Origin of the sequence: Mesorhizobium sp. C268A (assembly GCF_040324475.1) — a bacterium.
Lineage (GTDB): Bacteria > Pseudomonadota > Alphaproteobacteria > Rhizobiales > Rhizobiaceae > Mesorhizobium.
The window spans coordinates 4,307,672-4,365,342 of record NZ_JAMYVX010000001.1 but is presented as its reverse complement, the minus strand read 5'-3'; the positions used below and the strand labels follow the sequence as shown (position 1 = coordinate 4,365,342).

Sequence of the window (57,671 nt, the reverse complement as noted above, 5' to 3'; positions counted from 1 at the left end):
CACGTCGGCCGAGCCATCGCCGGGCGAGATCTGCACCACGCAAAGCCGGTCGCGGTGCGGGTTCAACCCCAGCGTCTCGGTATCGATGGCCACCGCGTCGACATTGTAGTGGGCGAGGTCGGGCAGATCGTTCTTGTGGAAGCGGATGTCGGGCATAGTTGTCTCCGGATCGCGGCGTAACTCGTCCTCGCCGCGATCCGCTGAAAAATCAACAAGAAAACTTCCCAGCCTCCTCAGCGCGTCAGCGCATCGAGAATGCGCGCCCAGGAGCGCTGGCCCTTGTGGAAGGAGGTCAGCTCGTATTTCTCGTTGGGCGAGTGGATGCGGTCGTCGTCGAGCCCGAACCCGACCAGCAGCGATTCCATGCCGAGATAGGTCTGGAAGTCGCCGACCACCGGTATCGAGCCTCCGCTGCCGGTCGTCACCGCTGGCTTCGGCCATTCATCCGACAGCGCAGTCTTGGCCTTGGCCAGGAATGGCGAGTCGTAGGAAAGCTGAATTGCCGGCCCGCCGCCATGCGGGTGGAATTCGACCGAACAGTCCCTGGGAATGCGCGCCTTGACGAATTCCCGGAACGCGGCGCGGATCTTCTCGGGGTCCTGCTTGTGGACGAGGCGGAAGGAGATTTTCGACGACGCTTCCGCCGCGATCACCGTCTTGAACCCCTTGCCGGTGTAGCCGCCGATGATGCCGTTGAACTCGGCCGTCGGCCGCGCCCAGGTCAGTTCCATCACCGAGCGGCCTTTTTCGCCCGACGGGATCGAGAGGCCGATCGGTCCGAGGAAGGTTTCGGCGGTCTCGCCCAGAGTTTCCCATGATTTCAGGATCTGCGACGGCGTTTCCTCGACCCCGTCATAGAAGCCGGGAATGGTGATGTGGCCGTTCTCGTCATGGATGTCGGCGAGGATTTTCGCCAGGATGCGGATCGGGTTGGCGGCGGCGCCGCCATAGAGGCCCGAATGCAGGTCGCGATCGGCGGCCTTGACCGTGACCTCCTCGCCGACCATTCCGCGCAGCGAAACGCAGATCGACGGCGTTTCGCGGTCCCACATGCCGGTGTCGCAGACCAGAGCGAAATCGGCCTTCAGCTCATCGGCATTGGCCTCGAGGAACGGCTTCAGCGACGGCGAACCGGACTCCTCCTCGCCCTCGAACAGGATGGTGATGCGGCAGGGCAGATTGCCATGCACCTGCTTCCAGGCGCGGCAGGCCTCGACGAAGGTCATCAGCTGCCCCTTGTCGTCGGCCGAGCCACGGCCGGTGATTACCTTGTGACCGGGCTCGATCTCCTTGACCGCCGGCGCAAACGGGTCGTTCTCCCAAAGCTCGATCGGATCGACCGGCTGCACGTCGTAATGGCCGTAAAACAACACATGCGGCGAGCCGGCGGGGCCTTCATGGTGCGCAACCACCATCGGGTGTCCCGGCGTGTCGCGCACCGAAGCGTCGAAGCCGATCAGCTTGAGGTCCGCCACCAGCCATTCGGCGGCCTTGCGGCAGTCGGCGGCATAGTCTGAATCGGTGGAGATCGACTTGATGCGGAGCAGGCCGAACAGGCGCTCCAGGCTCTGGTCGAGATTTTTGTCGAGACGGTCGAGGACGGAGGAAATGGTGGACATTACTGCGGGCCTTTCTTTTCGGTGCCGGGACCGTAAAGGCAGCGCATCAAAACGAAAAGCCCGCGATCGTTGGACCACGGACCGTAAACACTTGTCAGAAGGCAAAAAAGAACCGCCGTGGTGGAGGGGAACCACGGCGGTCTTTTACTCGAAACGATGCGGCAGCCCGGAGAGGGGGGATAGGCTGCCGCAATTGTCCGGGATAGGCGGGGGACGGGCCTTGCTCCGGACTCGGCGAAAACTGCCGATGACCTTTATTTGTGTCTCGGATCGTGGCGTTTCAAGGGCACAAGAATTACACTTTTGTAACATAGCCGTGAGCGCCGAGGCAAACAGCAGCAGGACCTATCGGCAGGCAGGCTCTGTCAGCATGTCGCCGCAACACCTGTTGGAAGCCCGCCTTTGCCATGGACCGCGCCGTCCTGCCGCGCTATCCCTGCCGGCATGAAAAAAGGCGACCATCTCTTCCTTATCGACGGCTCCGGCTACATCTTTCGCGCCTATCATGCGCTGCCGCCGCTGACCCGCAAATCCGATGGGCTGCCGGTCGGCGCGGTCTCCGGCTTCTGCAACATGTTGTGGAAGCTGATGCAGGACGCCCGCAACACCGATGTAGGCATCGTGCCGACGCATTTAGCGGTCATTTTCGATTATTCGTCGAAAACCTTCCGCAATGATCTCTACCCGGAATACAAGGCCAACCGCAACGCACCGCCCGAAGACCTGATCCCGCAATTCGGTCTGATCCGCCAGGCAACCGTGGCCTTCAACCTGCCTTGCATCGAGATCGAAGGCTACGAGGCCGACGACCTCATCGCCACTTATGCCAGGCTGGCGTGCGAGGCCGGCGGCGACACCACTATCATCTCCTCCGACAAGGATCTGATGCAGCTGGTCGGACCCACGGTCGGCATGTACGACCCGATGAAGGACCGCCAGATCGGCATCCCCGAAGTCATCGAGAAATGGGGCGTGCCGCCGGAAAAGATGATCGACCTGCAGGCGCTGACCGGCGACTCCGTCGACAATGTGCCGGGCGTACCCGGCATCGGGCCGAAGACGGCGGCGCAATTGCTGGAACAGTTCGGCGACCTTGACGGGTTGCTCGCCCGGGCCAGCGAGATCAAGCAGGACAAGAGGCGCGAATCCATCATCGCCAATGCCGACAAGGCGCGCATATCGCGCCAGCTGGTGACGCTGAAGAACGACGTGCCGGTGACCGACGGGCTCGACGATTTCGTGCTGCACGCGCCGGACGGGCCGAAGCTGATCGGCTTTCTCAAAACCATGGAATTCACCTCGCTGACCCGCCGTGTGGCCGAGGCGACCAGCACCGAAGCCGGCGATGTGCAGGCTGTCGCCGTCACCGTCGAGCGCGCCGACACCGCGCACGGCCCCGATGTCGGCTCCGGCACACCGGTGCCTGCGGCAACACAGGATGAAGCCAAATCCGAAACCGCCAGGGCCGGGGACGCGCCTTCGCTGCTTGCCGCACTTCGCCTGGAAACGGCCGCCGCGGCCAAAATCGATCCTGCCGCCTATGTCGCCATCCGCGACACGGCAACGCTCAAGACCTGGCTGGCCCAAGCCAAGGAGACCGGAACCGTCGCCTTCGACACCGAAACCACGTCTTCCGATCCGATGCTGGCCGACCTCATCGGTTTCTCCCTGGCGATCGGCCCCGGCCGCGCCGCCTATGTGCCGCTCGCCCACAAGAGCGGCGCTGGCGACCTGCTCGGCGGCGGCACGCTGGAGAACCAGATTCCGGTCCGCGAGGCGCTGGCGCTGCTGAAGCCGTTGCTGGAAGACAAATCGGTGCTCAAGATCGCCCAGGACGCCAAATACGACATCGTCGTCATGAGCCGCCACGGCATCGATATCGCACCCTTCGACGACACGATGTTGATTTCCTATGTGCTCGACGCCGGCACCGGCCACCACACTTTGTCCTCGCTTGCCGACAAATGGCTCGGCCATGCCACGACGCCGCTCAAGGATCTCGCCGGTTCCGGCAGAAGCTCGGTCGGGTTCGAGCAGGTCGACATCGACCGGGCGACCGCCTACGCCGCCGGCCATGCCGACGTAGCGTTGCGGCTATGGCAGGTGCTGAAGCCGCGACTTGCCGCCAAGGGCCTGGTTTCGGTCTATGAGCGGCTGGAACGGCCGCTGGTGCCGGTGCTGGCGCGGATGGAACAGCGCGGCATCTCAGTCGACCGCCAGATCCTGTCGCGGCTCTCCGGCGAGCTGGCGCAAGGCGCCGCACGGCTGGAAGAGGAAATCTACGGCCTTGTCGGCGAGCGCATCAACATCGGGTCGCCAAAGCAACTCGGCGACATCCTGTTCGGCCGCATGGGCCTGCCCGGCGGCTCCAAGACCAAGACCGGGCAATGGTCGACCTCCGCGCAGCTTCTGGAAGACCTCGCCGCCGAAGGCCACGAACTGCCGCGCAAGATCGTCGACTGGCGTCAGCTGACCAAGCTGAAATCGACCTACACCGACGCGCTGCCCGGCTTCATCCATCCCGACACCAGGCGCGTGCACACATCGTATGCGCTGGCCGCAACGACGACGGGCCGGCTGTCCTCCTCCGATCCCAATCTGCAGAACATCCCGGTGCGCACCGCGGAGGGACGCAAGATCAGGACGGCCTTCATCGCCGACAAGGGCCAGAAACTGGTCTCGGCCGACTACAGCCAGATCGAACTGCGCGTGCTTGCCCACGTCGCCGAGATCCCGCAGTTGAAGCAGGCCTTCGCCGATGGCGCCGACATCCACGCCATCACCGCCTCGGAAATGTTCAACGTGCCGGTCGAAGGCATGCCTTCCGAAGTGCGCCGCCGCGCCAAGGCAATCAATTTCGGCATCATCTACGGCATCTCGGCCTTTGGGCTGGCCAACCAGCTGTCGATCCCGCGCGAGGAGGCCGGCGCCTACATCAAGAAATACTTCGAGCGTTTCCCCGGCATCCGCGACTATATCGAGGCAACAAAAGCCTATGCCCGCGAGCATGGCTTCGTCGAAACCATCTTCGGCCGCCGCATCCACTATCCTGAGATCCGGTCGTCAAACCCGTCGATCCGTGCCTTCAACGAGCGCGCCTCGATCAACGCCAGGCTGCAAGGCACCGCTGCCGACATTATCCGCCGCGCCATGGTGCATATGGACGAGGCGCTGGAAAAGGCCGGCCTGTCCGCCCGCATGCTCTTGCAGGTGCATGACGAATTGATCTTCGAGACGGTTGAAGCGGAAGTCGAGGCGACGATCCCCGTGGTGCGCAGGGTGATGGAGAACGCGCCGATGCCGGCCATCTCGATGTCGGTGCCGCTGCATGTCGATGCCCGCGCAGCGAACAACTGGGACGAGGCGCATTGAAGGTGCGATGATTGTCTTTGTCACCGGAGACCTGCTGGCCGCCCAGGAAAGCTATATCGCTCAAGGCGTGGCAGAGGGCAATCAAGAGGGCCTTGGCACCGGACTTGCGCTGAAGATTTCGAAAAAGTGGCCGAATGTGCAGGCTGCGTTCAAGAAATATGCTCGGACCGGCAGGTTTATTGGGGGTCATATCTGGACATTGGAGCCAGACGGCAATCAGCCGGGCTTCATTTATCTGGCAACCCAGCCAGATATGTATCACGCCACGCTTCCCTATTTACGGAAAGCAGTTCGCGGGCTTGTGAAATGGGCCGACAAAAACCGGGTAGAATCCATCGCCTTGCCAAAAATCGGGTCTGGGCTTGGCAAATTATCTTGGCTCGACGAGGTGAAACCCCTGCTTATGGAGCAGCTAACACCTGGGCCTACGCGGTACGTCGTCTATGAGACATTCTTGAACGAATTCGAGAATAGCGCACCGCCTCGGCTCAAGTAGGAAGCAAGCTAAGCCGCCTCAGCCAGGCACTTGGCACACGTCCCCCGAAACTCGATGACCGCCTTCTTCGCAGCAAACCCGGTCGAGCGCACCCATTCGTCCAGCCGGTGGCCGACGTCATGGTCGGACATCTCCATCACCTGCCCGCATGTGTCGCAGATAGCGAAGGCTGTCATCGAATGCGTATGGTCGTGCGGTTCGGCGCAGGCGACGAAGGAGTTGAGGCTTTCCAACCGGTGCACGAAGCCTGACTTCACCAGGCTGTCGAGCGCCCTATAGACCTGTAGCGGCGCGCGGAAACCGCGCTCGCGCAGCTGGTCGAGAAGCGTATAGGCGCTGAGCGGTCCGCTGGCGGCCTCGAGCTTTTCGAGCACGCTCAGCTGATTCTTCGTCAGCACATCCCTTGCCGCCATGATCCCGTTTTCCGATCGTTTAGAGCATGATGCCGAAAAGTGTGGAGCGGTTCTCGGACGACATCATGTTCTATCTGTTTAATCCAGCGCCGCTCGCAAATCATTTCTGCCATGCGGCGGTCTCAATTCCCTTGAGATAGCGATGAAGCGGGCTTTTTGCCACTGTTTCCGTTATCGCCATCGACACCATGACCACCACCGCCGATTGACGGCACCGACCACATTCAAAATACTGACAAAATTCGCGACGAAAGGTGCCGCACTTGCAAATTCGATCGGGCTTGGGGAAGCAATTATGATCAAACTGACACGACGGACGCTGCTCGTCGGCACGTCGGCGCTTGTGGCTGCCGGTACGGTCTCGTTCCGCGCCCTCGCCGCCTCGCGCACCTATCACGCGCTGCTGGTTGCCTGCACCGACTATCCGAACCTGCCGCAGAAGAACTGGCTGATCGGGCCGAAGAACGATGCCGGCCTAGTGCGCGACTATCTCCTGAAGAACACGCCCGATCCGGTGAAGTTCTCGGCCGAGAACGTGATCCTGCTCGCCAAGGACGTCGAAGGCGCCAACGGCCCGCCGACGCATGCGGCGATCAAGGCCGCTCTTGCCGACCTCGCCGGCAAGGTGCAACGCGACGATTTCGTCTATCTGCATCTGTCGGGCCACGGCGCCCAGCAGCCGCAAGCCAAGGCCGGTGACGAGACCGACGGCCTCGACGAGATTTTCCTGCCGTCCGATATCGACAAATGGATCAACCGCGAAGAGGGCGTGCCGAACGCGCTGGTCGACAACGAGGTCGGCGCCGCACTCGACGCCATCCGCGACAAGGGCGCCTTTGTCTGGGTGGTGTTCGACTGCTGCCATTCCGGCACCGCGACGCGCGCCGCGGAAGTCGATGACGAACTGGAGCGCAAGGTCGAGTTCGCCGACCTCGTCGGCGGCGACGACGCGGCGAGAGCAGCCGCGGTGAAGGCCTATGACGACATCTCGGCAAGCGCATCGCGCGGTTTCGACGAGAATGGCGGCCGCAAGCCGGCCTTCAACCTGACGCCGACCGGCGCAGAGCCGATCGCCAGGGGCAAGCTGGTCGCCTTCTATGCCGCGCAGACGGTCGAGACGACGCCGGAAATGCCGCTGCCCAAGGGCACGCCCGACGCGCCGCGCTTCGGCCTGTTCACCTTCACCATCCTGTCGAAATTGGCCGAGAACCCCAACGTCACCTATCGCCAGCTCGGCCAGGCCGTGCTGCAGCAATATTCGGCCGACGGCCGCACAAGGCCGACGCCCCTGTTCGAGGGCGAACTGGACGCCCGCGTGTTCGGCACCGACAAGACCGACGCCGTCATGCAATGGCCGATTGCCGTCAAGGACGGCGATGTCGCGATCGGCGCCGGGCTGCTGCAGGGTCTGACCCCCGGCAGCAAGCTCGCCATTTTGCCTTCGGCGCTGTCGAAGCTCTCCGACGCCGTCGGCTATCTCGAAGTGAAATCGGCAAAAAACCTCGAATGCCAGCTCGCACCGGTCGAATTCGACGGCAAGCCGGCGCTTGCGCCGACGGCGGTGCCCGCCGGCGCCTATGCGCGCGTTGCCGAACTCGCGGTCGACTACAAGCTGCTGGTGGCAAAGCCGGCGCCGACCGCAGGGCTCGAAAAGGAAACCGAGCTGGTCAATTCGGTTCTGGACGAATTGGTGGCGAAGCCGAAGTCCGGCTTCCACATCGCGCTGGTCGAGCCCGGCAAGAGCGCCGATCTGCGGCTTGCGGTGCTGCGCGAAAAATCCATGGACGGCGCTGCCGCCAACGCCAGCGACGAACCGGCGCTGTGGTTCCTGCCGGCGTCCGGCGACATCAGCTTGAAGGACGGCAGCAAGCCGCCGCGCATCGTCATCCATCAGGATGGCCGCGACAAGCTTGCGGAAAACACAGCCAAGACCCTGACCACGATCTTCCGCGCCACCGGCCTGTCGCGGCTCGCCGCGGCGTCCGACTACCGGCCGGACGAGGTCAGCGTCCAGTTCCTGATCAAGCGCCAGGACAGCGATGTGCTGGAGCCGATCGAATCCTCGACGGTGCCGCGCGTTTCGCCGGGCGATCAGGTACACATTGCGGCCAGGAACGAGTCCGACGAGTTCGTCGACATCAACGTGCTCTATATCGGCAGCGACTATTCGATCACCCACATCGTCGCCGAGCGGCTGGCGCCGATCAACCAGCAGGCCGATCAGGGCCTGAAGGAAGGGCTGCTCGCCTTCACCGACACCAGCTTCGGCATGGAGCGCATGATTGCCGTGCTGACCGAGGCGCCGCCGCAGAGCGAGAAAGAGGACCTGAGCTTTCTTGCCCAGGAAGGCGTGCGCGCCGTGACGCGTGCCGCATCGGGAACGCCTGGTTTTTCCGACATGCTGGCCGACATCGGCATGGCGCCGGCGACGCGCTCGGTGATGCGGCTTGCCGACAAGAGCGGTCCCAAAGGCGCGGTGATGATCTTCCCGATGGAGACGGTGCCCCGCGCCTGACCTGACATCGCTTCGCCGGCTCTTGCCGGCGTGATATATGAACATTCCCGGCTCGCGACACTTCTATGCGCCGCGGCTGGATGCAACAGATGAGGACATCAGTGACTATCCCCGTGCTCTCCTGGCGTGCAGCGACGGCCGGCCTTGCCGGCAGCCTGTTGCTGATTGCCAGCGCCTCGGCGGACGAGAATTGCGGCCTGTGCGCCAAGCAGATCGTCACCAATTCCGAGCTCGCCACCTGCTTTCTCGACCAGTACGACCAGATCGCCAAGACCGGCAACACGGCCGTTGTCGTCGATCTCTCCAGCTGCGCCTCGCGCGGCGTGGTCGAGCCCTTGCCGTCACCCAGCAAGGCGGCTGCCGAACCGGACGTGCAGTTCATGATTTCGCGCACGCAGCTCGATTGCCTGAAAAAGAAGCTGGAGACACCCGGCATCGTGCTCGATCCCACCGCCATCATCCAACTGGACAGCTGCGGATGAAAAAGCCGGGGGGCACTGCAACGCAGAAATCGCCGGCCACATCGGCGCCTCCGCCGGCCAAGAAGCCGGCGACCTTGCCCGAAACCACCGAAGGCTTTCCGTGGCCGAGCAGTCACGAGATCAAGAAGGAAGCCAACCCCTTCACCGACCGCGACTGGCGCATGCTGATCTACGCCTGGTCGGGTCTCGCCGTGCGCCTGGCGATCGTCTTCACCCTGGCCTTCTCGGTCTTCCAGTTTCTCGCAAACCAGGAACAGAAGCGCGTCGAGCAGACGATGTCGCTGGTCGAGCTTTGGGAAAGCAAGGATTTTCAGCAGGCGCAGCGCGCGCTCAAGGAGCGCCTCTCGTCGCTCAACGCCAAATACGACAATCTGCTCAGCGCCACGCCGTCGCCGACCGAGGAACAGGTCTTCCGGCAACGCATTGGCATCGAGGCGATGACTGCCGGCGGCGGCACCATGCCGAGCGCCGATTTCAACGACAATTTTGATCGCATCGTCTATTTCCTCAATCGTCTCTCCATCTGCGTTGAGGGCAAGCTCTGTTCGCGCGATGTCGCCGATGCCTATTTCCGCGACTATGCGGTGTCGTTCTGGAGCTATTTTGCCGGCTACATCGAAAAAGAACGCAAGGCCGGTTCCGCCAATTATGCCCAGGCGATCGAGAATTATGTGCGTCACGGGTCGCCGCCGTCCGCCGTCTCCAAATAGCGGCGCAACAAGGTGCCGGTCAGCTCCCATGCCCTGCGTGCTTTCCGGTGGCTGGTCATGCTCGGTCTTCTGGCGCTGGCGTCGGTCGCCCGTGCCGAGGACCTCGATTTCCATCTCGATCTCAACACCGGCGGCCACAGCGCCAGGGTCACCGACCTTGGCTTCACGCCGGACGGCGAGGGACTGGTCTCCGCATCTGACGACAAGACCATCCGCATCTGGGACTGGCAGAGCGGGGTGACGCTCCGCACCATTCGCGGCTATCTTGGCAATGGCAATGACGGCAAGGTCTTTGCGATTGCCGTGTCGCCGGATGGCAAGACGATCGCCGGCGGCGGTTATTTCGGCGCCGGCATCGGCGACAAGCCCCCTTATGGCGATATCAGGCTGTTCGATTTCGCCACCGGCAAGATCAAAACCGTGCTCAAGGCCGCCGACTATGCCATTTATGATGTCGCCTTTTCACCCGACGGAAACACGCTCGCCGCCGGCGGTGGCGATGGTTTCGTCTACCTCTGGCGGGCGGACGACAAATCCGCTTCCGGCTGGACACTTGCCGAAAAACTCGATGCCGATTCCTGGCGTGTGGAAAAGCTCGCTTTCGCCGCTGCGGGAACCCGGCTGGTGGCGACGACCATCGACAACGGCATAAGGCTCTGGGACATCGCCAAGTCAGAGGAAATCGCTTTGCCCGCCGAGGCCGAACCGCTGCGCGATGTCGGCGTCGCCGCACTCGCCGTGTCATTGGATGGCAGCCTGTTCGCCACCGGCAGCAAGGACGGCGACGTCCAGCTCTGGCAGGCCAGCACCGGCAAATTCGTCCGCGCCATGCCGAAGCAGGATTTCCAGATCGGCGCTCTGAGCTTCGCCACGGGTTCGCGGCTTGTCGCGGCCTGCAGCTACCACTGCGCCGACAAGCATCGCTCGGTGGTCTGGAATACCGACAGCGGCGAGCAACTGCTCGACTATAACGGCCATGACGGCACGGTCTTTGCTGGCGCCGGCAATGCCGACGGCTCGCTGGTGGCGACAGCCGGCGGCACCCGCAACGCCATCCAGGTCTGGAACCCCATGACCGGCGAGCGCAAGGCGCTGCTGCAAGGGGTCGGCGAACCGGTGACGGCGATCGGGATCGATGCGGCGAGCAGCTCCATCGCTTGGGGCAACACCAACCCCTGCCCTGAACGCGTGTCCTGTCCCGAGCTGCAGGGCACGCTGGACAAGGTGCTGGCACTACCGACGGCCAAGCGGTTCTTCGAGGACCCGGTGGCGTTGGCGGAACAGGGCGCCTATGCCCGCGCGGCACTCGCAGAGGGTGAGTGGTCGCTCCGTGCTGCCCCCGGCGGCAAGGACGGCCTGGAGAATGCCGTGCTCGAAATCGCGAGCGGCGGAAAGGTGATGCACAGCATCGAGAATGCCGCCACCAATGGCTTCGTCCATTCGGCTTACACGCTGATCGGCAATGGGCTTGGCCTGATCACCGGCGGCAGCGACGGCACGCTGTTGGAATACAAAACCGCGACCGCCGATGTATCGGGTGAATTCACCGGCCACACCGGCGAGATCAACGCCATGGTTGCCGCCGAGAAGGAAGGGCTGTTGGTCACCGGCAGCGCCGACCAGACCGTGCGGTTGTGGAATTTGAAGAGCCACAAACTGATCGTGTCGATGTTCTTCGCCGGTTCCGAATGGATCGCCTGGATGCCGCAGGGCTACTATTATTCCTCCGCCGACGGCGACAAGTTGATAGGCTGGCACGTCAATCAGGGTCGCGACCACGAAGGGCGTTTCATCAGCGCCGGCCAGCTGAAGAAATATCTCTGGAGCCCGGAAATGGTGCGCCGGGCCATCATCCTGCGCAGCGCCGAACAGGCGGTCCAGGAAATGCGCCCCGGCGTCGACCGCCAGCTGGAAAAGCTGCTCGAGCGCAAACCGCCGGAATTCGGCATCAAGCTTGCCGCCGACCAGAGCAACGTCCGCGAGGGCTATGTCGCCGTCGAGATTTCGGGCGCGCAGGAAGCCGGCGCCGATGTCGCCGGATTTTCGATCCTGTCGAACAGCCGCAATGTCGGCAATGTCACGGCGCGCTCGGCCGATGGCGGCAAGAGCACCATCGTCGAAGTGCCGGTCGAGAATGGCGAAAATACCATTCGCATCACCGGCACCAACGAGTTCGGCTATCTGACCGAGCGCAGTGTCACAGCACTTGGCAGGAAAACCGAAAAGCCCGCCAACAAGGGCAAGCTCTACGTCGCCGTGATCGGCGTCGACAAATATCCTTTCCTCACCGATGCATGCGCCGGCCACGCCTGCGATCTGCGCTATCCCGTCGATGACGCCACCGAATTCCTCAAGGTGATCTCGCAGAAATCCGCGCCCTTGTTTTCGGCGATGGAGACGCTGGTTCTGGTCAACCGCGAAGCGCTGGATGAGGCGCCCGATTCCGGCAAGGACGTGTTCAAGGTCGCCAGCGCCGACACCATCCTGCAACCGGATTCCGACACCATCGACGACCAGCTCGCCGATTTCCTCGACAAACCCGGCGAGAACGACACCACCATCATTTTCGTCGCCGGTCACGGCATCAACATCGACGAAGACTATTATTTCATCCCCACGGACGGCCGCAAACAGGATCCCGACCGCTGGAAGCGCTCCTCGCTGGTCGACTGGGGCGACATCCAGAAATCGGTTGAGCGGGCCAAGGGCATGCGCTTCATGCTGCTCGACACCTGCCACGCCGCCAACGCCTTCAACCCGCGCCTGGAAAAAGACGCGCAGGACGCACGCATCGTCGTCTTCTCGGCCACCGCTGCCAACAACACCGCCGCCGAACTGCCCGAGCTCGGCCATGGCGTCTTCACCTATTCGATCCTCGAAGGCCTGCGCGGCCGGGCCAAGACCTCCGACGGCGGCGTGACGCTGTTCGGCCTCGCCGACTATATTTCGCGCGAAGTGCTGCGGCTGACCGCGTCCAAGCAGAAGCCGTTCTACTATGTCGGCGGCGTGGAGAACATTGTGCTGGCTGAGCCGTGAGAGGTCGGCACCCAGGCACCCCCCTCTGGCCTGCCGGCCATCTCCCCCGCAAGGGGGGAGATCAGTCTCTTCATTGCTGGAGATCTATTTTCAAGGTTGATGATTGGCGAAAGTCGAGGCGACATCCAATCTCCCCCCTTGCGGGGGAGATGTCCGGCAGGACAGCGGGGGGTGCCTGGGCACGGACCAGCATTCTGGTCTTTGCCACCGCCTTGCTTATCCTCTCAGTGCTTCAAGCGTCTGCCGCCCCCATCACCTGCCCGCCCGGCGACACAAACTTCCCGTCCTTCTACTCCGACCCCACACTCTTCACCGACGCCATCGCCGCCGTCGCCAGAATCGAGCCGTCCAACCAACGCCTCACCGGCATCACAGTCCCCCACCACCTGCTCGTCGCAGATCTCGTCGCACTCGGTTTCCACGCCGCGTCCGGCTTCCGCTACAAGCGCATCGTCATCCTGTCGCCGGACCATTTCCACGAGACGCAGAAACTCTTCGCCACGACGCCGCGCGGTTTTGAAACAGTGCTCGGTCCAGTCCAGGCCGACACGGAAGCCGTGCACCTTCTGGAAGCGAACAGCGACATGGTCGAAGACTCCTGCCTATTCGCCAGGGAGCATGGCGTGCAGGCGATGCTGCCTTTCCTGCATCACTATTTCCCCGAAGCTGAAATCGTGCCGGTGGCGATGTCGGTCAAAGCCAAGCGAGCCGACTGGGACCGGCTGGCGCAGGCGCTGAAAGCGATCGTCGACAAGGACACGCTGATCGTCGAATCCACCGATTTCTCCCACTATCTGCCGCAGCACGAAGCCAGGCGTTTCGACCAGCAGACGCTGAACATGCTCGCCGCCGGTTCGCTCGACGGCATCGCGGCGCTGCGCCAGCCGGATCACGCCGATTCGGTCGGTGCGCTCTATATCCAGACCAGGCTGCAGCGCGAACTGTTCGGTGCTGCGCCGCTGGTCGTCGCCAACGAGAACTCGCAGGCGCATTCAAGCGACTATGTCGAGCGCACCACCAGCTATGTCGTGGCGCTGTTCGGCGCCTTCGGCCCCGGCTTCAACAATCCTGCCCGTCCCGACGACAAGCTCTACTATTTCGCGGGCGACGTGAATTTCGGCCGCGCCATGAAGAAGATCCTGGTCCGCGACGGTGTTGCCGAGAAGATCGTCGAAAGCGTGCTGGCCCTGACCCGCTCGCGGCCGCTGATCGTCAATCTCGAAGGCGTGATCCTGCCCAACGTCCCTGAAGCGATCGACGACATGACGCTGGCCATGCCCGCAGACCTCGCCATCGACATGCTCAAGAAATTGCATGTCGCCGCTGTCAGCCTTGCCAACAATCACGCCTATGACCTCGGCCCGTCAGGCTATGCGGAGACGCTGGCCGCTCTGGACGCCGCCGGCATCGCCCATTTCGGCCAGGGCGAGACGCTGGCGCTTGCCGATCTCGACCTGGTCGGGCTGACCGACATCGATACCAACGGCTCCAGGAACACCGACCTTCTGACGCCTGCTTTGCTCGACCGGCTGCTGCACGACAATGCCGAGCGGCCGGTGATTGCCTTCGTCCATTGGGGCCGCGAGTACAAGACGGAGCCGTCGCCGCGCGAGGAGATGCTTGCCGACCAGATGCGGCTGCGCGGCGTCACGGCAATCGTCGGCGGCCATCCGCATGTATCGAGCGAGGCGATCCTTCCGCTCGGCGGCGGCGATGTTGCGGAGATCTATTCGCTCGGCAATTTCCTGTTCGACCAGAAGGCCGAACGATCGTCCGGGTCGATGCTGGAACTCAGGGTGTTCAGCCAGGGCACGATCTTTGCCAGGCTGATCCCGCTGCCCAATTATTTCGAGATGGGCTCGAAATAACGCGATTCCCGAAAGGACGTGACAGGACCTCAACAGCCTTGCATATCTTCCGGCAGATAGCAGACCGCCGGCTTGGTGCTGGTTTCAAACAGCGACTGCTTCGGCCTGAAATAGAAGAACGTGGCCGGCTTGCTCTCCCGTGTGCTGCCATCGGCGAAATGGGCGGCGATGCTGAAGCGATGGATCGACGACATTGACGACCACATTTTCAGCCGTGCCGTGTAGGCGCTGAGATTCTTGTTGCCGCGCACCGGCATGGGGATGCTGTAATCGGTCTTGCCGATCGGAAATTCGATGTTCTGGTAGCGCAGCGCTTCGGGCGACGCGCCGCCGCCATCGCCGCATTCGGCGAGCGATTCTGGAACCTCGATGCTGACTAGCGAGACGATGACGCGAAACGGCTCGCTCTGCTGGTAGATAGCGCCCTGTTCGTCCGCCCAGGAATAATCGAGCTTGCCAATCCCGGTCACGCTCATTTTCTCGACGCTGCCGCTGATGTAATCGGCAACGTCGCCGAACTTGACCTTGTTGGCCACCTGGGCGCGGCAGACATCCAGGCTGTCCCTTGACGGGCAAGTGAAGCGCTCGGTCTCGAGCGTGGTTGTGTCGACGCCGGCTTCAATCAGCACGTTCTTGATCGAGACGTCGACGCCGTCGCCGAAAGTGCCGATGTCCTTCGTGAACGTGCGGCTCGGCTCGCCGGTCGCGTTGTCCTCCTCGTCGGTCCTGGTGAACTGGATCGACATCTTCATGTCTTTCACGTCGCCCCAGCCATTGTTGACGATCGAGAAGTCGGGGCGGAAGCCGACGCAGCCATAATGCTCGCTGATCGACAGCATCGGCTTGCGGTAGGCCTCGCTCGCGGCCACCTTCATTTCCAGGCTGTCGATCTTGACCCTCGACTGGTCGGTGGTCTTGAGGTCGACTTCGGCGAAGGCCGGCGCCGTCTCCCAGTCCATGCCTTCATAGACATTGCCGGTACGAATCTCTCCGGTGCCGTTCCAGGCATCATTGTACTGGTCCGACACCGGATAGATCGCGATGTCTTCGTCGCGCACGAGATGCTGGTACTGCATGTCGGCCTGCTGCGTCATGCGCTGGTCGACGGCAATGCCGATCTCGACCTTGTCGGCGGAACCGCCGCCGGTCTGCGCCTTGAGCAACCCGCCCACTCTGGCATCGGCCAGCACATCGGAGCGCGCACCGCCGATCTCCTTGCCCTTCGCCCATTGCGACCAGTAGACGGTGCCGCCGGGCAACCGGGTGCGGCCCTTGCCGTCCTTCAGCCCATCGGCAAAAGAGCCGACGAATATCTTGCCTGTCTTCGTCTCCAGCCTGCCCTCGCCATTCGGCACACCGGCCCTGAATTGCCCTTCATAGCGATTGCCGTCGGCATCGACATGGATCGCATGGCCGTCGAGCTGGCCGGCGACCCAACGGCCGTCGAGAATCTCGCCTGAACGCAGCTCCAGCCGGCCTTGTCCTTCGGGGCGGCCATTCCTGATCTCGCCGAAATAGCTGGAATAGATCGTCTTGGGGTCATAGCTCGCCGAGCCGCGTACGCGCCAGACCAGCCTGCCCTTGCCGTTGACGGTGCCGTCGGCTGCGACGGTGCGGTCCGGCGACACGCCGGCTGCCGGCTCCCAGGTGAAATCAAGACCCAATTCCGGGTGGGAATCCCAGACCCGTACATTCTTGCGCAGCACCGAACGTGTTTCGCTTTTATAGAGGATTTGCACCCGCTCGGCCCAGGCGCCATCGGGTGTGGCACCGCCTTGATCGGCCATAGCGGAAAAGCATGTCAGTGCGGCCAGCATGGATGCAGCCGCCATCGCTTTGACTCCGAAGATCATTCTTGCCCGCGCCATCTTACCCAACCCCTTGGATCGCCTAGCGTAAGCACCGCTGTAACACAGTGCAAGAGAGGTGTTTCGATACAAAAAAACCGGCGGCAGGAACGTCCCGCCGCCGGTTTGGTAGTGCTGGTTATCGCCGCTGTTTGCCGGCGAAAGATCGGGCCTTATTTGTACAGGCTGTTGATCCACGCCACGTTGGCAGCGTTCAGGCGCACCGCAGTGTTGGCGTTGGGGCTTTCGGCCACGTTCACGCCGGTGACGACGCGCTGCTTGGCGCCATTGTCATAGGCGTAGACCGAGCTGCCGCTCGACCCCGGATAGGTGTCGCAGTCGTACTGGAAATACTCCGCGCCGACGTTTTCGGCTTTCACTTCGCAGGTCGCCTTCCACATCGTTCCCATCGGCTTGTCGCCGGGATAGCCAACGATGTTTGCGGTGAAATCGCCGAGGTTCTCATAGTTGGCATAACCCAGCCAGCCGAGATTGGTGCCGACATCCTGCTTCAGCGTGATGATGCCGAGGTCCCACGGAATGACCGAGCCGTAGTAACCCTGATAATTGTCGATGAAGCCCTGCAGGATATAGACGCTCTCGTAGCTGAAAGCGCCAAACGGTGCATCGTCGGCGGTGTTGCCGTTGAGCGACGGCACGAAGATGACGTCGTCGAGCCAAGCCTTGTCTTCATTGCTGTAGAGGCAATGCGCGGCGGTGAGCACCGTGCGCGGACCGATCAGGGTTCCCGAGCAGCTGCCATAACCGCTCTTGGCTTTGCCTTCGATATACCCGATCGCGGTGAACGGGTAGGTCTTGGTGTTCTTGATCTGCTCGCGATCGTCGGCCCCGAACACCTGGCGGCCGGCTTCGTCGCCGCCCGTCAATCCGGTCTTGTCGGCGTTCGGTGTGTTGGCGGGCGCGTTCAATTCCTTGATGACAAGGTCCTTCAGCGTCTCGCCGGCATCGATCTTGATGTCCTTGCCATCGGCGGAACGTCCGACGATGCCATAGGATTTGACCGCCGTGCCCTCGTCGGTCAGCGGCGCTGCCCGGCTGGCTTCATCTTCGGTCAGTTTCGGCGGCGCGATCGGCTTTGCACGGCCGGGCTGGTAGTCGCCCGTTCCGAGATCGCGCATGCTTTCGCCATTGCCGGCATTCGCTGAGCCGGGATCGGCGGCGAAGGCAGGCATCGTCCACAGTGCGGTGGATAGCAGTGCGGACGCAATGATAGTGCTTGTCAGTTTCGTCATGGTGAGACTCTCCCAAAAGTCAGCAAGGAGTGGAGCAAAATACAGAAATATTGTCGAGATCGTGGTGGAGTTAAAAAATTAGTTTGGTTACCCGCCCGTATCGGATCATCGGTCCGGGCGGCCTCGTTAAAGCCCTCCGCCAAACGCACCCGCGTCGATATACTGCCTAAAATAATCCAACATTGGCAATGACAAATCGCTTCCACGTAGCCCGTGGGGGGCTATAGGGTTTGGGTTGGGCTCTGCCCGATGGGGCACGATTAGCAAAAGTCGTATTTCGGTTTTATGACCGCGCGGATGTCGTTCGTTCTGGCAGAAGGCGATCGAGGTACCGGTACCGCTTCTGTTGGTTATGCGTCATGGCGGCATGGCTCGGCATTTTTCATCTCAGGAGGGTTTCAAGGTGAACATTATCCATCGGTTCAGGCCGCTTGCCGCTGCATCGCTGCTGGGCATCGCGGCCGCTTTCCCCGCTGTCGACGCGCTCTATGCAGCCGACGACGCCGCCAGGCCGGAAGCGGCGGTCTCGCCGATGCAGCGCGTCGCCGAATCCCGGGACAAGGCCAAGGCCGAGAATCCCGACGGGGCCGACCGCGTCTATGGCGGCAAGGAAGCCGACAAAGGGGCCTATCCGTTCCAGGTGGCGCTGCTGACCAGCGCCCGGCTGGATCCCAGCCCGGCCTCGCAGCCAAACGCGCAATTCTGCGGCGGCAGCCTGATCGCGCCGCAATGGGTGCTGACGGCGGCGCACTGCCTCAACGACAAGGGCCGGCCGATTTCGCCCGATACGGTGACCGTGCTGACCGGCGCCACCGATCTTACCGAAGGCAAGCGCTACAAGGTGGTCGAGGTTATCGTCAACGAGGGCTACAGCGAACAGACGCTGGACAACGATCTCGGCCTGCTCCGGCTGGCGGAGCCCGCCGACGCGCCGGTCATCAAGATCACCAATGAGCCGACGCCAGACAGCGGCAAGACCACGGTCATCGGCTGGGGCAAGATGCAGGACGGCACCTTCCCGACCGCGCTGATGGTGGCCGATCTCGATCTCGAGCCGAGCGCTGCCTGCAACAGCGGCATCAAGTCGATCTATGCGCATGACCTGAAGGCGGCACTTGGCGATCTCTCCCACCGGATGCGTTATTCGGAAAAGGGCATCGATGCCGCCGCCAATGCGATCGCCGCCGATATGTCGGATCCGCTGACCAAGAACATGATCTGCGCCGGCACCGACAGCGGCGAACGCGACGCCTGCAACGGCGACAGCGGCGGTCCGCTGTTCATGACCGGCGCCAGCGGTCCGGTCCAGGTCGGCGTCGTCTCCTGGGGCGAAGGTCCGTCCGACGGCACCGCTGCTTGCGGCCACAAGAACGCCTACGGCATCTACACGCGGCTGGCTAACTACACCGGGTGGATCGAAGCCAAGATGAAGACCCCGGCTCCGGCAGCCGCGGCGGCGCCCAAGGCCGGTCTAGGCACGGCCAAGAAGCCCTGAACGGGCCCGAAGCCTGATAAACGCAAAACGGCGGGATCTTTCCCGCCGTTTCGATTCGTACCGTTTGCCGGCTGTCTGAGCCTCTTACTTCCGCGGCGGGCCTTTGCGCTCGGCCGACGCCGCCCACAGATTGATGTCGGACTCGCGTGCGTAAGTGTCGATTTCGGCGAGCTCGGCATCGCTGAAGTCGAGCACCTTGAGCGCGCCGACGCAGTCCTCGACCTGTTCAGGCCGGCTGGCGCCGATCAGCGCCGAGGTCACCCGGCCCTTGCGCAGCACCCAGGCCAGCGCCATCTGCGCCAGCGTCTGGCCACGCTTGCCGGCGATCGCGTTCAGCGCCTGGATGTTGGCGATTGTCTTGTCGTTGATGAAGGCGGGCCGCAACGACTTGCCTTGGCTGGCGCGGCTGCCCTCGGGGATGCCGCCGAGATATTTGTCGGTCAGCATGCCTTGCGCCAGCGGCGAGAACACGATCGATCCGACACCGAGCCCTTCCAGCGTATCGAGCAGTCCGTCCTCTTCGACCCAGCGGTTGAGCATCGAATAGCTCGGCTGATGGATGATGCAAGGCGTGCCGAGCTGCTTCAATATGTCGGCCGCCTCGCGCGTGCGCTGCGAATTGTAGGACGAAATGCCGGCATAGAGCGCCTTGCCGGAACGCACCGCATGGTCGAGAGCGCCCATCGTTTCCTCAAGCGGCGTATCCGGATCGAAGCGGTGCGAATAGAAGATGTCGACATAGTCGAGCCCCATCCGCTTCAGGCTCTGGTCGAGGCTCGCCAGCACATATTTGCGGCTGCCCCATTCGCCATAAGGCCCTGCCCACATCTCATAGCCCGCCTTGGTCGAGATGATCAGCTCGTCCCGATAGCCGGCGAAGTCGGTGCGCAATATCTCGCCGAAGGCGATCTCGGCCGAGCCCGGCGGCGGACCGTAATTGTTGGCGAGATCGAAATGGGTGATGCCGAGATCGAAGGCCTTGCGCGCGATCGCCTGCTTGGTCTTGTGCGGCGTGTCGTTGCCGAAATTGTGCCACAGGCCGAGCGAGATCGCCGGCAGTTTCAGGCCGGATCGCCCACATCTGTTGTAGAGCATTTTCTCATAGCGGTGTTCAGCCGGCTGCCAGCGCATGGGTACAGATCCTGGATTGTAAGGGTGTCGGCGCGAGCGCGCCGACACCCTTCTACCTCATTTCTGCTTCGCCAACAGTCCTTTTGCGTCCTTGACGCCGAGTGCAGCCGGCCGCTCGCAGCTGGTCTGCATGGCGACGAACTTGCCGGTCTCGCCCGACCGCAACAGGCCGGTCATGACGTCGACGGCATGCAGCGCGAGCTCCATCGAGCAACGATGCGGCCGGCCCTCGGCGATCGCCAGCGCCATGTCGGCAAGGCCTGCGGTGCGGTAGTTGGCCATCATGCCCTGGCCGTGCATTTCGTTGGGCACGCCGAACGGATGCTGCCATTTCGGCAGTTTCTTCACCGGTTTTGCCGCCTTGGTTATGCGCACGTCGCCACCGAAGAAATTCGGATCCGGCACGAACACCGTGCCCGTCTCGCCATAGAGTTCCATCGGCGCGTGACCATGCGCCCAGACGTCCCAGCTGGTGTTGAGCGTGATCACGGCGCCGTTCTCGAACTCCAGCAGGCCGTGGATCGTCGTCGGCGTGTTGACCGGGATTTTTTCGCCCGCGCGCGGTTTCGACGAGATCGTGCGTTCCTTGGCAGGCGTCGTCGCGAAGGCCGCCACCTGCTTCACCGGCCCGATCAGCTGGATCAGGTTGGTGATGTAGTAAGGCCCGATGTCGAGCACCGGCCCGGCGCCCGGCTGGAAGAAGAAATCGGGATTGGGGTGCCAGTGCTCCATGCCGTGGCCCATCACATGACAGGTGCCGCTGGTGATCTTGCCGAGCGCGCCGGTGTCGACGAGGTTGCGCACCAGCTGGTGCGCGCCACCGAGGAAAGTGTCCGGAGCCGAACCGATGCGCAGCCCTTTCTTCTCGGCCCGGCTCTTGAGGTCGAGGCCTTCCTTGACCGACAGCACGAACGGCTTTTCCGAATAGACGTGCTTGCCGGCATCGAGGATCTGCTTCGACACCCCGTAGTGCACCGCCGGGATGGTGAGGTTGACGATGATGTCGATCTCGTCATCCTTGAGCAGTTCTTCGACGGTCTCGGCGCGCAGCTTGAACTCCTTCGCCCGTGCCTTGGCCGCGTCCATGTTGATGTCGGCGCAGGCGCGCATCTCGATGCCGCGAAACAGAGGCGCCAGCGAGAAATACGCTTTCGAGATGTTGCCGCAGCCGATGACGCCGATACCCAGTTTCTTTGCCATGATGATTGTTCCTAGTAAGCCTTGACGGATGCGAGCGAGCGGCTGGCGAAGCGCTCGATGTCGTTGGGGTTGTCCTGTTCCATGACGTAATATTTGGCCGCGCTCTTCGCCCGAAGTGTCTTGATCAGGCCGGCCCAGTCGATGGTGCCGTGGCCGACATCCGCCCAGCCGTCCTCGTCAAGGCCTTCGCCTGACTTGGCCATGTCCTTGACATGGACGGCGCTGATGCGCTTGCCGTGCTTTTCGATCCACGGCAGCGGATCAACGCCGCCGCGGATTACCCAGGCGACGTCCATCTCCCAGCCGATGTCGGGCGCAGCCGACAGGATGTGATCCTGCGGCACCGAGCCGTCGGCGAGTGTCTTGAACTCGAAATCATGGTTGTGCCAGGCAAAGCCGTAGCCGGCTTTCTTTGCGGTCTCGCCGACCTTGGCCAGACGCTCGCCAAAGCCGCGCCAGCCGGCAGCGTCGGCCGGCCGCTGCTCGGCCAGCAGATAGGGACAGATGACGAGCGTGATGCCGAGTGCGTCGGCTGTTTTGCGTACGCCGTCGAAATCATTCTCCAGCGCATCGATCGAGAAATGTCCGGTCGGCATCGAAAGCCCGTTCTTGTCGAGTTCGGCGCGGAACGCCTTGGGGTCGTCATAGACGCCGCCGAACCCTTCGACTTCCTTGTAGCCGAGCTTACCAAGCATTTTCAGGATGCCGTCCCACGGCTGGAAATTGCGGGCGCTGTAGAGTTGGAATGACCAGTTCATCGTCTCTGTCCGTTTCTTGGGTGGTTAAGGCTTGGGGATGTTTTCGGGGGATCGTTTTCGCGAGATCGTTTTAGGGGGATCGTTCTTGGGAGGATGGTTTGCGGATGATTCTAGAGGGTCACAGGCGATTGCCGGTCGCAGCGTCGAACAGCGAGGCGCGCGCCGGATCGAAACCGAACTGGATCGGATCGCCGCTGCGCAGCGTCCGTTCCGCTTCGACGCGGAAGGAGAAGTTGCGGCCGGCAAGCTTGGTCCACACCAGCGTGTCGGAACCCATCGGCTCGACGATCTCGACCGAACCGCCGGCGGAAAACGGCATCGACTTTGCAGCGTCACCGAAAGCGATGTGTTCAGGCCGGATGCCCAGCACGCAAGCGCCGGCCGGGCGCTCCGTGCCGTCAAAGGTATAGCGGTCGAGCGGCACCGAAACACCGTCGGTCCTGAACGCCGGAGCAGCACCGGCTTCCAGCTCCCCTTCGAGGAAATTCATCGCCGGCGAGCCGAGGAAGCCCGCGACAAAACGGTTGACCGGCCGGTTGTAGATCGTCTGCGGCGCGTCGAGCTGCTGGATGACGCCGCCGCGCATGACCGCGATACGGTCGGCCAGCGTCATCGCCTCGATCTGGTCGTGGGTGACGTAGATCATGGTGTTCTGCAGCTTGCGATGCAGAAGCTTGATTTCGACGCGCAGTTCCGAGCGCAGCTTGGCGTCGAGATTGGATAGTGGCTCGTCGAACAGGAAGACGTCGACGTCGCGCACCAGCGCCCGCCCGATCGCCACGCGCTGGCGTTGGCCGCCTGACAAGGCCGCGGGCTTGCGCTGCAAAAGCGGCTCGATCTGCAGGATCTCGGCGGCGCGGGCGATGCGCTTGGCGATCTCATCCCTGGGCACGCCGGCAACGCGCAGGCCGAACGACAGGTTCTTCTCCACCGTCATTTGCGGATAGAGCGCATAGGACTGGAACACCATGCCGATGCCGCGATCCTTGGGCTCTTCCCAGGTGACGTTCTTGCCCTTGATGAAGATGCGGCCTTCGGAAATATCGAGCAGCCCGGCGATGCAGTTGAGCAAGGTCGACTTGCCGCAGCCCGAGGGACCGAGCAGCACGATGAACTCGCCCTCTGCGACCTCGAGATTGAGGGTCTGCAGCACCGATACAGAGCCGAAATTCAGGGACAGGTCCTGGATCGAAACGCTGGTGCCGTTGGCTGCCGTCATCGCCATCACCCTTTCACCGCACCGGCGGCGATGCCGCGCACGAAAAGCTTGCCGGAAATGAAGTAGACGATGAGTGGCACAAGGCCGGTCAGGATGGTGGCGGCCATGTTGACGTTGTACTCCTTCACGCCTTGCACCGAATTGACGATGTTGTTGAGCTGCACCGTCATCGGATAGGTGTCGGGGCGGGTGTAGACGACGCCGAACAGGAAGTCGTTCCAGATGCCGGTCACCTGCAGGATGATGGCGACGACGAAGATCGGCAGCGACATCGGCGCCATGATCCGCAGGAAGATGCCCCAGAAGCCGGCGCCGTCGACCCGTGCCGCCCTGAACAGCTCTTCCGGCATCGAGGCAAAATAGTTGCGGAACAAAAGCGTGAGGATCGGCATGCCGAAGATGGAATGGACGATCACCAGGCCGCTGAGGCTGCCGTAGAGGCCGATCTCGCGCAGGATGATGACGATCGGATAGATCATCACCTGATAGGGGATGAAGGCGCCGACGATCAGGATGACGAAGAATGTGTCGGCGCCCTTGAAGCGCCAGTTGGCGAGCGCATAGCCGTTCACCGAGGCGATCGCGATCGACAGCAGCACCGACGGCACGGTGATGCGCACCGAATTCCAGAAGCCGCGCGAAAGCCCGTCGCAATTCAGGCCGGTGCAGGCGGTCGCCCACGCCTTCACCCACGGTTCGAACGTGATTTCGAGCGGCGGCGAGAAGATATTGCCCATCCGTATCTCGGGCATGCCCTTGAGCGAGGTTACGACCATCACGTAGAGCGGCAGCAGATAGTAGACCGCCACCACGATCAGCGTGCCATAGAGGAAGATATTGCGGCGCGAGAAGACATGCCGCGGCTTCGGCCCGCGCGGCCCGGAGGCTTCGCGCTCGGCGGCACCCGCGCTGGCGGGCAAAGGGACGGCCGGGTCAGCCACGCTTCCTGCCTCCAAATTCAAGGTAGGCCCACGGCACGACGACGATCACCACCGAGAGCAGCATCATGGTCGAGGCGGCAAAGCCCTGGCCAAGATTCTGTGCGAAGAACATGTAGTCATAGACATATTTGGCCGGCACTTCGGAGGCGATTCCGGGGCCGCCGCTGGTCTGGGCGACAACGAGGTCGTAGACCTTGACGATGCCCGACGCGATGATGACCAGCGTGGTGATGAAAACCGGCCGCATCATCGGGATGACGATGAACAGATAGGTCTTCCACATCGGGATCCCGTCTACCCGCGCTGCCTTCCAGATGTCCTCGTCGATGCCGCGCAGGCCGGCCAGCATCAGGCACATGATGAGCCCGGTGCCTTGCCACAGCGCCGCAATCGAAATGCCGTAGATGACGATGCTGGAATTGTAGAGCGGGTCGAAGTTGAAGCTCGTCCAGCCGAGGTCCCGCACCACATGTTGGATGCCGAAATCCGGATTGAGCAGCCACTGCCAGACCAGGCCGGTGACGATGAAGGAAAGCGCGAACGGATAGAGGAAGATGGTGCGGAACGTGTCCTCGAAACGGATCTTCTGGTCGAGAAGCGCTGCAAGCAGGAAGCCGATGACCAGTGAGAACACGAGCGAGATCGCGCCGTAGATCAAAAGGTTCTCGATCGAGATCAGCCAGCGCGGCGTCGCCCACAGCCGGTAATACTGGTCGAGCCCGGCGAAATTCAGCCGTGGCAGCAGCTTCGAATTGGTAAAGGAATAGAACACCGTCCAGACGGTGCCGCCGACGAAAACCACCGACGCGGTGAGGATCATCGGGATCGAGGCGACCTTCGCATTGATGTTGCGGAACAGCGGGTTGGGGCGTTCGCTCTTGCTCATCTCGTCAGCCGGCTGGGTAAGGGCGGTGCGATCCCGGCCCTGCTTTCGCAAGGCCGGGATCGAGGTGTATTGCCTCCAACGTCAGTCTGCCGAAGCGATGAGGTCGGCAAAGCGCTTCTGCGCGTCTTCGATGGTCAGGTCCGGCTTGGCGAAGAATTCGGCGAAGAGATCTTCCTTCTGCTTCTGGGTATCCTGCGAAAGGAGTTGGTCCGTCCACGGGATGACGGCGCCCTTGGCGAGGATCGCCAGACCCTTCTTCATGCAGTCGTTCGCCGCATTGAGATCGACGTCACCGCGCACCGGCAGCGAGCCCTTCTTGAGATTGAAGGCGACCTGAGTCTTAGGGTCGAGCAGCGTCTCTGCCAACACCTCCTGCGCCTTGGACTTGTCGGCATCCTTGAGCAGCGGGAAATAGAAGGCGTCGCCGCCGGTGGCGATCACTTCGTTCAGACCGAGGCCCGGCAGGCAGGCATAGTCCTTGCCGGCGACCTTGCCGGCAACCTGGAACTCGCCTTGCGCCCAGTCACCCATGATCTGGCCACCGGCCTTGCCGGTGATGACGAGATTGGTTGCCTGGTTCCAGTCCTGCACATTGGTGTTCTTCGCCATCTTGCGGGCATCGTCGGCGGCCTTGAAGACCTTGGCGATCTCGGGCCCGGCGGCGAACTTGGCATCCTTGTCCTTGTAGACCTTGAGGAACGCGTCGGTGCCGCCGACCGCCGCCAGCAGCACGTCGAAGGCGCCGGAAGATTGCCAGGCCTGTCCGCCGACAGCGAGCGGGATGATGCCCGCCTTTTCCAGGGCGGGCGCTGCCGCCACGAATTCATTCCAGTCCTTCGGCAGCGGCACGCCGGCCTTCTCGAAGGCTTCGTTCGACAGCCACAACCACTGCCAGGAGTGGATATTGACCGGCACGCAATAGATCTTGCCGTCTATGGTGCAGCTGTCGAGCAGGCTCTTCGGCCGCACGATTTCCGTCCACTTGCCCTTGGTGGCGACATCGGTGAGGTCGCGCATCAGGCCGGCCTGCACCAGTTCTTCGGCCTGCCGGCCGTGATTGAACTGGGTGGCGCCCATCGGATCGCCGCCGGTGATGCGGCTGATCATGATCGGCCGTGCCGTGCCGCCGGATCCGGCAATGGCGCCGTCGACCCAGTGATTGCCGGTCGCGTCAAAAGCCTTCGCGAATTCCGCAACCGCCGCCGCCTCGCCGCCCGACGTCCACCAATGGGTCACTTCCAGGTCGGTGGCGGCCGCCGGGCCGGCAAGCTGAAGCGCGGCCGTCGCGGCAAAGGCAGCGGTCAAAAGTCTATAGCGCATTTCGGTTCCTCCCAGAATCTGAAACGTTACAGATTTTCGATACGGCAATTATGCGGAGCGTGCAACCCCTGAGATAAACGCGCTCGAATGTTTTTTCGAGGCGCGAACAAATTCGTTGCGTGCAAACCGGCAAACTCCGCGCAAAACCGGGTGCTGCGCTGCAAAATCATGCTGCAGCGCAAGAAAACCGTCTCGAACCTGATGGTCGCGCAACGTTTCTGGCCGCCAAACCCTGCCAAAACCATGGCTTGAGAGACCCACGCGCTGCGATGTTGGAAATCTGCAACGTTTCAGTATATTGAGGCCTGACGGCGAAGAACCGTGCCACATCGTCATCGAAGCGATTGTCGGCTGGTCCGGCGGCTGCTATGCGCCTGACGGGGCGGGACGAATGGACAGGGACCAGACGGAGAAGGACGACGAGGCGTCGGCGCATGAGCGGCCGACGCTGAAAACGCTTGCCTTCATGACGGGGCTCGGCGTCACCACCGTCTCGCGCGCACTCAAGGATGCACCCGAGATCGGCGCCGAGACCAGGCGGCGGGTTCAACTCGTCGCCAGGCAGATCGGCTACCGGCCGAACCGCGCCGGCGTGCGCCTGCGGACCGGCAAGACCAATGTTATCAGCCTCGTGCTCAATACCGAGCGCGAGATCATGAGCTTTGTCTCGGACATCATCTACGGCGTCTCGGAGGTCATTGCCGACACGCCCTATCACCTGATCGTCACGCCCTACTCGCGCTCGCAGGATCCGCTGGACCCGGTAAAGTATCTGGTCGAGTCCGGCTCGGCCGATGGCGTCATCATCTCACGCACGCAGCCCAACGATCCGCGCGCCCGCTACATGCTGGAGCGCGGCATACCCTTTGCCACGCATGGCCGCACCGACATGGGGCTTGTCCACCCCTATCACGACTTCGACAATTACGCCTTCGCCGCCGAAGCGGTGCGCCATCTGGCCGGCGTCGGCCGGCGCCGGCTGGCGCTGGTAGCGCCGCCGGTCGGGCTCACCTATTACGACCACACGGTCAATGGCTTTGCCGACGCACTGAGCGAGGTCGACGCCAGCGAAGTGCCGTTCAACGCCGTTTCGATCGACCAGTCGATCGATCAGATCAGGACGCGGACCGCGCAGTTGATGCGCCGCGACGTCAGGCCGGACGGTTTCGTCAGCAGCGCCGCCGCAGCGACGCTGGCAATCGTCGCCGGCATCGAGGATGCCGGCCTGAAACTCGGCCGCGACGTCGATGTCGTGTCCAAGCAATCGTCGGAACTGCTGCATCTGTTCCGCCGGGAGTTGCTGATCGTCAACGAAGACTTCCGCCTCGCCGGCACCGAGCTTGCCCGCGCCGTGCTGGGCTGGATAGGCGGCGCGGCACCTGGCTCTTTGCAGACTGTAGTCAAGCCAGGCGACGTCGTCGCGTATCAGGGCTGACTGGCACGACCTGAGAGGTCCGCCTCACCTGACCCTAGCCGGCAGCGCCGCTGCCCCATGGGCCATGGAAAGCCCCCTGCTCGCCGATGCGCTCGAAACCATGCGCGCCGAAGAAATCGCGCTGCGCCTGGATCAGGTTCGAGGTGCCGCGGCCCTGGCGGTAGCTGTCGAAATAGGCAAGCGCCGACGCCAGCGCCGGCACGGGCGAACCGGCCTCCGACGCTCTTGCGACGATGCGCCGGAGCGACGGATGCGCCTCCTGCATCATGGTGGTGAAAGCCGGCGCCATCAAAAGGTTGGTGGACGCGCCGCCCGAGCCGAAGGCTTCCGCCATGGTGTCGAGCATCTGCGAGCGGATGATACAGCCGGCACGCCAGATCTTGGCGATGGTCGGCATCGGCAAGTTCCAGTTGAACTCCTTCGAGGCGGCGCTCATCACCGCGAAACCTTGTGCATAGGCGGCGATCTTGCCGGCGAGCAGCGCCAGCTCCAGGTCTTTCAGAAGTGCCGCCTTGTCGCCGGAGATCTTGATGACGCCGATATTGCCATAGGCTTTTTCGGCCGCCTGCCGCTCATCCTTGATCGAGGACAGCACGCGGGCCGCCACCGCCGCCTCGATGGCCGTCGCCGGAATGCCGAGCTGCTGCGCCTCGATGACAGACCATTTGCCGGTGCCCTTCTGGCCGGCACGGTCGAGGATGATGTCGACCACCGGCTTGCCGGTCTTTGCATCGTCGGCGGCCAGCACCTTGGCGGTGATCTCGATCAGATACGAATCGAGCCGGCCCTTGTTCCAGTCCTCGAAGACCTTGCCGATCTCCTTCGGCCCCATGCCGAGACCGTCACGCAGGATGCCGTAGATCTCGGCGATCATCTGCATGTCGGCATATTCGATGCCGTTGTGGATGGTTTTCACGAAATGCCCGGCGCCGTCTGTGCCAAGCCAGGCAGCGCACGGTTCATCCTTGAACTTAGCCGAGATCGCGGTCAGCACGCGTTCGACGCGCTTCCAGGAGTCTTCGGTGCCGCCGACCATGATCGACGGTCCATGGCGCGCGCCTTCCTCGCCGCCGGATACGCCCATGCCTATGAAGGTGAGACCTGAGCCCGACAGTTCCGAAAAGCGCCGCATCGTATCGCGGAAATTGGCGTTGCCGGCATCGATGACGATATCGTTGTCAGACAACACGCCGCGCAGCGCTTCGATCTGTTCGTCGACCGGCTTGCCGGCCAGCACCATGATGATGACCGGGCGCGGCGGCTTGATCGCAGCTGCCAGTTCCTCCAGGCTGTAGCAGGGCACCACCATGTCCCTGAGCGAACCGGCGCCTTCGAGGAAGGCATCGGTGCGCGCCTTGGTGCGGTTGAAGACGGCGATGCGGTGCCCGTGCTCGGCAATGTTGAGCGCGAGGTTGGAGCCCATTGTGCCAAGGCCGATCAGGCCTATTTCGGCTTTTTCCATCGTTTCTTCCCTGCTTTCGGATTTTGTTGAGGCCGCGTTTTTCGGGATGCCCATTTTTCGGCGAGATGATTGACGGGCCTTTCGCGCCACGTCAACCGCCTCGCCGAATTGTGTTGCGTCTGCGTTGTGTCAGACCGAGTCAGGAAGGGCCAGTTGGTGACCAGGCGACGCCTTGCCGATCGAACATATGACGTTAGGTTGAACTTATGGCAGTCAAACGGATGGACAATGTCGGAATCGTCGTCGATGACCTCGACGAGACGATTGCCTTCTTTCGCGAGCTCGGCCTCGAACTGGAAGGGCGGGCGACGATCGAAGGCGAGTGGGCCGGACGTGTCACCGGGCTCGGCGATCAGCACGTCGAGATTGCCATGATGCGCACACCGGATGGCCATAGCCGGCTCGAGCTCTCCCGCTTCCTCACGCCGACGGTCGTCGCCGATCACCGCAACGCCCCGGTCAATGCCCTGGGCTACCTGCGCGTCATGTTTACCGTGGACGACATCGACGACACGCTTGAAAGGCTCCGCAAGCGTGGCGCGCAGCTGGCCGGTGAAGTCGTCCGTTACCAGGACGTGTATCGGCTCTGCTACATCCGCGGGCCGGAAGGGCATCTTATCGGGTTAGCCCAGGAACTCGGCTGAGCGCCCTTCGCAGGCGGGCTGAATATCACTCGGCGCGGATATCGATCGGCGCTTCGATCTTTACCACTTCGAAATCCGAAACCAGAATATCGAGCCGCGCCGTCCAGCGGCCTGGAATCGGAATGACGAGATTATCGACGCGCCAGGTGCCGTCGCCTGGCTTGGTCGCCGGACGCTTGATCGGCTCGATCCCCGAATCGGGCTTGGACAGCACCAGCGTCACTTCCTTGGCGTCGAGCGGGCCGAAATCGCCATCCATGATGACGATGGAGGCGGTGACCTCCCCGGTATGGCCGGGCGTGATGTCGATGTCGGCCATCGCCTTCATAGTGTGGATATGGGTCGACGTCGGTTGTGCCGCGGCGATTGCCAGGGCCCGTGGCGGCGGCGTGAAGCGCCAGCCGGCGGCAACGCCGAAGATCAGGAGCACGATCAGCATTTCGACTGAGATCGAGCGGCTAAGCCGTCGCCGCACTTCCGTCGCTCCGGCCTCGGCCAAGGCGGTGAGCCGCCATCGATTGACCGCCGCCAGCGTGAACAGAAACACCAGCAGCGCCAGCTTGATCAGCAGCAGCCGGCCATAGGCGGTATTGACCAGTGCCGCCGGTGTCTGCACCTGGATGATGGCGAGCACCACACCGGCGGCGGCAAGCACTACCACCACGGGCATGATCGCGCGCGAAAACCGCCGCAGGAACGCCCCGGCTTCCACCGATTGGCTGCTCAACGCCAGGCCGAGCGGCAGCAATGCTCCAGCCCAGAAAGCGATGCCGGCGCCATGCAGGAACACCATAGGCCGCGTCAGCCATTGCGGTTCGGCTGCACTGGCATGGCCGCTGGCGGCAAGGGCTGCACCCACACCGGCCAGCCCGGCGAGCGCCAACGGCCTGGCGCCAGCACGCGATCCGACCAACGACAGCAGGCCAAGCCCGAGCGCCGCCAGCGAAATCAGCACCGTCCAGCCGAAGCTGGTGCCAAGCGCCGTCCGCCAGACCACCGGTTGCGCCAGCCGGGCGAGTGGCGCGCCCAGCGCGTCCAGCCCCTGGAACCCGAGCGACAGGGGTGCTGCGACCAGCCCGCACAGGATGGCGGCAATGACGAAGCGCTGGCCTGAGCGCTGGCCTTGCGCCAGCCATGTCAGCGCGAAGGCGCCGCCAATGCCGAGGAAAAGCCCGATGTAGAGAAGAACCTTGCCGGTCCAGATCGCTGACCGCAAATCTATATCGACAGCTTCCCCCACCGCCGGCGCCGCACTTGGCGCGCCAACGGAAAACAGCACCGAGCCGCCGACCGGATGGCCATCGGCGGAAATCACCCGCCAGCTCAAGACATGGGTGCCCGGCCCGAGCTTTTGTGGATTGTCGATCTCAACCGTTTGGTCGCTCAACCGAAACGAGGTCAAAGCGACAGGCGTACCGTCGGGCCGCACCAAGGTCAGCACCAGCGGCGACACAGGCTCGCTGAAGGTCAGCGAAAATTGCGTCGGCGCTCGCTCCAGAACCGCGCCGTCGGCAGGCTCGGCCTTGATCAGCGCCGCATGGGCAAAGGCCTGGTTTGGCGTGGCAAGGACGGCAAGCAGCAGGATCGCGGCCAGCAAGCTGAAGCACCTGCCGGCTGTCCGTTCCATCCGCTGGAAACAGGCCACGTTCATGCCATCCACCAAAACAGTGGCGCGCCGCTTCGAAGCAGCGCGCCGCCAATGCATCATTTCTTGGGCAGCAGGTTGAGGCCGGGCGCCGGATCTTCCAGCGCATCCTCATCCTGACCAGCCGCCGGAATCTCTATCCAACGCGTGGTGGCGCCATCGCATTCCTGCACCACCGGAAAATAGAGTTTTTGCCCGGCCGGCAGATCGGCGGCCAACGTGCCGCGGAAGACGAACTCGTCATAAAATTCATCCGGCAGGCTGCCGCCGCTCCAGTCGACTTCCTTGACGCCCGAGGTCACCGCCTCGCCATAGAGCTGGTAGGATTTCTCGTACTTGCCTTTCTTGACCTGCAGCGTCCAGCCCGGCTTGGGCATCGGCTTCACCCCGATCACCCCTTCCGGGATCTGCACGCGCACGGCAATCGTCGCCTTGCCGTCGCAGCCATGCGGCACGCGCAGCACGGCCTTGTAGGTCGAACCGACCGCAACCTCCTGGGTTTCGAGCGTGATATGGCCGAAGGCAGCGCTTGTCCCCAGGACAAGGAATGCAGCGGCCGGCAAAAGATACTTGTTCATGATGGTCCCTCTAGAAATGGCAAATTGATTGGTCAGTCGTTGTCTTCGAGGGGTGGCGCGCTGCCTATGGCTTGCACGGCAAACTCGACGGTCACGGTTCCGGCCTTCTCGAAAGTCAGCGTGGCGGCAAACATCTGGCCTTCTTTAGGCGGCTGCTTCAAATCCATGAACATCACGTGGTAGGCGCCAGGACCCAGCGTGATCTTGCCGCCCGCCGGAATGTCCAGGCCGCCACTGACCGGGCGCATGGTCATGACGCCATCCTTCACCCCCATTTCATGCAGTTCGGCCTTGCCCGAAATGTCGGAGGAAATCGACAGCAGCCGGTCTGGTGCGCTGCCCTTGTTGACGATGGTGAAATAGCCGCCGGCAACCTTGGCGCCGGCTGGCGTGGCACGGGACCAGGGATGCTCGATCTCGATGTCACCGGCCTTGAACTCATGCGCAAGGACGGAATGGGCGCCGACGAACAACAGTGCAAAGGCGAACAGGGCGCTGCCGAGACGCTGCTCGATAGTGCTGAATAAACGGGTGCTGCGGTGCAACGCGCCGGCACGAAGAAAACGGGACATGGGTAGGCTCCATGAATATGAGGTCGCGCCTTTGTCCGGCTGCGAACGAGTTTATCATTGGATGATTATCGCCCGCGCGGGTTACGCCAAGCGAGCGGCGGTTTTTCAGCCCGCAAGCGGCGGGGCGCGCGGATTGGCCGGAGAGCGCTCACGCGTAACGTCGGGATGCCTGACTGCCGGCGGAAGAAACGCGACTGTTTCAAAAGACAGGCTCACCGGCGCCACGCCGACGCCTGCTGGCGGCGCATAGGCGACGGAGGCCATGCTGTAGCCGAGCATGCAGCATGCCGGCATGTGCGGCTGGTGCGGATCGCCGCCGGGAAGCTGGACCGCCCCCTCATGTGTACAGATGACGTTGCCGAAAACGTCGAGTTGCGAGGCATCCGGCGCAATGCCGAAGGCAAACACGCCGAGCGTCGACTGGAGCAGCAGCACACAGGTCGCGACAAACGCGGCCATCATGCTCCATCTCTTACGCCCGAAGTTCAAGGATCTGCCTCTTCACGCAGCAACGGCGGATACCTAGCATGCGTCACGCGGCCGGAAAATCGCCAAATCATCGCTGCGGCAACGCGGCGCGTTAAGAAGCAATCCGACCGATTTCCGGGATCGACGTCAACAGCGTGTGGCGTGCCGACTTCAGATGCTTGCGGCAGGCGGCGTCGACCTTGCCGAGATCGCGCGATTTCAGCGCCGCGATGTAGGCGAGATGCTCGCTCACCGCGACTTCGTTGCGCTCGCGCTCCTGCGCCTTGTTCCACTGGTAGTGGTAGTGAAAGATCATGGCGATGACGTCGTAGAAATCGACGATGAAGCGGTTGTGCGACGCCCGGTGGATCAGCCGGTGGAAGCGCTCGTCTAGCTCCGAGAATTCGTTGAAGCGGATGGCGATTTCGCTGGCCAGAAGCCGGTGCTCGTCTTCCAGCCGGTCGAGATCCGCCCAGACCGGACTATCCCCAGGCAAGGCGGCAAAGGCCGCCGCCGAGCGTATCTCGAACATCTCGCGGATTTCAGTGAGTTCGAGCGCGAAGGCTCGCGTAAACCCCTTCAGCACCCAGTGGCTGTTGCGCCGCTTCTCGATCAGGCCGAAGCGGGAGAAGCGGATGAGGAACTCGCGCACGCTGGTGGTGCCGACGCCGATCTCGCGCGCCAGTTCGAGCTCGTTGATCTGCATGCCGGCCTCGGCGCCGCCAGCCAGCAATCTGCGCATAAACGACCGCTCGATGATCTGGGCCAGTGTGTCTGTCTCCTCCTCGGGGAAGAAATCATCCGGCTTCGGCGCCCTGAGCACTGTCTTGCTGCGTTTGTTCCACGCGATCAGCCCGGTCTCTTCCATGCGCGCCAGAATGGTGCGCACGGTGGTCCGGCTGACGCCGAGCAAAGTGCCCAGTTCCGGCTCCGACGGCAGGCTCTGCGTTTCATCGAGCAGCCGCAGACCCCTGTTGTAAGCGTCCTTGTAGACGTTGTTGCTCTTCGACATCCCTGCCCCGTTGCGCGCCGGCGCTTGCTGTGGCTGGCTTGAAGCGCGATATCACATATGTCCTGGCGCTGACCCCGGCAGAGCAAACGCTCTGCGTGTCAGACGCCGCTCCCCACAAGCCAAGCGTCCATCGGACGCATGGTCTCCTCCTGAAAAAACAATTGACGCACAAATGTTTTTTCACGATAAAAGACATTATATGTAAACAGACGCGTGTCAATCCGCGCATCCCCAGGAACAGACCCAGGAAACTGCCCGTGAACGCCTCGAACAGCATTCTTCTGTCCCCCGCCGACAATGTCGCGGTCGCCAATGGCCGCATCGAGATCGGCACCCCTCTGCCCGGCGGCGCCGTCGCCACGGCCTTGATCGAGCCCGGCCACAAGGTGGCGATCAAGCCTATCGCCGCCGGCGAGGCGGTGGTCAAGTATGCCCAGGCCATCGGCCGCGCCACCCAGGACATCGCGCCCGGCGACCACGTCCATTCGCACAATCTGGTCTTCGAGTCCGGCCGTCTGCCGGTGGTGCCGCCGAGCGAAGCGGAGCATGCCACCGAAGCTGACCGCGCCCGGACATTCATGGGCTATCGTCGCGCCGATGGCCGTGCCGGCACGCGCAACTTCATCGGCATCATCGCCAGCGTCAATTGCTCGGCCACCGTGTGCCACGCCATTGCCGACGAGGCCAACCGCGTGCTGTTGGCGAAATATCCGGGGATCGACGGCTTCGTCCCGATCGTCCATGGCCAGGGCTGCGGCATGAGCGGCACCGGCGACGGCATGATGGTGCTGCACCGCACGCTCGCCGGCTACACCCGCCACCCGAATTTCGGTGGCGCGCTGATGGTCGGCCTCGGCTGCGAGGTCAACCAGCTCACCCTTTACGGCCAGAAGGGTGCGGCGGCGGGAAAACGCCATTTCAACATCCAGGACGCCGGCGGTTCGCGCAAATCGGTCGAAAAGGCGATGGGCGTGCTCGCCGAAATCGCCGAGGAAGTCGGCCAGTATCAGCGCGAGCCGATCCCCGTCTCGGAGATCGTCGTTGGCCTGCAATGCGGCGGTTCCGACGGCATGTCGGGCATCACCGCCAATCCCGCGCTGGGAGCAGCGGTCGACATCCTGGCCGGCGTCGGCGGCATCGGCATCCTGTCGGAGACGACGGAGATCTATGGCGCCGAACATCTGCTCGCCTATCGCGCGGCAACGCCGGAGATCGCCAAGAAGCTCGACGGTTTCGTCAAATGGTGGGAAGACCACGTCGCCAAGCACGGCGCCTCGATCGACAACAACCCCTCGCCCGGCAACAAGCGCGGCGGCCTGACCACCATCCTGGAAAAGTCGCTGGGCGCCGTGGCCAAAGGCGGCCAGACTCCGCTCAACGGCGTCTTCAGTTATGCCGAAAAGGTCACCGGCAGTGGCCTGGTGTTCATGGACACGCCCGGTTACGACCCGGTCTCGGCGACCGGTCAGGTGGCGGGCGGCGCCAACATCATCGTCTTCACCACCGGCCGCGGCTCCTGCTTCGGCTGCCGGCCGACGCCGTCGATCAAGGTCGCCACCAACTCGACCATGTACCACCAGATGGAAGAGGACATGGACGTCAATTGCGGCGTCATTGCTTCGGGTGAAAAGACCATCGCCGGCATGGGCCGGGAACTCTTTGAGCTCATCGTCGAGACGGCATCGGGCCGCAAGACCAAGAGCGAGGCGTTCGGCTACGGCGACAACGAGTTCGTGCCGTGGCACCTCGGCGCGACGCTCTAACCACCGACGAAAAAAGCGGGCTGCAACGACGGCTCACAAGGGGAGGCTTTGGATGGACAAACGCCGCATCGGCACGACTGCGCTCGAGGTCACTGAGATAAGCTTCGGCGGGGCGGCGATCGGCGGGCTCTACCGGGCCTGTCCGCGCGAAGCGGCGATGGAGACGCTGCAGACAGCCTGGGATGCCGGCCTGCGCTATTTCGACACCGCGCCCTTCTATGGCTTCGGCCTGTCGGAACGGCGGACCGGCGATTTCCTGCGCTACAAGCCGCGGGATTCCTATGTGCTGTCGACCAAGGTCGGACGGCTGTTCCGCCCGGTGCCGGAAGACCAGGTTCCCGATCATTCCTATGTCGACCCCCTGCCCTTCGCGCTCGACTACGACTACTCCTATGATGGCATCATGCGCTCGGTCGAGTTCTCCTATGCGCGGCTCGGGCTGAACCGGATAGACATCCTGTTTGTGCACGACATCGGCACCTACACACATGGCGTCGAGAAGACGAAGCTGCACTTTCGCCAGCTGGTGGACAGCGGGTTGAAGGCGCTGGAAGAGCTTAAAAAGTCCGGCGTGATTTCCGCCTATGGGCTCGGCGTCAACGAGGTGCAGATCTGCCTCGACGTATTGCGCGAAGCACCGCTCGACTGCATCCTGCTGGCCAGCCGCTATTCGCTGCTCGACCGCTCGGCTGAAGCCGAGTTGCTGCCGCTGTGTCGTGAGCGACAGACTTCGCTCATCATCGGCGGCGTCTTCAACTCCGGCATCCTGGCGACCGGGCCGGTGCACGGTGCGCATTTCGACTATCTGCCGGCGACGCAGGACATACTCGAGCGTGTCGGCGCGATGGAGAAAATCGCTGATGAGGGCGGATATCCGCTGGCGGCGGCTGCATTGCAGTTTCCGCTGCAGGAGCCTGTCGTGGCCAGCGTGCTGACCGGAACGGCCAAGCCTGCCAACCTGACGCGCAACCTCGACCTGTTCGACGTCCAGGTGCCGCAAGCGGAATTCGCCCGCTACGCTCCCTACACCATCGTGCAGGAGCTCGGCTGACGAAACGCCACGATCACGGTTCTCAAGAAGGAATGAATATTCCATATTGACTCGACGGTGGAATTAATATTCCATGATGATCAAGGAGGATCGGGAGCGTCTGGACGTGGCACTGAGGATCGGCAGGGAGGTTTCCCCGCCAAGCCATGCGCAGGCCGATATGAAACACCGCTTGCGTCGGCCGGACCGATGCACTATCAAAAAGCGGCAACTGTTTTTTATTGATAAAGTTCTGTTTGGGCCGCGCCTATCCAAATGGAGCTTCCGCAACCTTCACCGGGCGATCTAGGGAGGATTCCTAATGAAATTCGCGACCAGCATTCTCAACCGCCGTTCACTGGTGGCACTTGCTGCCGCCTCGATGCTTGCAGGCACGCTGCACACGGCGCCGGCTTCGGCGGCGGACGTGACCATTCCGATCATCGTCAAGGACACCACGTCCTTCTACTGGCAGATCGTCCTGGCCGGCGCCCGCAAGGCCGGCAAGGATCTCGGCGTCAACGTACCCGAACTCGGCGCCCAGGCTGAAACCGACGTCAACGGCCAGGTCTCGATCCTCGAGAATGCCGTCGCCGGCAACCCGGCCGCGATCGTCATCGCGCCGACCGAATTCAAGGCGCTCGGCAAGCCGATCGATGAAGCGGCCAGCAAGGTCAAGGTCATCGGCATCGACTCCGGCGCCGACTCCAAGGCGTTCACCTCGTTCCTGACCACCGACAATGTGCAGGGCGGACGCGTCGCCGCTGACGGTCTTGCAGCAGCCATCGGCGAAGCCAATGGCGGCAAGATCGAGGGCGACGTCGCCCTGATCACCAACGCGCCGGGCGCCGGTTCGCTGGAGCAGCGCAAGCAGGGCTTCACCGAGCAGCTGGCCGCGAAATATCCGGGGCTCAAGCTCGTCGCGGACAAATATGCCGACGGCCAGGCAACGACCGGTCTCAACATCGCCACCGACCTGATCACCGCCAACCCGAACCTCAAGGGCATCTTCGCGTCCAACCTGATCATGGCGCAGGGCGTCGGTCAGGCAGTCGCCGAGAACAACCTTGGCGGCAAGCTGGCGCTGGTCGGCTTCGACAGCGACGAGAAGCTGATCAAGTTCCTCAATGACGGCGTCATTTCCGCGCTCGTCGTCCAGGATCCGTACCGGATGGGCTATGACGGCATCAAGACCGCGCTCGCCGCCTCGAAGGGCGAGAAGGTCGAGGCCAATGTCGACACAGGCGCCAACCTGGTGACCAAGGCAAACATGAAAGACCCCAAGATCGACGCCCTGCTCAACCCGAAGCTCTGAGCCCGTCGACCAAAAATCCTTTCCGGGGCCTCGCGCCCCGGAAACACCGGATACAAGCTTGAATATCCACCGGCTTGAATCACCTCGACGATGCGGCTTGACTGCATCGCGACGTGCCAATCGTAAGGCCAATCTGGGAGGATTGTCATGACGCCCATGGCGCAGGAACTGCACCCGGCCCCAACGCTAGCGCCCGGCAGGACGATCCTCGAACTGCACGGACTGGAAAAGCGCTATCCCGGCACGCATGCGTTGAAGCCCGTTCACCTTGCCTTCAAGGCAGGTGAGATCCACGCCATCGTCGGCGAGAACGGCGCCGGCAAATCCACCTTGATCAAGCTTCTGACCGGCGTCATGCCGCGCACCTCCGGCGATGTCATCTGGGAGGGCAAGCCGGCAGCGCTGGCAACCCCGCACGAGGCAATGGCGCTGGGCATCAACGCCGTGCATCAGGAGGTCGTGCTCTGTCGCCATCTCACCGTCGCCGCCAACATGTTCCTCGGCGAGGAGAACTCGCGCTTCGGCATCCTGCAGCAGCGCGCCATGGTCAAGGAAGCGCAGAAGATCATCGACGGTCTCGGCTTCGACCTGCCGGCGCATGTCAGGCTGGGTGACCTCACCATCGGCCAGCAGCAGCTGATCGCCGCCGCCCGCGCCACCGTGCGCGGCACCAAGTTCCTGATTTTCGACGAGCCGACCGCCTATCTCACCCGCAAGGAAGCCGACCAGCTGTTCACGCTGATCCGCAGGCTCAAGGGCGAAGGCGTCACCATCATCTACATCAGCCATCGCATGGAAGAGGTGTTCGAACTCGCCGATCGCGTCTCGGTGCTGCGCGACGGCACGCTGGTCGGCACCCGCAACATTGCCGAGACCAATGACGCCGAGCTGGTCAAGATGATGATCAACCGCTCGATCGAGCAAGTCTACCACAAGGAGCATTTCAACCCCGGTGCCGTGATCGTTGAAGCGAAAAACCTGTCGGGCAAGGGCTTCGAAGACGTCTCGATGACAGTGCGTGCCGGCGAGATCGTCGGGCTCTATGGCCTGATCGGCGCCGGCCGCAGCGAGTTTGTCACCACGCTTTATGGCCGCCACAAGAAGTCGGCCGGCCAGATCCGCTGGCAAGGCAAACCGGTGCTGATCAATTCCGAGCACGACGCGATCAAGCTCGGCATGGCGCTGGCGCCGGAAAGCCGCCGCGACCAGGGCCTGTGCCTGAACCTGCCGGTCGGCCTCAACCTCAACCTGCCGATCTACAAGCGCATCTCCAACAACCTGCTGATTTCGAACACGAAGGAAAAGGCTGAAGCCGATCGCCAGATCGCCGGCCTCCGCATCAAAACGCCGACGCGCGGCGCCCTGGCCTCCAGCCTGTCCGGCGGCAACCAGCAGAAGATCGTCATCGGCAAATGGCTGGCGCATGGCGCCAAGCTGTTCATCTTCGACGAGCCGACCGTCGGCGTCGATGTCGGCACCAAGGCCGAGATCTACCGCCTGTTCGGGGAACTGTTGTCCAAGGGCGCCGGCATCATCCTGATCTCGTCCTATCTGCCCGAGGTTTATGAGCTCGCCGATACGCTGCACGTGTTCCGGCGCGGCAAACTGGTCGCCAGCCATGGCTTTCGCGCCGCCAGCCACGAAGACGTGCTGACACAGGCGATCGGCTGACAAAACAAGAAACGGGAGGAACCATGAGCATCGAAACCATCGCGATCGAAAAACCGAAACGGAACTACAACGTCCTGTTTGGGCTGACGCTTCTGGCGTTGCTGGTTCTGCTCTGGATCGTGCTGTCGGTGGCGACGCCGAGCTTCGCCTCCTCCAACAACATCGCCAATCTTTTGCGGCAGGGCTCGATGATCGCCATCATGGCGGTCGGCCAGACCTTCGTCATCATCACCGGCGGCATCGACCTCTCGGTCGGCGCCGTGGTCGGCTTCGCCACCGTCATTGTCGCCATGATGATCAATGCCGGCTTCCCGATCTGGGTCGCCATTCTGGTGACGCTGCTGGTCGGCGTTGCCATCGGCCTGTTCCATGGCTTCGGCATCGTCAAGATGGGCCTGCCGCCCTTCATCATCACGCTGGCGACGCTGACCTCGTTACGCGGCATCGGCCTGTTGATGACCAACGGCAATTCGATCAACATCAACAGCGACAGCTTCACCGCGTTCTCGCGCAGTTCCTTTGTCGGCATCCCCAATCTGTTCTGGATGGTGATCCTGGTCGGTATCCCGGCCTACATCTTCCTGCACCACAGCCGCTGGGGCCGCTATCTCTTCTCTGTGGGATCCAATGCCGAGGCCTCGCGCCTCTCGGGCGTCAATGTCCAGCGCACCATCTACATGGCCTACACGCTGTCGGGCCTATGCGCGGCCTTCGTCGGCGTGCTGCTGGCGGCGCGCATCGGCATCGGCAACCCGACCCAGGCGGAAGGTTGGGAGTTGCAGGCGATCGCCTCATCGGTGATCGGCGGCACCTCGCTGTTCGGCGCCGTCGGCTCGGTGCATGGCCCACTGCTCGGCGCCTTCATCCTGGCCACCATCAACAACGGTGCCAATCTGCTCAACGTCAACTCGTTCTGGCAGCGCATCATCACCGGCGCGTTGATCATCATCATCGTCTATTTCGACGGCCTGCGCCGTCGCGGCAAGTAATCCTCCCTGACCTTCCGTGTCGGTCCGCTCAACAACGGACCGGCGCCTTTTTGAACACTGGAATTGCCGAATGAAAGCTGTTGTCTGCCGCTCGCCCGGCGAGCTTGTCCTGGAAGACCGGCCGGCGCCAGGAGCGCCGCCTGCCGGCTGGGCGCTGGTCGCCGTCAGCCATGTCGGCATCTGCGGCACCGACTACCACATCTTCGAAGGCAAGCACCCGTTCCTTGCCTATCCCCGCATCATGGGCCATGAAGTGTCGGGCACCGTCGTCGAGACCGGCGAAGATGTCGACCTTGCCGTGGGCGAGCCCGTCATCATCAATCCCTATCTCGCTTGCGGAAAATGCATCGCCTGCCGGCACGGCAAGCCGAATTGCTGCGTCAGGATCGAAGTGCTTGGCGTCCATCGCGACGGCGCCATGGCCGAGCAGATCCTGGTGCCGGCGCAGAATCTTTATCCGGCAAACGGCTTGTCGCTGGCCGATGCGGCGGCGGTGGAATTCCTCGCCATCGGCGCGCATGCCGTGCGGCGCGCTCGCGCCGAACCAGGCGCCCGCACGCTGGTCATCGGCGCCGGGCCGATCGGCCTTGGCGCAGCGCTGTTTGCGCGCATCGCCGGGCTCGATGTCAGCCTGCTCGACATGAGCACGGAGCGGCTGGATTTTGCAAAAGGCGAACTCGGCTTCGCCACGCTCGACGGTTCACAAAAAGCGGCAGCCGAACTGGTGCGCGAGGCAACCGGCGGCGAAGGGTTCGACGTCGTCTTCGACGCCACCGGCAACACCGCCTCGGTGCAGTCGGCCTTCGCCCATGTCGCGCATGGTGGCACGCTCGTGCTGGTCAGCGTCGTCAAGGACGACATCGTCTTTTCCGATCCGGAATTCCACAAGCGCGAAATGACATTGATCGGCAGCCGCAACGCGCTGAAAGTCGATTTCGACCACGTCGCCGCCTCGATACGCAACGGCGCCGTGCCTCTGGCAAAACTCGTCACCCACCGCACCACGCTGGCCGGCACGCCGGATGATCTCGCCCGCTGGGCGCATGAGAAATCGGGGTTGATCAAGGCTGTGATCGAGGTGGGGTAAGACATCCGAAAAATTTGGTGGAGCGATAAGTGCCGAGTTAAGGCAGATCGCATACCTCGGCGATTTGCGAAAAGGCCCGTCGCTTCCTCATCCACGGGCGGAGCAAGGAGCGAAGCGACGCGGCGCAGACCCGAGGTTTCATTCGGTGACGTCTGCGCTAGAATCCACCGGTGCAAAAAGAGGCGTCCATTCGCATCTCCTACCTGCACCGCTGCGGCGCGCGACAGTCGCGGCATGGGTCCTCGGGTCTCCGCGTCCGCTGCGCTCCCGCTCCGCCCGTGGATGAGGAAGTGAGCGGCTAAGCCGCCCGCTTCCACCCATCCCTGATATGCCTGTATCCCTCGCGATAAACTGCCTCCGGCGTCTCGGAAAAATCCCGCCACACCTTGGTCGCCGCCGCCAGATCCTTCAGCGATCTGCCAAACGCCTCGATCGTCAGCCAGTCGTCATAGCCGCTCTTGCGGATGGCCGCGAAAGTCTCTTTCCACGGAATGTTCCCGCGCCCCGGCACGCCGCGATCGTTCTCCGAAATGTGGATGTGCACGACATTCCGCCGGTGCTTCATGTAGGCGCCGATCGGGTCGGCTTCCTCGATATTGGCGTGGAAGGTGTCGTACATCGCCTTGATGTGCGGCCGGTCGATGGCATCGACGTGCTCGGACAGATCGGCCATCGTGTTCAGCAGATAGCACTCGAAACGGTTGAGCGCCTCCAACCCGATGGTAACGTTCCGCTTGCCGGCATGATCGCCAATGGCGCGCTGCGAGGCGATCGAGCGCTTCTTCTCGGCAGCGGTCGGCCCGCTGCCGGAGAAGGCGCCGAGCGTCGAATGCAGCGGCCCGCTCAGCGTACTCGCGCCGAGCGCCTGGGCGCAATCGATCGCCCATTTCATGTAGCCGATGCCGGCCTTGCGGGTCGCGGCATCCGGCGAAATCAGATTCATCGCCGGGTCGCCCATCGCCGTAACAGCCGTGCGCTCCAACCCGATGCGGTCGAGCAAATCGCCAAGCTTCTTGTAGTCCTCTGGCGTGCCTGAGAAGATCGGTATCTCGACGCCGTCGAAGCCGGTCGCCTTGATGTCGCGCAGCAACGGCTCGTGTTTCTTAGACACGGAAGTCGTCCACAAAAACATGCACATGCCGATTTTCATCGACAGCCCCTCCCCATTTGACGGCGCGCTGGTTTCTTTCGCACCTCGCACCATGCGCCCTCATTCGGCCGCTTAGCGGCCACCTTCTCCCCGAAGGGAGAAGAGACTTGGCGCCGGCGCTACCTAAAGTTTCGTCCACGCCCCGTTCTTCTTCGACGACTTCACGCAGGCCTCGATGAACGCCATACCTTCGACGCCGTCCTGGATGGTCGGGAACACCACGTCCTTGCCCGGTCTGCCGCCCTTCTTGCGTGCCGCGCGGATCGCGCGCGCCGCCTCCTGGTAGATGTTGGCGAAGCCTTCGAGATAGCCTTCCGGATGGCCAGACGGAACGCGGCTGACGCGTCCCGCAACCGGCAGCGCGCCGGCGCCGTTGCGGGTGAGCAGCTGCTTGGGCTGGCCGAACGGCGTGTACCAGAGATAGTTCGGATCGGCCTGCACCCATTCCAGCCCGCCTTTCGAGCCATAGATGCGCAGCTTCAGCCCGTTCTCGTGGCCGGGCGCCACCTGGCTTGCCCAGATCATGCCCTTGGCCGGATGCACCTTGCCGACCGGCTTGAAGCGCAGCATGACATTGACATTGTCGTCGAGCAGTCGCCCCGGCACGAAAGCGTCGAGATCGGCCGACAGGGAATCGAGCTCCAGACCCGAGACGAAGCGCGCCAGATTGTAGGCATGCGTGCCGATGTCGCCGAGCGCGCCGCCCGCGCCCGCCTGCTTGGGGTCGGAGCGCCACGCCGCCTGCTTCTGGCCGGTGGCGGCAAGATCCTCGGTCAGCCAGTCCTGCGGGTACTCGGACTGAACGATGCGGATGTCGCCAAGCTGCCCCTTGGCCACCATCTCGCGCGCCTGCCGGACCATCGGATAGGCAGTGTAATTGTGCGTCAGCACGAACACCTTGCCGGTCTTTTCAACCACGGCCGCGAGCTTCTTGGCCTCGGCCAAAGTCGTCGCCAGCGGCTTGTCGCAGATGACGTGGATGCCCGCCTCGAGGAAGACCTTGGCCGCCGGCACGTGCACATTGTTGGGGGTGACGATCGCCACCGCCTCGATGCCGTCCGGGCGCTTGGCCTCGGCCTTGGCCATCTCGGCATAGGAGGCGTAGCTGCGCGCCGGGTCGAGACCGAGTTCGGCGGCGGAAGCCTTGGCGCGCTCGGGATTGGCCGACAGGGCGCCGGCCACCAGCACGAAGTCATTGTCCATGCGCGCCGCGATCCGGTGCACCGCGCCGATGAAGGCGCCTTGGCCGCCGCCGACCATACCATAGCGGATCGGGCCGCCCCCCGCTTCCGACTTCGATGCGCCGACCATGTCTTTCTCCTGCTTGTGTCAAATACCCATCATGGCGCGCAGCATCTTCTTGTCGGTGGTGCCGCCGGCGAAATCATCAAAGGCCTTTTCCGTCACCCGGATAATGTGGTGCTGGATGAAGGGCGCGCCTTCGGCCGCGCCGTCCTCCGGATGCTTGAGGCAACACTCCCATTCCAGCACCGCCCAGGAATCGTAGCCATACTGGGTAAGCTTGGAGAAGATGCCGCCGAAATCGACCTGCCCGTCGCCAAGCGAGCGGAAGCGGCCGGCGCGATTGGTCCAGCTCTGATAGCCGGAATAGACGCCTTGCCGCCCCGTCGGGTTGAACTCGGCATCCTTGGCATGGAAGGCCTTGATCCGCTCGTGATAGATGTCGATGAATTCGAGATAGTCGAGCTGCTGCAAAAGGAAATGCGACGGGTCGTAGTTGATGTTGCAGCGCTTGTGACCGCCAACCGCATCTAGGAACATCTCGAAGGTTGCGCCGTCGAAGATGTCCTCGCCGGGATGGATCTCATAGCCGACGTCGACGCCGTTCTCGTCATAGACGTCGAGGATCGGCTTCCAGCGCTTGCCGAGTTCGGCAAAGGCCTCCTCGATCAGCCCGGCCGGCCGCTGTGGCCAGGGATAGAGATACGGGAAGGCCAGAGCGCCGGAAAACGTCACCGAGGTTTTCAGGCCAAGATTCTTCGAGGCCTTGGCGCCGAACTCCATCTGTTCGACCGCCCATTTCTGCCTGGCCTTGGGGTTGTTGTGCACCGCAGGCGGTGCAAAGCCGTCGAACTGGGCATCATAGGCCGGGTGCACCGCCACCAGCTGCCCTTGAAGATGCGTCGACAGCTCGGTGATCTCGACGCCGGCATCAGTGCAGACGCCTTTCACCTCGTCGCAATAGGTCTTGGAAGACGCCGCCTTCTTGAGGTCGAACAGGCGTGCATCCCAGGTCGGGATCTGCACGCCCTTGTAACCGAGACCGGCCGCCCATTTGGTGATCGAGGCCAGCGAATTGAACGGCGCGGTATCCCCCGCGAACTGCGCCAGAAACAGCCCCGGACCCTTCATTGTCGACGGCATCGGCATCCTCCCAATTCATTTTTCCAAGGACCAAGCATAGCGCCTGATGAAAGCAGGGCCAGCCTCTTTGGTCTCTTGTGATGTGCATTCTCGTATCGGCATTCTGGTATTACCAAATACCGGAAATGGGTCAAGCCATTTGACTCACGCGCAAAGCTGCCGGGGCATTCCATTTTTGGCGATATATACCAGCATAATCAATACGGTACACAGATGTCGATATCGCATGGCGGCGGTTCTTGCCGCGCGACAAAAATTGCTGTAGACCTCCATTAGGGCCCAATTGGTCGAACCAGTTGCGCAAAAACGCTGGAGCGCCTTGGGGAGGAAACACGCGACGCGCCTTGTGGGGCGCGTCGCAGGCGAACTGGCACAGACGAATTCTGGGAAGGATAGACCATGCATCTTTCGACGCACAACTGGATGCGCGCGGAACCGTTGGAGGTGACGCTGAAGCGCATCAAGAAATTCGGCTACGAGTCGATCGAGATTTCCGGCGAGCCCGAGCAATACAAGACCAAGGAGACCCGCGCGCTGCTGAAAGAATACGGCATCCGCTGCTGGGGGTCGGTGACGCTGATGCTGGGCGAACGCAACCTTGCCGCCAGGGACCAGGGCCAGCGCGAACGCTCGGTGCAGTACGTCAAGGACGTGCTGACCATGGTCAGCGAACTTGATGGCGAGATCATAACGCTGGTGCCCGCGACCGTCGGCAAAGTGGTACCGGACGGCACCGAGGAAGAGGAATGGAAGTGGGTGGTCGACGCCACCCGCGAATGCTTCACCCATGCCAAGAAGGTCGGCGTCAAGATCGCGGTCGAGCCGCTCAACCGCTTCGAGACCTATCTGTTCAACCGCGGCGCGCAGGCGTTGGCCCTGGCCGATGCGGTCAGCCCCGAATGCGGCGTCTGCCTCGACGCCTATCACATCCATATGGAAGAATTTAACGTCCATGACGCGATCCGTCAGGTCGGCAAACGGCTGTTCGACTTCCACGTCGCCGACAACAACCGCTTTGCCGCCGGCCTTGGCCAGATTGATTGGCCACGGATCGTGCAGACGCTGAAGGAAGTCGGCTATGACGGCGCGCTGACGAACGAATTTGTCGCGCCAGTCGACCGCACACCCGCCGCGCCCTATCCCGACATGGTCGAGCGCAATCCGGTCGACATTTCTCCCGAACAGCTGAAGTTCATCCAGGATCACGGCTCCAGCGTGCTGACGGAGAAATTCTACACCGACCAGATGCGCATCACGGCCGAAACGCTGCTGCCGCTAATCAAGTAGCCGATCGGGATGCGCATCAAAACGGTCCAGGCGTGGTGGGTCCGCGTGCCGATTGAGGCCGCGAAGCAGCATCGCAGCGACTTTGGCCAGGTGACGACGTTCGACGCCGCCATCCTGCGCATTGAGACTGACGACGGGCTGATCGGCTGGGGCGAGGGCAAGAACGCCGCCGGCAGCGCCGGCAGCTATGGTGCGCTGGTCTACATGCTGAATCACGAGGTCGGGCCGCAGCTGATCGGCCGCGACCCCGCCGACATCGGCATGATCTGGGAGATGCTCTACAACGGCGTGCGCCATGACAGTGCCGCGCGCGCCGGCCATGCCATGCCGCAGCTGGCGCGGCGCGGCATGAGCATTGCGGCAATCAGCGCCGTCGATATCGCGCTCTGGGATATTCTGGGCAAGTCGTTGGGACAGCCGGTGTGGCGGCTCATCGGCGGCCGCAAGCTCGACCGCATGCCGGCCTACGCCTCCGGCGGCTGGGCTGCCGCCGACGCTATCGGCGAGCAGCTCAAATCCTACATCGCCAAAGGCGGCTTCAAGGCGCTGAAGATGCGCGTCGGCGCCATGGACGACGCCCCGCACATTTCCGCCGCCCGCGTCCGCGCCGCACGGCAGGCGCTCGGTCCTGACGTCGAGTTGATGGTCGACGCGCACGGCACCTATACGGTGGCCGAGGCCAAGCGCTTCATCAGCCTGGCCAGCGATCTCGACCTCGCCTGGTTCGAGGAGCCTGTTATCGCCGACGACAAGGCTGGTATGGCCGAGGTGCGCGCCTCGGGTTCGATCCCGATCGCCACCGGCGAAAGCGAAGCGACGCGCTACGCCTTCCGCGATCTCGCGGTGCTGAAATCCGCCGACATCTTCCAGCCGGATCCGGCCTTTTGCGGCGGTATCAGCGAGGCGATGAAGATCGGCACCATCGCCAGTGCCTTCAATCTGCGCTTTGCCCCGCATCTGTGGGCCGGCGCGCCATGCTTCTTCGCCGGCCTGCATGTTTGTGCGGCCTCGCCTGCCAGTTTTACCGTCGAATATTCGCTCGGCGCCAACCCGATGATCCACGATCTTATCGAAGAGACTGTCGAAGCAAGGGACGGTATGATAGCGATCCCTGAAAAGCCGGGTCTGGGATTCACCATTTCGGAGCGGTTCCTGGAGGCGCACGCGCAACGCGGTTGACGATGAAAGAAAAGAACCTTCTCGCCGAGCTCGCCGCCTATCTCTTCGCCCATTCGGACAAGGAGACCGGCCGCACGCCTTCGGAGCGCGAACTGGCGGAGCATTTCGTCGTCAGTCGCGGCCAGATCCGCGAGGCGCTGGCCATTCTGGAGGCCATGCGCATCGTCGAGCGCCGCGCCAAATCCGGCATCTATGTCGACACCAGGCAGGCCAGTGTCGAGGCGCTGGCGCTGTTTGCCCGTGCCGGCCTGCCGCTCGACCCGGTGCAAATCTACGAGACCGTCGAACTGCGCAAGATCCACGAGATAAAGGCCGCCGAACTTGCCTGTTCCCGCGCCACTGAAGAGAATTTCGAACGCCTGCGGGAGATCCTGAAAGCCTCGGAGGAGTGCATCGCCGCCGGCGAAGGCCTCGCCAAGGAAGACCGCGAATTCCACCTCGAAATCGTGCGGGCGACCAAGAACGGCGTCTTCCACAATATCTGCAGTGTCTATTACCTGATGGGCGAGCAGCGGCTGCCGATCTACTTCAACGATCCCGAGCGCTCAGTGCGCTCGCATGCCGAGCATATCCAGATCTACGAGGCGCTGCTGCGTCGCGACGGCAATCTCGCCCAGGCGCTGATGAGCGCCCACCTGCAAGGCGCGGAAAGCTACTGGAAGGGGATCATCGAGGGCCGGGAGGCGCAAGCGCAAAGCCTGGCACTTGAGAAGGTCTAGTGCAATTCCAGGAAAGGTGTGAAACGGTTTTTCTGGGAAAAGCGCGCGGCGCTTTCCTTTGAGAATTGCGACTAGCGAGAGCCCCATGCCCAGAATCCTGTCGACGCACACGCTGCATCCGCGTGCCTCCGCAATGCTGGCGGGCGCCGGTGAACTCGTCGTCGCCTCAGCGCTTGATGCGGCAACGCTGACCGCCGAGGCGAAGCATGCCGACGTCATCATCGTTCGCGCACCGCTGCCGCCGTCGCTGTTCGAAAACGCCACGAAACTCAGAGCAGCGGTCCGCCACGGCGCCGGGCTCGACATGGTGCCGATGGAGGCCGCGGCCGCGGCCGGCGTGCTGGTCGCCAACGTGCCGGCGGTCAATGCGCGTTCGGTCGCTGAATATGTGATGTTCGCGGCCCTTGCCCTGCTTCGGCGCTTCCGTTCGGTCGACCGCGACTTGCGCGCCAAGGGCTGGAATGCCGGCCGCGACCACGCCAGCCATGCCAGCGAGCTTGCCGGCAAGACCATCGGCATCATCGGCTTCGGCGCCATCGGTCAGGCGGTCGCCCATATCGCCGCGCACGGCTTCGGCCTCGACGTCGTGGCGACGACCCGCAGCATGCAGCCGGCACCCGACAGGATCGGCTTCCTGTCGATCGATGCGCTGATCGAACAGAGCGACATCATCGTGCTCTGCTGCCCGCTGACGCCGGAAACGCGCGGCCTGATCAGCCGTGAACGCATTGCCCGCATGAAGCCGGACGCGCTTTTGATCAACATTTCGCGCGGACCGGTGATCGACGACGAGGCGCTGATCGAGGCCTTGCGCCAAGACCGGATCGGCGGCGCCGCACTCGACGTCTTTGCCACGCAGCCGCTGCCGGCAAACCATCCCTATTTCGGTTTCGACAATGTTATCGTCACCCCGCATATGGCGGGGATTACCGAGCAATCGATGATGCGCATGGGCGTGGGCGCGGCCGGCGAGACCTTGCTGGTGCTGGCCAACCGGCTGCCTGTCAATCTGCGCAATCCCGACGTGGTCGAGCATTACCGCAGACGGTTCCCGGCGGACGCGTGAACCATGTCCGGTTTTCGCTTCGCATCTCTGGTTCTCGCAGTGTCGTCGATCGTGGCCTTACCTTCGCTCGCGGCGGCACAAAGCAGCGATTATGTCTATTGCAGCAATGGGATCGTCTGCATGATGGCGCCCTGCCCGTCAGGCAATGCGCTGGATCTGACCACCGGCAATGTCGTTAAAGGCGTGGAGCTCAACACTACGGAATTGCCGCCGCTGGACAGATCGGCACCTGACCTCTCCGACAAGCTTTATGCTGGAAAACTCGTCGTCCGAGGATCGATCCAGCATCGCGGCCAGCCGAACGATCCGCCGATGCTGGTCGTTACCAAAATCGAACGCTCCTCCAAGAAAAGCGAGCGCAAGCGCTGCGCGGCACGTTGACTGCCGACCTACGGCTCGCTGCCTATCGGAGCAGCCGCTCGACTTCAGCCGCGATGCGCAGCAGATGGTGGTCGTGGCCATTGCGCGCCACCAGCATCAGTCCGGCCGGCAGCGTCATGCCGGGCATCGGCAGCGAGATCGCGCAGAGGTCGAACTGGTTGGCGACCTGGGTATTGCGCAGCAGCAGACCTTCGGTGCGTTCACGCAGAGCCGTATCCTCGGCCATCGAAACGATAGTCGGCGCTGTCACCGGCGTGGTCGGCAGAGCTAGCACATCGACCGAACCCAACCGCTCGTCCATGGCTATGCACAGTGCCGCGCGACGACGCATTGCCCTGATATAAACCGGCGTCGGTATGGCCGCCGCCCGCGACAGCGGCCCGCTGACATGGGGATCGACCGGCACCGATGCGCCCGTCGCCAGCCAGTCGGCATGGATTTCAGAACCTTCCATGGCCGCGATCGAGCCGCGTTTGGTGGCCAGGCGCAGATCGGCAATGAGGTCGTCGATCGAAATGTCCGTGAGCCACGCGCCTGCCTGCTCGATCCCGGCAAGGCTGCGATCGAACGCGGCGGCAATCTCCGTTTCCGTGTCTTCGAAAAGCAGGCCGCGCGGAATGCCGACACGAAGCCCGGCAAGCGCTAACGGCAGGGGCAGTTGCGGCATCTGCTCGCCCGTCATCGCGGCGTCAGCCAGGGCACACGCAGCAACACTCAGCGCCAGCGGCCCGATCGAATCCAGCGTCGCGGAAAGGGGATAGGCACCAGTCAGCGGCACGCGCCGCGCCGTCGGCTTGAAACCGACGACGCCGTTCAGCGATGCCGGGATGCGCACCGAACCGCCGGTGTCGGAGCCGATGGAAATGTCGCTCGTCCCCTCGCCAACGGACACGGCGGCGCCCGACGACGAACCGCCTGGAATGCGGCTGGTGTCGGCGGCATTGCCCGGTGTGCCGTAGTGCATGTTGTCGCCGATAGCGGTGAAGGCGAATTCGGTCATGTTGGTTTTGCCGATGATGACGGCGCCGGCCTGGCGCAGACGGCTGACGACCGCAGCGTCGTGCCGACGGGGCGCGGTGTCCCTCAGCATCAGCGACCCGGCCGTGGTCGGCTCGCCGGCGACATCGAACAGATCCTTGATCGACACGATGGTGCCGTCGAGCGGCCCGAGCGATACGCCGGCCTTCTTGCGCGCATCGGTGGCCTCGGCCGCTGCGCGCGCCGCCTCGGCATAGAGTTTGGTGAACACCTTCTCGCCTGCCGCGCAACTGGCAAGACGTGACAGGATGATCTCGAGACGATCGCGGATTGATTGCATGTCGATGTCGGATTCCGTCAAGGTGGAGCGTCTTTAAGGCATATGGGCCGCTAGGTCAGCGGAAGGAATAGCCCGGACAGCGTGCCTTTGCACCTGCCAGCGATAGGAAGAGACTGATGCTGTACAAAGGCAGCTGCCACTGCGGCAAGGTAGCGTTCGAATTCAAAGCCGAACTGACCGGCGCCGTGCGGTGCAATTGTTCGATGTGCAGGCGCAAGGGCGTGCTGTTATGCGCCATCCCGCATGACAGCCTGAAGGTGCTCGCATGGGGCGATGATCTCGGCACCTATACGTTCAACAATCACGTATTGGCGCATCGCTTCTGCCGGACCTGCGGCATCCATCCCTTCGCCGAGGATGTCAGTCAGGGCAACGAACGCAGCGCCTACGTCAACCTTAACTGCGTTGCGGATATTGATGCTGTCGGTCTGTCGATTTTCGACTTCGATGGCCGCTCGGTCTAAGCTTACCGGTAACCCGCGGCATCGGCAGGTTTGCCGGCGTCCTGTACCTCCGGAACATAGCGCCAGGCGTCCGGGCGTGAGCCGTCGAGATCGGTAAAACCATAAATCTGCGCCAACCCACCGCTGGACAGCGACTGGCCGTTCCAGCGCGCACGATCCGGATCCGCCGCAAGCGACGCGACCGCGCGGCCGACAAAGCGCGGCGTTTCGGAAATGACGAAATGCGGCACGTTGGCGGTGGCGTCGCGCCAATTGTCTTCGGTGACGCCAAACGCCTCCAGCATCATTTCGGAACGCAGCCATCCGGGCGTCAGCGACACCGAGGTGGCGCCATGCGCAGCAAGATCTTTGGCGTGTGCCCATGCCATGCGGTTCACCGCGACCTTGGCGAGATCGTAGAACGGCGACAGCCGATAGTGATCGGCATTGTACTCGGCGGTGCCGTCAGTGACCTCGACCAGCAGCCCGCCCGGCCGCTCGATCATCAGCGGCAGCGCATGATGCGCGGTGATCAGATGCGTGTCGATGCCGAGCCGCAACAGGCGCAGGCCGTTTTCCAGATTGTGGTCCCAGACCGGCTTATTCCACTCGAACAGCTTTTCGCCGCCCCAGATATCGTTGACCAGAATGTCGAGCCGACCCTGTTCGGCCCGGATGCGCTCGACCAGACTGCGCACATCATCAGTCACCATATGATCGACTTGCACGGCAATGCCCTTGCCGCTATGCGAACAAACCAGCTCCGCCGTCTCCTCGATGGTTTCGGGCCGGGCATAGTCGGATTGCTGGCTGCGTGTGGTGCGCCCGGTGACATAGACGGTGGCGCCGGCGGCGCCGAGTTCAACCGCGATCCCCCGCCCGGCACCACGCGTGGCGCCGGCGACCAGGGCGACCTTTCCTTGCAACGTCATGGTAGTCTCCCAACCGAATCTATCGACCAAACCGATCTGGCTTACGCCGCTCGCATTATATATAAATGATTATTCGGTTATATTGAGATGTCAAGGTGACGCGACCAAAAACCAAATCCGACGAGCAGGTGCTGGAAGCCGCGTTGGGATTGATTCACGAACATGGACCCGAGGCGCTCACCTTCGAGCGGCTGGCAAAGGCGTGCGGCCTCTCTGGCGCAACACTGGTGCAGCGTTTCGGCAACAAGGCGCAGCTGAAGCAGCGCACCTTGCTGCAAGCGTGGGATGGCCTCGATGCCAAGACGAGGGAACTCGCAGCCACCGTTCCCAAAACGCCGGCCGGCGCGATCGAATTGCTGGTGGGGCTGTCGCAGGGCTACGGCGGCATCGAAGCCTACGCCGAGGGCCTGCTCGTCCTGCGCGAGGATCTGCGCGACCCCGTGCTCAGGGCGCGAGGCGCCGCCTGGAAAGCGTTCCTGAGCGAGGCCCTTGCGGCTTGCTTGGCCGGAACGCCCGACACCCCGCGCGACATCGGCCTGCTGATGGCATCGCATTGGCAGGGCTCACTGCTGTGGTGGAGTTTTGACCCGACGATCGAGGTGGCCACCTATGTCGAGGAAAGCCTCAAGTGCTTCGTTGCAGCCATCACCAAAACAGCGGCCCGAAAACCGTGATGGGCCGCTGCGCAAGCTGGGAGTGGATGTAGTCTAAATTAGCTGGCGTGCCGCAAGCTCACGCCGCTGCCCTTGTCGAACAGCACCACCTTGTCCTGATTCCAGGCAAAGCGCACCGGCTGCTCGATCTGGACATCGGTTCTGGCCGGCACCGTGGCGCGTAGCGTCGTGTCGCCGACCCGCAGAGTCAGGATCTTTTCCACGCCATGGTTCTCAACATCGTGGACGCGTGCCTCGACCGGCGCACCGCTTTCAAGATACACATCCTCAGGTCGAATACCGAAGACGAGCGGGCGACCGTCGGTCGCACCGCCCGCCTTGGCACCCCCAGAGAAAGGCAGTTCGAAATTCAGCGGCGCCATCACCGCGCGGCCGTTGACCAGCTTGCCATCGATCAGGTTCATCGGCGGCGAGCCGACGAAGCTCGCCACATAGGTATCGCGCGGATTGTTATAGATCTCGTGCGGCGTGCCGGTCTGGATGATGCGGCCATGGTTGAGCACGCCCACTTTGTCGCCCATCGACATCGCCTCGATCTGGTCGTGGGTGACGAACAGAAAGGTGGCGCCAAGCTGGATCTGCAGGTTCTTCAGTTCCGTGCGCAGCGCCTCGCGCAGTTTGGCGTCGAGCGCCGACAGCGGTTCGTCCATCAGGAACACGCGCGGCTTGCGCACGATGGCGCGCCCGATAGAGACGCGCTGCATTTCGCCGCCTGAAAGGCGGTCGGTCTTGCGGTCGAGCAGATGCTCGATCCGCAGTGTCTTGGCCGCTCGTGCAACACGGTCCTTGATCTCGGCATCCGGCAGCCGACGTATCTTCGGCTTCAGCGGGAATTCGAGATTTTCGCGGACCGTATAGCGCGGATAGAGCGAATATTGCTGAAGCACCAGCGCCACGTCGCGCTCGGCCGCACCCCAGTCGGCGACGTCGACGCCGTCGATGAACACCTGACCCTCGGTCGGCTTTTCCAGACCCGCGATCATGCGCAGCGTCGTCGTCTTGCCGGCGCCGGTCTCGCCGAGCAGCACGAAGAACTCGCCATCGGCGATCTCGAGATCGAGCCCGGTCAGTGCGGTGTGGTTGCCGAAGCTCTTGGAAATATTCTTGAGCTGGATATGAGCCATCAGAGCCTCACCTCAAGCGACTTGCCGCTTGCCGTGTCGAAGAAATGTGCCTGCGCCGGATCGATCCTGGCGAAAACCTTTTCGCCCGGGCCGCCGACGAAGCCGCTCTTGGTGCGCGCGCGCAGCATCTTGGAGCCGACCTTGAGATCGACAATGTCAAACGAGCCGAGCGGCTCGACGATCTGTGTCTCGACCGGCACGAAACCCTCCGCCGCTTCATGGCGCACCAGCACGCCTTCCGGCCGGATGCCGAGCGCAAGCTGGCCGCCGGCATGGCCGTTGAGCTTGGACAAAAGCGTGCGCGGGAATTCGAAGCCGGCGGCAGCGCCACCGAGGGTGACCGAGGCCGCCGAAGCGGTCTCGGCGATCGCCGCGTCGGCGACGTTCATCACCGGGCTGCCGACGAACTGCGCCACGAACAGATTGGCCGGATGCGAATAGACCTCGTCGGGCGAACCGACCTGCTGCAGCACGCCCTCATGCATGATCACGATGCGGTCGGCGAGGCTCATCGCCTCGATCTGGTCGTGCGTGACATAGATGGTGGTCGAGCCCTGTTTGATGTGCAGCCGCTTGATCTCGGCCCGCATCTCTTCGCGCAGCTTGGCGTCGAGGGCGCCGATCGGCTCGTCCATCAGCATCGCCTTCGGCCGCCGCACCAGAGCCCGGCCGATGGCCACACGCTGCATGTCGCCGCCCGACAGCGCCGACGGCTTCTTGGCCAGCAGTTCCGTGATCTGCAGCGTCTTGGCGACCGAGCGCACCTCGCTATCGATCTCGGCCTTGCTCTTGCGCGTCGCGCGCAAGGGAAAAGCAATGTTCTCATAGACGCTCATATGCGGGTAGAGCGAGAACGACTGGAACACCATGGCTATGTCGCGGTCGGCGGCCTTGAGGTGTTGCACCGGCTTGCCGTCGATGAGGATGTCACCGCCGTCGATCGTCTCCAGCCCGGCAACCGCCCTCAATGTCGTCGTCTTGCCGCAACCCGACTGACCGAGCAGCACGATGAACTCGTTGTCGTCGATCTTGAGGTTGAGGTCCTTGATGACCTGGACCGCACCGAAGAATTTCTGGACGCCGCGAAGCTCAATCTGGGTCAATGCTCTGCTCCCGGATTGCGCACCTGGCCGGTACCGGCCTTCTCCGCCGGCGCGATCTTCGAGGTGATGTTGAAGCCGATCAGGCCGATCAGGATGATGGTCACGCCATAGCTGTGCAGCAGCAGGTTCCACGGCTGGCAAAGCGCGATGATGCCGAGGACCATCAGCACCTGAGACCCCGGTTCGAGATATTTCTGGTTGATGGCTCGAAAGCTCATTTGCGGATCGCTCCGAAGGACATGCCGCGCAGCAAATGGTTGCGGAGCAGGAAGGTGAAGATTGCGACCGGCAGCAGGAACAGGAAGGTTCCGGCGGCGATCACCGTCCAGTCGGGCAGGCCGGCGCCGACCTGGCTGGGGATGAAGGGCGGCGCCGTCTGGGCGCGGCGGTTGGTCATGATCAGCGCGAAAGCATACTCGTTCCACGCCGTGATGAAGCAGAAAACCGCGGTCGCGGCGATGCCGGTGGCGGCCTCCGGCAGCACGATCTTGAAGAAGGCTTCCATGCGGGTGTAGCCGTCGACCAGCGCTGCCTCTTCATACTCCTTCGGGATCTCGTCCATGAACCCCTTCATCAGCCACACCGAAAAGGACAGGTTGAAGGCGGTATAAAGGATGATCAGCCCGATATGGGAATCGTTGAGGCCGACGGCCCGGTACATCAGGAACATCGGGATCGCCACCACCACCGGCGGCAGCATGCGCGTCGACAGGATGAAGAAGAGCAGATCCGCCTCCCCCTTCACCTTGAAGCGCGAGAAGCCGTAGGCGGTGAAGGTACCCATGCCGACAGCCAGCACCGTCGAGGTGATGGCAATGATCAGCGAGTTCATGAAGCGGCTCGGATAGCCGGACCATTGCACCTGGCCCTTGCCGTCGCGCACGATCTTTTCACCGCCGTCGAACACGACACGTTCCCACCAGGGTGCCGCCGCATACTCTTCCGGCGACGGCGGGTTGCGCATCTGCGAACGCTTGGTGAACAGCTTGACGAACGGCGATATCTCGGGCTGGAACACCACCGTCGGCGGGATGGTCGTGGCAAGGTTGCGCGGCTTGAACGCCGTCGAGGCGATCCAGTAGATCGGCGCCAGGAAGATGATCGTCACCAAAAGGACGGCGACGATGGCGACGCGATTGAAGCCTATTTCGGAAGAAGTGCGGACGGCGGCCATCTCAGCGCTCCTTCACCTTGTTGAGGTACTTGACGTAGATGTTGGTGATGGCCAGCACCATGATCAGCACGATGTAGGCGAGTGCGCAGGAGCGCCCGGTCTGCCATTCCTGGAACGCCATCTTGTACAGCCGGATAGAGATCAGCTCGGCCGTCGGCTGGCTGGTCAGGATATAGGCGAGGTCGAAGGTCTTGAACGCTTCCATGGTGCGGAAGATGACCGCGATCATCAGGATCGGCGCGACCAGCGGCAGCGTGATGCGGAAGAAGGTGTAGAACGGTCCGGCGCGGTCGATCGCCGCTGCTTCGTAGAGATGCTTCGGCACCGCCGAAAGGCCGGCCAGCGACAAAAGCATGACGAAGGGCGACCACATCCAGATGTCGGTCAGCGCAACCGCATAGAGCGCCATCTTGGGATCCGCCAGCCACTCGAAATTGCCGAGGCCAAGCGCATAGTTGATGACCCCCCATGACGGATCATAGAGCAGTTTCCAGAACAGACCGA

52 protein-coding genes (2 of these 52 running past the window's edge) are annotated in these 57,671 nt (G+C 62.9%); 24 read left to right on the top strand and 28 right to left on the bottom strand.

The annotated features are described in order from the left end of the window. Window positions 1–156 carry the start of a ribonuclease D gene (locus NKL06_RS21265; RefSeq protein ID WP_023698188.1) on the bottom strand. 465 nt of this gene lie to the left of the window's left edge, so 156 of the gene's 621 nt are visible here — the first part of the coding sequence; it begins with the start codon at window positions 154–156; the stop codon falls past the left edge of the window. 77 nt (window positions 157–233) lie between these two features. Next, on the bottom strand, window positions 234–1,619 hold the full coding sequence (locus NKL06_RS21260) for a M20/M25/M40 family metallo-hydrolase (protein ID WP_023686593.1): 1,386 nt from the start codon (window positions 1,617–1,619) through the stop codon (window positions 234–236). 444 nt (window positions 1,620–2,063) lie between these two features. On the opposite strand from NKL06_RS21260, the gene polA reads away from it, so the two are divergent. Beyond that, on the top strand, window positions 2,064–4,991 hold the full coding sequence (polA, locus tag NKL06_RS21255) for a DNA polymerase I (RefSeq protein WP_023691985.1): 2,928 nt from the start codon (window positions 2,064–2,066) through the stop codon (window positions 4,989–4,991). A gap of 7 nt (window positions 4,992–4,998) precedes the next feature. After that, entirely contained in the window at window positions 4,999–5,487 is a 489-nt protein-coding gene (locus NKL06_RS21250; protein ID WP_023691986.1) for a macro domain-containing protein, read from the top strand. A gap of 8 nt (window positions 5,488–5,495) precedes the next feature. Here NKL06_RS21250 and NKL06_RS21245 read toward each other — a convergent pair whose 3' ends face one another. After that, on the bottom strand, window positions 5,496–5,900 hold the full coding sequence (locus NKL06_RS21245; RefSeq protein WP_023686595.1) for a Fur family transcriptional regulator: 405 nt from the start codon (window positions 5,898–5,900) through the stop codon (window positions 5,496–5,498). 295 nt (window positions 5,901–6,195) lie between these two features. On the opposite strand from NKL06_RS21245, the gene NKL06_RS21240 reads away from it, so the two are divergent. From NKL06_RS21240 to amrB, 5 genes are all read left to right on the top strand, one after another. Next, complete coding sequence (locus NKL06_RS21240; protein WP_023691987.1) at window positions 6,196–8,415, top strand: caspase family protein; 2,220 nt, start codon at window positions 6,196–6,198, stop codon at window positions 8,413–8,415. Window positions 8,416–8,516: 101 nt separating this feature from the next. Beyond that, complete coding sequence (locus tag NKL06_RS21235) at window positions 8,517–8,897, top strand: hypothetical protein (RefSeq protein WP_352580862.1); 381 nt, start codon at window positions 8,517–8,519, stop codon at window positions 8,895–8,897. Continuing rightward, a complete protein-coding gene (locus tag NKL06_RS21230) occupies window positions 8,894–9,607 on the top strand; it encodes a DUF4760 domain-containing protein (RefSeq protein WP_023691989.1) in 714 nt (237 codons plus the stop codon). Before NKL06_RS21235 ends, NKL06_RS21230 begins: the two co-directional genes overlap by 4 nt. Window positions 9,608–9,664: 57 nt before the next feature. Further along, a complete protein-coding gene (locus tag NKL06_RS21225; RefSeq protein WP_050587026.1) occupies window positions 9,665–12,643 on the top strand; it encodes a caspase family protein in 2,979 nt (992 codons plus the stop codon). 149 nt (window positions 12,644–12,792) lie between these two features. Next, window positions 12,793–14,511: an AmmeMemoRadiSam system protein B gene (amrB, locus tag NKL06_RS21220; RefSeq protein WP_023691991.1), complete on the top strand. Its 1,719-nt coding sequence runs from the start codon at window positions 12,793–12,795 to the stop codon at window positions 14,509–14,511. 29 nt (window positions 14,512–14,540) lie between these two features. Here amrB and NKL06_RS21215 read toward each other — a convergent pair whose 3' ends face one another. Then, window positions 14,541–16,343, bottom strand: coding sequence for an MORN repeat-containing protein (locus NKL06_RS21215; RefSeq protein WP_245267090.1), 1,803 nt, complete (start codon window positions 16,341–16,343; stop codon window positions 14,541–14,543). Between the two features lie 188 nt (window positions 16,344–16,531). Continuing rightward, window positions 16,532–17,611, bottom strand: coding sequence for a trypsin-like serine peptidase (locus NKL06_RS21210; protein WP_023691993.1), 1,080 nt, complete (start codon window positions 17,609–17,611; stop codon window positions 16,532–16,534). Window positions 17,612–18,014: 403 nt separating this feature from the next. Between NKL06_RS21210 and NKL06_RS21205 the strand changes: the two genes are divergently transcribed. Continuing rightward, window positions 18,015–19,106, top strand: coding sequence for a S1 family serine peptidase (locus tag NKL06_RS21205; RefSeq protein ID WP_023691994.1), 1,092 nt, complete (start codon window positions 18,015–18,017; stop codon window positions 19,104–19,106). Between the two features lie 84 nt (window positions 19,107–19,190). Here the strand turns inward: NKL06_RS21205 and mgrA are convergent, their stop codons facing one another. From mgrA to NKL06_RS21170, 7 genes are all read right to left on the bottom strand, one after another. Continuing rightward, entirely contained in the window at window positions 19,191–20,237 is a 1,047-nt protein-coding gene (gene mgrA / locus NKL06_RS21200; RefSeq protein WP_023691995.1) for an L-glyceraldehyde 3-phosphate reductase, read from the bottom strand. Between the two features lie 57 nt (window positions 20,238–20,294). Beyond that, the gene (locus tag NKL06_RS21195) at window positions 20,295–21,437 is read right to left on the bottom strand and encodes a Gfo/Idh/MocA family protein (RefSeq protein ID WP_023691996.1); all 1,143 of its coding nucleotides are present in this window, start codon (window positions 21,435–21,437) and stop codon (window positions 20,295–20,297) included. An 11-nt stretch (window positions 21,438–21,448) separates the two neighbouring features. Further along, complete coding sequence (locus NKL06_RS21190; protein ID WP_023691997.1) at window positions 21,449–22,195, bottom strand: sugar phosphate isomerase/epimerase family protein; 747 nt, start codon at window positions 22,193–22,195, stop codon at window positions 21,449–21,451. A gap of 118 nt (window positions 22,196–22,313) precedes the next feature. Continuing rightward, window positions 22,314–23,414, bottom strand: coding sequence for an ABC transporter ATP-binding protein (locus NKL06_RS21185; protein WP_023686606.1), 1,101 nt, complete (start codon window positions 23,412–23,414; stop codon window positions 22,314–22,316). Between the two features lie 5 nt (window positions 23,415–23,419). Next, window positions 23,420–24,355 (bottom strand): carbohydrate ABC transporter permease, encoded by a 936-nt coding sequence (locus NKL06_RS21180; RefSeq protein ID WP_023669802.1) that lies wholly within the window; start codon window positions 24,353–24,355, stop codon window positions 23,420–23,422. Further along, the gene (locus tag NKL06_RS21175) at window positions 24,348–25,241 is read right to left on the bottom strand and encodes a carbohydrate ABC transporter permease (protein ID WP_023683029.1); all 894 of its coding nucleotides are present in this window, start codon (window positions 25,239–25,241) and stop codon (window positions 24,348–24,350) included. The genes NKL06_RS21180 and NKL06_RS21175 overlap by 8 nt, the downstream gene beginning before the upstream one ends. A gap of 81 nt (window positions 25,242–25,322) precedes the next feature. After that, entirely contained in the window at window positions 25,323–26,561 is a 1,239-nt protein-coding gene (locus NKL06_RS21170; protein WP_023691998.1) for an ABC transporter substrate-binding protein, read from the bottom strand. Window positions 26,562–26,952: 391 nt separating this feature from the next. Between NKL06_RS21170 and NKL06_RS21165 the strand changes: the two genes are divergently transcribed. Further along, the gene (locus NKL06_RS21165; protein ID WP_023692000.1) at window positions 26,953–27,996 is read left to right on the top strand and encodes a LacI family transcriptional regulator; all 1,044 of its coding nucleotides are present in this window, start codon (window positions 26,953–26,955) and stop codon (window positions 27,994–27,996) included. 34 nt (window positions 27,997–28,030) lie between these two features. On the opposite strand, the gene gnd is transcribed toward NKL06_RS21165, so the two are convergent. Then, window positions 28,031–29,458, bottom strand: a complete 1,428-nt coding sequence (gene gnd, locus NKL06_RS21160) for an NADP-dependent phosphogluconate dehydrogenase (protein ID WP_023692001.1) — start codon at window positions 29,456–29,458, stop codon at window positions 28,031–28,033. Between the two features lie 206 nt (window positions 29,459–29,664). Here gnd and NKL06_RS21155 point away from each other — a divergent pair, with 206 nt between their 5' ends. After that, window positions 29,665–30,102 carry a VOC family protein gene (locus NKL06_RS21155; protein ID WP_023692002.1) on the top strand — a complete coding sequence of 146 codons (438 nt, stop codon included), beginning with the start codon at window positions 29,665–29,667 and terminating at the stop codon, window positions 30,100–30,102. A gap of 25 nt (window positions 30,103–30,127) precedes the next feature. Here the strand turns inward: NKL06_RS21155 and NKL06_RS21150 are convergent, their stop codons facing one another. From NKL06_RS21150 to NKL06_RS21130, 5 genes are all read right to left on the bottom strand, one after another. Beyond that, a complete protein-coding gene (locus tag NKL06_RS21150) occupies window positions 30,128–31,753 on the bottom strand; it encodes a copper resistance CopC/CopD family protein (protein ID WP_023692003.1) in 1,626 nt (541 codons plus the stop codon). A gap of 53 nt (window positions 31,754–31,806) precedes the next feature. Further along, window positions 31,807–32,325 (bottom strand): YcnI family copper-binding membrane protein, encoded by a 519-nt coding sequence (locus tag NKL06_RS21145; protein ID WP_023692004.1) that lies wholly within the window; start codon window positions 32,323–32,325, stop codon window positions 31,807–31,809. 32 nt (window positions 32,326–32,357) lie between these two features. Next, the gene (locus NKL06_RS21140; protein WP_023692005.1) at window positions 32,358–32,897 is read right to left on the bottom strand and encodes a copper chaperone PCu(A)C; all 540 of its coding nucleotides are present in this window, start codon (window positions 32,895–32,897) and stop codon (window positions 32,358–32,360) included. Between the two features lie 105 nt (window positions 32,898–33,002). Beyond that, window positions 33,003–33,359 carry a hypothetical protein gene (locus tag NKL06_RS21135; RefSeq protein ID WP_023692006.1) on the bottom strand — a complete coding sequence of 119 codons (357 nt, stop codon included), beginning with the start codon at window positions 33,357–33,359 and terminating at the stop codon, window positions 33,003–33,005. Between the two features lie 118 nt (window positions 33,360–33,477). Continuing rightward, complete coding sequence (locus tag NKL06_RS21130; RefSeq protein WP_023692007.1) at window positions 33,478–34,377, bottom strand: GntR family transcriptional regulator; 900 nt, start codon at window positions 34,375–34,377, stop codon at window positions 33,478–33,480. 257 nt (window positions 34,378–34,634) lie between these two features. Here NKL06_RS21130 and NKL06_RS21125 point away from each other — a divergent pair, with 257 nt between their 5' ends. From NKL06_RS21125 to NKL06_RS21095, 7 genes are all read left to right on the top strand, one after another. After that, window positions 34,635–36,140 (top strand): UxaA family hydrolase, encoded by a 1,506-nt coding sequence (locus tag NKL06_RS21125; protein ID WP_023692008.1) that lies wholly within the window; start codon window positions 34,635–34,637, stop codon window positions 36,138–36,140. A gap of 52 nt (window positions 36,141–36,192) precedes the next feature. Continuing rightward, window positions 36,193–37,191 carry an aldo/keto reductase gene (locus tag NKL06_RS21120; RefSeq protein ID WP_352580857.1) on the top strand — a complete coding sequence of 333 codons (999 nt, stop codon included), beginning with the start codon at window positions 36,193–36,195 and terminating at the stop codon, window positions 37,189–37,191. A gap of 73 nt (window positions 37,192–37,264) precedes the next feature. Next, window positions 37,265–37,480: a hypothetical protein gene (locus NKL06_RS21115; RefSeq protein WP_023669815.1), complete on the top strand. Its 216-nt coding sequence runs from the start codon at window positions 37,265–37,267 to the stop codon at window positions 37,478–37,480. A gap of 12 nt (window positions 37,481–37,492) precedes the next feature. Further along, window positions 37,493–38,485: an ABC transporter substrate-binding protein gene (locus NKL06_RS21110; protein WP_023692010.1), complete on the top strand. Its 993-nt coding sequence runs from the start codon at window positions 37,493–37,495 to the stop codon at window positions 38,483–38,485. A gap of 147 nt (window positions 38,486–38,632) precedes the next feature. Beyond that, window positions 38,633–40,156 carry a sugar ABC transporter ATP-binding protein gene (locus NKL06_RS21105; RefSeq protein ID WP_023692011.1) on the top strand — a complete coding sequence of 508 codons (1,524 nt, stop codon included), beginning with the start codon at window positions 38,633–38,635 and terminating at the stop codon, window positions 40,154–40,156. A gap of 23 nt (window positions 40,157–40,179) precedes the next feature. Further along, window positions 40,180–41,145, top strand: coding sequence for an ABC transporter permease (locus NKL06_RS21100; RefSeq protein ID WP_023692012.1), 966 nt, complete (start codon window positions 40,180–40,182; stop codon window positions 41,143–41,145). 70 nt (window positions 41,146–41,215) lie between these two features. Beyond that, complete coding sequence (locus NKL06_RS21095; protein ID WP_023692013.1) at window positions 41,216–42,232, top strand: zinc-binding alcohol dehydrogenase family protein; 1,017 nt, start codon at window positions 41,216–41,218, stop codon at window positions 42,230–42,232. A gap of 298 nt (window positions 42,233–42,530) precedes the next feature. Here NKL06_RS21095 and NKL06_RS21090 read toward each other — a convergent pair whose 3' ends face one another. From NKL06_RS21090 to NKL06_RS21080, 3 genes are all read right to left on the bottom strand, one after another. Next, a complete protein-coding gene (locus NKL06_RS21090) occupies window positions 42,531–43,382 on the bottom strand; it encodes a sugar phosphate isomerase/epimerase family protein (RefSeq protein ID WP_023692014.1) in 852 nt (283 codons plus the stop codon). A 123-nt stretch (window positions 43,383–43,505) separates the two neighbouring features. After that, window positions 43,506–44,693 (bottom strand): Gfo/Idh/MocA family protein, encoded by a 1,188-nt coding sequence (locus tag NKL06_RS21085; RefSeq protein WP_023692015.1) that lies wholly within the window; start codon window positions 44,691–44,693, stop codon window positions 43,506–43,508. 18 nt (window positions 44,694–44,711) lie between these two features. Next, window positions 44,712–45,767, bottom strand: coding sequence for a sugar phosphate isomerase/epimerase family protein (locus NKL06_RS21080; protein WP_023683011.1), 1,056 nt, complete (start codon window positions 45,765–45,767; stop codon window positions 44,712–44,714). A 399-nt stretch (window positions 45,768–46,166) separates the two neighbouring features. Between NKL06_RS21080 and NKL06_RS21075 the strand changes: the two genes are divergently transcribed. The 5 genes from NKL06_RS21075 to NKL06_RS21055 all read left to right on the top strand — a co-directional run bounded on the left by NKL06_RS21075 (window position 46,167) and on the right by NKL06_RS21055 (window position 50,399). Next, entirely contained in the window at window positions 46,167–47,054 is an 888-nt protein-coding gene (locus NKL06_RS21075) for a sugar phosphate isomerase/epimerase family protein (RefSeq protein WP_023692016.1), read from the top strand. Between the two features lie 9 nt (window positions 47,055–47,063). Next, the gene (locus tag NKL06_RS21070) at window positions 47,064–48,233 is read left to right on the top strand and encodes a mandelate racemase/muconate lactonizing enzyme family protein (protein ID WP_023692017.1); all 1,170 of its coding nucleotides are present in this window, start codon (window positions 47,064–47,066) and stop codon (window positions 48,231–48,233) included. 2 nt (window positions 48,234–48,235) lie between these two features. Continuing rightward, on the top strand, window positions 48,236–48,952 hold the full coding sequence (locus NKL06_RS21065) for a FadR/GntR family transcriptional regulator (RefSeq protein ID WP_023686625.1): 717 nt from the start codon (window positions 48,236–48,238) through the stop codon (window positions 48,950–48,952). A gap of 85 nt (window positions 48,953–49,037) precedes the next feature. Continuing rightward, complete coding sequence (locus NKL06_RS21060; RefSeq protein ID WP_023686626.1) at window positions 49,038–50,018, top strand: NAD(P)-dependent oxidoreductase; 981 nt, start codon at window positions 49,038–49,040, stop codon at window positions 50,016–50,018. 39 nt (window positions 50,019–50,057) lie between these two features. After that, window positions 50,058–50,399: a hypothetical protein gene (locus NKL06_RS21055; protein ID WP_245260934.1), complete on the top strand. Its 342-nt coding sequence runs from the start codon at window positions 50,058–50,060 to the stop codon at window positions 50,397–50,399. A 22-nt stretch (window positions 50,400–50,421) separates the two neighbouring features. Here NKL06_RS21055 and NKL06_RS21050 read toward each other — a convergent pair whose 3' ends face one another. Beyond that, complete coding sequence (locus NKL06_RS21050; RefSeq protein ID WP_023692019.1) at window positions 50,422–51,717, bottom strand: amidase; 1,296 nt, start codon at window positions 51,715–51,717, stop codon at window positions 50,422–50,424. Window positions 51,718–51,833: 116 nt separating this feature from the next. Between NKL06_RS21050 and NKL06_RS21045 the strand changes: the two genes are divergently transcribed. Further along, window positions 51,834–52,181: a GFA family protein gene (locus NKL06_RS21045; RefSeq protein ID WP_023692020.1), complete on the top strand. Its 348-nt coding sequence runs from the start codon at window positions 51,834–51,836 to the stop codon at window positions 52,179–52,181. A 2-nt stretch (window positions 52,182–52,183) separates the two neighbouring features. On the opposite strand, the gene NKL06_RS21040 is transcribed toward NKL06_RS21045, so the two are convergent. Further along, window positions 52,184–53,092, bottom strand: a complete 909-nt coding sequence (locus tag NKL06_RS21040) for an SDR family oxidoreductase (protein WP_023692021.1) — start codon at window positions 53,090–53,092, stop codon at window positions 52,184–52,186. A gap of 95 nt (window positions 53,093–53,187) precedes the next feature. Here NKL06_RS21040 and NKL06_RS21035 point away from each other — a divergent pair, with 95 nt between their 5' ends. Then, window positions 53,188–53,766, top strand: coding sequence for a TetR/AcrR family transcriptional regulator (locus NKL06_RS21035; RefSeq protein WP_023692022.1), 579 nt, complete (start codon window positions 53,188–53,190; stop codon window positions 53,764–53,766). Window positions 53,767–53,804: 38 nt separating this feature from the next. Here the strand turns inward: NKL06_RS21035 and NKL06_RS21030 are convergent, their stop codons facing one another. The 5 genes in view from NKL06_RS21030 to NKL06_RS21010 are tightly spaced (at most 1 nt apart) and all read right to left on the bottom strand, a layout consistent with a single transcriptional unit that may run on beyond the window. Then, window positions 53,805–54,890, bottom strand: coding sequence for an ABC transporter ATP-binding protein (locus NKL06_RS21030; RefSeq protein ID WP_023669844.1), 1,086 nt, complete (start codon window positions 54,888–54,890; stop codon window positions 53,805–53,807). Continuing rightward, the gene (locus NKL06_RS21025; RefSeq protein ID WP_023692023.1) at window positions 54,890–55,993 is read right to left on the bottom strand and encodes an ABC transporter ATP-binding protein; all 1,104 of its coding nucleotides are present in this window, start codon (window positions 55,991–55,993) and stop codon (window positions 54,890–54,892) included. Before NKL06_RS21025 ends, NKL06_RS21030 begins: the two co-directional genes overlap by 1 nt. Then, window positions 55,990–56,211 (bottom strand): hypothetical protein, encoded by a 222-nt coding sequence (locus NKL06_RS21020; protein ID WP_023669846.1) that lies wholly within the window; start codon window positions 56,209–56,211, stop codon window positions 55,990–55,992. The genes NKL06_RS21025 and NKL06_RS21020 overlap by 4 nt, the downstream gene beginning before the upstream one ends. Further along, the gene (locus NKL06_RS21015; RefSeq protein ID WP_023682998.1) at window positions 56,208–57,167 is read right to left on the bottom strand and encodes a carbohydrate ABC transporter permease; all 960 of its coding nucleotides are present in this window, start codon (window positions 57,165–57,167) and stop codon (window positions 56,208–56,210) included. The genes NKL06_RS21020 and NKL06_RS21015 overlap by 4 nt, the downstream gene beginning before the upstream one ends. Window position 57,168: 1 nt before the next feature. Then, window positions 57,169–57,671: the 3' portion of a carbohydrate ABC transporter permease gene (locus tag NKL06_RS21010; protein WP_023692024.1), read on the bottom strand. The gene runs 403 nt beyond the window's last position; the window shows 503 of its 906 coding nt (coding positions 404–906); its start codon lies off the right edge, out of view; it ends in the stop codon at window positions 57,169–57,171.

Coding starts and splice junctions, on each gene's coding strand:
- NKL06_RS21260 (WP_023686593.1), bottom strand. CDS start 1,619: ATGTCCACCATTTCCTCCGTCCTCGACCGTCTCGACAAAAATCTCGAC.
- polA (WP_023691985.1), top strand. CDS start 2,064: ATGAAAAAAGGCGACCATCTCTTCCTTATCGACGGCTCCGGCTACATC.
- NKL06_RS21250 (WP_023691986.1), top strand. CDS start 4,999: ATGATTGTCTTTGTCACCGGAGACCTGCTGGCCGCCCAGGAAAGCTAT.
- NKL06_RS21245 (WP_023686595.1), bottom strand. CDS start 5,900: ATGGCGGCAAGGGATGTGCTGACGAAGAATCAGCTGAGCGTGCTCGAA.
- NKL06_RS21240 (WP_023691987.1), top strand. CDS start 6,196: ATGATCAAACTGACACGACGGACGCTGCTCGTCGGCACGTCGGCGCTT.
- NKL06_RS21230 (WP_023691989.1), top strand. CDS start 8,894: ATGAAAAAGCCGGGGGGCACTGCAACGCAGAAATCGCCGGCCACATCG.
- NKL06_RS21225 (WP_050587026.1), top strand. CDS start 9,665: ATGCTCGGTCTTCTGGCGCTGGCGTCGGTCGCCCGTGCCGAGGACCTC.
- amrB (WP_023691991.1), top strand. CDS start 12,793: ATGTCCGGCAGGACAGCGGGGGGTGCCTGGGCACGGACCAGCATTCTG.
- NKL06_RS21215 (WP_245267090.1), bottom strand. CDS start 16,343: ATGGCGGCTGCATCCATGCTGGCCGCACTGACATGCTTTTCCGCTATG.
- NKL06_RS21210 (WP_023691993.1), bottom strand. CDS start 17,611: ATGACGAAACTGACAAGCACTATCATTGCGTCCGCACTGCTATCCACC.
- mgrA (WP_023691995.1), bottom strand. CDS start 20,237: ATGCGCTGGCAGCCGGCTGAACACCGCTATGAGAAAATGCTCTACAAC.
- NKL06_RS21195 (WP_023691996.1), bottom strand. CDS start 21,437: ATGGCAAAGAAACTGGGTATCGGCGTCATCGGCTGCGGCAACATCTCG.
- NKL06_RS21190 (WP_023691997.1), bottom strand. CDS start 22,195: ATGAACTGGTCATTCCAACTCTACAGCGCCCGCAATTTCCAGCCGTGG.
- NKL06_RS21185 (WP_023686606.1), bottom strand. CDS start 23,414: ATGACGGCAGCCAACGGCACCAGCGTTTCGATCCAGGACCTGTCCCTG.
- NKL06_RS21175 (WP_023683029.1), bottom strand. CDS start 25,241: ATGAGCAAGAGCGAACGCCCCAACCCGCTGTTCCGCAACATCAATGCG.
- NKL06_RS21170 (WP_023691998.1), bottom strand. CDS start 26,561: ATGCGCTATAGACTTTTGACCGCTGCCTTTGCCGCGACGGCCGCGCTT.
- NKL06_RS21165 (WP_023692000.1), top strand. CDS start 26,953: ATGGACAGGGACCAGACGGAGAAGGACGACGAGGCGTCGGCGCATGAG.
- gnd (WP_023692001.1), bottom strand. CDS start 29,458: ATGGAAAAAGCCGAAATAGGCCTGATCGGCCTTGGCACAATGGGCTCC.
- NKL06_RS21155 (WP_023692002.1), top strand. CDS start 29,665: ATGGCAGTCAAACGGATGGACAATGTCGGAATCGTCGTCGATGACCTC.
- NKL06_RS21150 (WP_023692003.1), bottom strand. CDS start 31,753: ATGAACGTGGCCTGTTTCCAGCGGATGGAACGGACAGCCGGCAGGTGC.
- NKL06_RS21145 (WP_023692004.1), bottom strand. CDS start 32,325: ATGAACAAGTATCTTTTGCCGGCCGCTGCATTCCTTGTCCTGGGGACA.
- NKL06_RS21140 (WP_023692005.1), bottom strand. CDS start 32,897: ATGTCCCGTTTTCTTCGTGCCGGCGCGTTGCACCGCAGCACCCGTTTA.
- NKL06_RS21135 (WP_023692006.1), bottom strand. CDS start 33,359: ATGATGGCCGCGTTTGTCGCGACCTGTGTGCTGCTGCTCCAGTCGACG.
- NKL06_RS21130 (WP_023692007.1), bottom strand. CDS start 34,377: ATGTCGAAGAGCAACAACGTCTACAAGGACGCTTACAACAGGGGTCTG.
- NKL06_RS21120 (WP_352580857.1), top strand. CDS start 36,193: ATGGACAAACGCCGCATCGGCACGACTGCGCTCGAGGTCACTGAGATA.
- NKL06_RS21115 (WP_023669815.1), top strand. CDS start 37,265: ATGATGATCAAGGAGGATCGGGAGCGTCTGGACGTGGCACTGAGGATC.
- NKL06_RS21110 (WP_023692010.1), top strand. CDS start 37,493: ATGAAATTCGCGACCAGCATTCTCAACCGCCGTTCACTGGTGGCACTT.
- NKL06_RS21105 (WP_023692011.1), top strand. CDS start 38,633: ATGACGCCCATGGCGCAGGAACTGCACCCGGCCCCAACGCTAGCGCCC.
- NKL06_RS21100 (WP_023692012.1), top strand. CDS start 40,180: ATGAGCATCGAAACCATCGCGATCGAAAAACCGAAACGGAACTACAAC.
- NKL06_RS21095 (WP_023692013.1), top strand. CDS start 41,216: ATGAAAGCTGTTGTCTGCCGCTCGCCCGGCGAGCTTGTCCTGGAAGAC.
- NKL06_RS21090 (WP_023692014.1), bottom strand. CDS start 43,382: ATGAAAATCGGCATGTGCATGTTTTTGTGGACGACTTCCGTGTCTAAG.
- NKL06_RS21085 (WP_023692015.1), bottom strand. CDS start 44,693: ATGGTCGGCGCATCGAAGTCGGAAGCGGGGGGCGGCCCGATCCGCTAT.
- NKL06_RS21080 (WP_023683011.1), bottom strand. CDS start 45,767: ATGCCGTCGACAATGAAGGGTCCGGGGCTGTTTCTGGCGCAGTTCGCG.
- NKL06_RS21075 (WP_023692016.1), top strand. CDS start 46,167: ATGCATCTTTCGACGCACAACTGGATGCGCGCGGAACCGTTGGAGGTG.
- NKL06_RS21070 (WP_023692017.1), top strand. CDS start 47,064: ATGCGCATCAAAACGGTCCAGGCGTGGTGGGTCCGCGTGCCGATTGAG.
- NKL06_RS21065 (WP_023686625.1), top strand. CDS start 48,236: ATGAAAGAAAAGAACCTTCTCGCCGAGCTCGCCGCCTATCTCTTCGCC.
- NKL06_RS21060 (WP_023686626.1), top strand. CDS start 49,038: ATGCCCAGAATCCTGTCGACGCACACGCTGCATCCGCGTGCCTCCGCA.
- NKL06_RS21050 (WP_023692019.1), bottom strand. CDS start 51,717: ATGCAATCAATCCGCGATCGTCTCGAGATCATCCTGTCACGTCTTGCC.
- NKL06_RS21045 (WP_023692020.1), top strand. CDS start 51,834: ATGCTGTACAAAGGCAGCTGCCACTGCGGCAAGGTAGCGTTCGAATTC.
- NKL06_RS21040 (WP_023692021.1), bottom strand. CDS start 53,092: ATGACGTTGCAAGGAAAGGTCGCCCTGGTCGCCGGCGCCACGCGTGGT.
- NKL06_RS21030 (WP_023669844.1), bottom strand. CDS start 54,890: ATGGCTCATATCCAGCTCAAGAATATTTCCAAGAGCTTCGGCAACCAC.
- NKL06_RS21020 (WP_023669846.1), bottom strand. CDS start 56,211: ATGAGCTTTCGAGCCATCAACCAGAAATATCTCGAACCGGGGTCTCAG.
- NKL06_RS21015 (WP_023682998.1), bottom strand. CDS start 57,167: ATGGCCGCCGTCCGCACTTCTTCCGAAATAGGCTTCAATCGCGTCGCC.